Genomic DNA, 57,671 nt, shown 5'->3' on the forward strand with positions numbered 1-57,671 from the left:
GTCCAACCGGCTGAAGCCGGTTGTCGAACCCGGTCAAGGGTTCTCACCCTTCCTCGTGGGGAACATGCATAAAAAAAAGCCTGAACGTGAGTTCAGGCTCTTTCTTTAAATATGGCGGTGAGGAAGGGATTCGAACCCTTGATACGTTGCCGTATACACACTTTCCAGGCGTGCTCCTTCAGCCACTCGGACACCTCACCATATTGTTACGCAAGCTTGCTGCGTGGCCGGTAATGTAGGGAAAAGTCGTGCGCGGGTCAACACCCTTTCTGCACTTTTCCGCTCGTTTACTCATTTTTGCAGCAGGCTGCTGCTAAATTCGGCAAAAGGACCGTTTACTAAAGTAAAACGCAACGGTATCAGCGCAATTGGCCGAACAATGTGCATAATGATTCGCTTTATCAGGCTAAAAAATCACGAGGCCACAGTGACTATCCAGACTAAAAACGGTGGAGCGACAGGGCAGGAAGGTACGCGCGCGCTTTTCTTTATCCAGATTTTCGCCACCCTTGGCTTTGCCGTGCTCTATTCCACCCTGGTGCTTTATGCCACCAAACGACTCGGCTTCAGCGAGGCGCAGGCCAACGCCATGATGGGCGTGTTCGGCGCTTTCAACTACGGGCTGCATCTGTTTGGCGGCTACCTCGGCGGACGCTACCTCAGCAACCGTAACCTGTTTGTGCTGGGTATGGTGTTGCAGGTCATTGGTTGTTGGATCCTCTCCGGGCAAAGCGCGGACGGGCTGTACTGGGGGCTGGCGATGTTCCTCACCGGCAGCGGCCTGAACGTAACCTGTATCAATATGATGCTGACCCAGCGTTTTACGCCGGAAGACAGCCGTCGCGAAAGCGCCTTCCTGTGGAACTATGCCGGGATGAACCTGGGCTTCTTTATCGGCTTCACTGGCGCGGGCTATTTCCAGCTACAGGAGCATTACCAGGCGCTGTTCCTGTTCGCCACGCTGGGCAACGCCGTCGCCATCGTTATTTCTCTGCTGCGCTGGAAAACGCTGGCGGATATCGATACGCCGCTGCTGCACGTCAACAAATCGCAGCTGCGGCTGCGGATGCTGGCGGGCCTGCTGATCCTGGTGGTGCTGGTGCCGATTATCCGCCTGATGCTGACCCATGCTGATTTTACCGGCACTTTTGTACTGATCCTCGGCGCGGTTGTTTTCCTGTTGCTTGCCGCCACCACGCTGCGACATCGCCCACGGGAAGAACAGCGCCGAATGGCCGCCTACTTGATCCTGGCATTGGGCGCGCTGGTGTTCTGGACGCTTTACCAGCTGGCGCCGATGGGGCTGATGCTGTTTACCGAACACAATATTATGCTGAACGTTTGGGGCATCCGGGTTGCGCCGCAGTGGGTGCAAAACATCAATACGCTGGTGATTGTTTTCGGCGGGCCGCTGTTGGCAATGGGCTTTCGTAACATGCGCGAGCGTGGCTGGCGCATCGATATTCCTTTGCAGTTCGCTTCTTCGCTGTTCTGTATCGGGCTGGGGATGCTGGTCTTGCCCGTGGGTATTATGCTGGCCGGCGGCGACGGCATGGTGGCGTTCAAATGGATCGCGATCAGCTACATTCTGCAAAGCCTGGCCGAGCTGCTGATTTCGCCGGTTGGCTACGCGATGATCGGCAGACTGGCGCCGCTACGTTATCAGGGCGTGATGATGGGCTGCTGGATGATGGTAACAGGCGTCGCGTCGGTGCTGGCCGGTCACGTTTCCGGCATGATGCCGGAGAACAGCGGCAGTTCGCCTGCGCTGACCAACCCTGGCTACAGCCATATCTTTATGCTGCTGGGCTGCGGCAGCGTCGCCACAGGTCTGATCCTGCTGCTGTTGATGCCGCTGCTGCGCAGGCTTATCCAGACGACACGCTAGCCAGGGGGGCCATAACGGCCCCCTTATTTTTTGCTTGCCACGGGCTGCATTTTCCCTGAGCCTGAAGGAAAAACAGGAGAAGCCGCGTGGATATCATTTTTTATCATCCTTCCTTTAATGCAAAAAAATGGCAGGCCGGATTAGAGCAGCGTTTGCCGCAGGCCCGCGTGCGTGAATGGACGCCGGGCGATCGGGCTCCTGCGGATTACGCGCTGGTGCGCCAGCCGCCGGTAGCGATGCTGCAGGGCCGTACGGATTTAAAAGGCGTTTTTGCGCTGGGCGCGGGCGTGGATGATATTCTCAACCAGCTGCGCGAACATCCGCAGATGCTGGCGGCTGGCGTGCCGCTGTTTCGTCTGGAGGATACCGGCATGGGTCGCCAGATGCAGGAATATGCGGTCTGGCACGTGCTGGGCTGGTTCCGCCGCTTTAACGACTATCAGCAGCAGAAAAGCCAGGCGCTGTGGCAGCCGCTGCGCAACCCTGGCCGGGACGCCTTTACCATCGGCATTCTGGGCGCGGGCGTGTTGGGGCGCAGCGTGGCGGAAAGCCTGCGCTACTGGGGTTTTCCGGTGCGCTGCTGGAGCCGCACGCCGAAAACGCTGCCGGGCGTCACCAGTTTCCACGGCGAAGCGCAGCTGAGCGAGTTTCTTTCCGGCACCCGCGTGCTGATTAACCTGTTGCCGAACACGCCGCAAACCGTCGGCATTCTGAACCGTGGTTTACTGAGTCAGCTTCAGCCGGAGGCTTATCTGATTAATCTGGCGCGCGGCGCGCATCTGGTGGAAGAAGATCTGCTGGCGGCGCTGGCGGCGGGCGAAATCAAGGCGGCGGCGCTGGACGTTTTTGCGCAGGAGCCGCTGGCGCAGGATCATCCTTTCTGGACGCATCCGGCTATCGCCATCACGCCGCATAATGCGGCTGTCACCTTGCCGGAGGAAGCTATGGACTACATTGCTGACGCCATCCGCCAGCGTGAAGCGGGTGATATGCCCGCCGGTCAGGTCGATCTGGCGCGAGGCTACTAACTCGTCCGGGCCGAGTGCCCGTCAACAAGGAGAAATTATGTACCCTGTCGATCTTCATATGCACACCGTTGCCAGCACCCATGCCTATAGCACGCTGCGTGACTACGTCCAGCAGGCGCAAACCTGCGGCGTCAAACTGCTGGCGATCACCGATCACGGCCCCGATATGGCCGATGCGCCGCACCACTGGCATTTTATCAATATGCGAGTCTGGCCGCGCGTGGTGGACGGCATTGGCATCCTGCGCGGTATTGAAGCCAATATTAAAAACCTGGCGGGCGATATCGACTGCACCGGGCCGATGATGGAGGCCATGGATATCGTGGTGGCAGGCTTTCACGAGCCGGTTTTCGCACCGCGCGACAAGGCGACCAATACCGAAGCGATGATCGCCGCCATGGCCAGCGGCAACGTGCATATCATCAGCCATCCGGGCAACCCGAAGTACCCTGTTGATATTCCTGCTATTGCCGAGGCCGCCGCAAAATATGAGGTGGCGCTGGAGCTGAACAACTCCTCTTTTACCCACTCGCGCAAGGGTAGCGAGCCTAACTGTCGTGCTATTGCAGCCGCAGTACGCGATGCCGGCGGCTGGATCGCCTGCGGCTCGGATTCCCATACTGCCTTTACGCTGGGCAATTTTGAGCATTGTCTGCGGATCATGAAGGAAGTGGATTTTCCCGAAGAACGCGTATTAAATGTCACGCCGCGCCGCCTGCTGGATTTTTTACAGCGCAGAACCGGCACGACCATTACAGAATTTGCTGACCTGTGACGTTGTCACGCTTAACGCTATGGACCCATCCCGATGAATGAATTTTCGATTATCTGCCGCATCCTTGGCTCGCTCTATAACCGCCAGCCGCAGGATCCGCTGCTGGTGCCGCTGTTTACGCTGTTGCGCGAGGGTAAGCTGCAGCAGCAGTGGCCGCTGGAGCAGGACGAGTTGCTGACGCGTTTGCAGCAGAACAGCGATCCGCAGGCGCTGGCCGCTGACTATAACGCGCTGTTTGTTGGCAGCGACTGCAAGGTGTCGCCGGAGGGTTCAAAGTGGGAAAACGGCCCGCAGGAGAGCGAAGTGCGGGCGTTTTTGCAGAGCCGTGGCATGCCGCTTGGCGAAGGCCCGGCCGATCGGTTTGGCTCGCTGCTGCTGGCCGCTTCCTGGCTGGAGGATCAGTCGCAGGAGGATGAGGTACAGGCGCAAATTACGCTGTTCGACGACTATCTGCTGCCGTGGTGCGGTCAGTTCCTGGGCAAGGTGGAAGCCTGGGCCGATACGCCGTTTTACCGTACGCTGGCCGCGCTAAGTCGCGAAGCGATTCAGGCGATGCGCGACGAGCTGGCGGAAGAAGACGAAGCGTAAAGCTGCGGACAATCCGGCTGGCCTGGTTTCTGCCGGTAGTCACTGAGTAAAGCCAGTACCGCGCCCGGCGATACTGGCTTTACTTTATCAGTTAACAGGTGCGCAAAGCGGGCCGATCGTCTTGCTGTACTTTGTCACTTAACAGGTGCGCGAAACGGCCCGGTCATCTGGCTTTACTTTATCAGTTAACAGGCGCGTAGCCAGCGGGTTAATCCCGCCACGCTGCGCGCGCAGAACCCAACGGCGAGGCGGAAGCAGACCAAACCAGCGGCGTGCCGGGCAGCTCCACCGGCGGTTTAAGGCGCAGGCCGATCCCCCAGGCGTTTATCTCCGTTTCGACATTGTTATCATGCGGTTGTGCGCTAACCAGCCCTTTGGGGCGCATCGCCTCGGGATAAGGATTATCGGTCAGCAGGCAGGCAGTGCGGGCCAGCGACAGCCTGGCGCTGAAGCCCGTGCCGTTTTGCAGCCTGAGCCGCATGCCTTCCAGCGCGGCGGCGGCCATCAGATAGCCGGTAGCATGGTCGAGCGCCTGTACCGGCAGCGGCACCGGTTTCTCGCTGTGCTGCCACTGACTGCCGGTTTCCGCTATGCCGCAGCCCATCTGCACCAGGCTGTCAAAACCGCGCCGGTTGCGCCACGGCCCCGTCCAGCCCCAGGCGTTCAGGCTGACGTCGATCAGGCCAGGAGAAAGCTTTTGTCGTGCCTCCGTATCATACCCCAGCGCGCTCAGCGCATCGGCACGATAGCCGTGGATCAGAATATCCGCCTGGCCCAGCAGCTGTGCAAAAATCTGCCTGCCTGCCGCCGACTTTAAATCGAGGCGCGCGCAGCGTTTGCCCAGCGTGACTTCCTCCTCCAGCGTCGGCTCCTGCCAGCCCGGCGGATCGAGCCGCAGCACGTCCGCGCCCAGCCCGGCCAGAAAGCGCGTGGCGACCGGCCCGGCGATAATTCGGGTCAGATCCAGCACCCTGACGCCTTGCAGCGGCCGCAGCCCTGGCAGCGCCCAGCCCGGCGCGGCGGCCTGCGGCTGTACGCTTTGCGCTATCAGCGGCTCGTGCCGTACGCTTTGCCCCTGTGAGTGCTGCCGCCAGGCTTCCACGCTGCGCATCTCTGCCGCACAGCCGCCCGCGTCAATCACCGCCTGTTCAAGCGCGGTTTTGTCCCAGCGGCTGACGGCCTGCGCCAAATCGGCGCGGCTGGCGTGCGTGCCCAGCACGTTTTCCATCGCCGCCCGGTGATGCGGCGCGTTGGTGTGCAGGCGGATCCAGCCGTTTGCGGCGGCGTAGTCTCCGGCAAAGGCATCCCACAGCGAGGGCGCAGAGCGGTTTACGGGCTGAAAGCTGTGTTGAAACCAGCGGGACGCCAGGCGCATATCGACGCGCTGACGGGCGGGATTGCCGGTCAGGGCTGCGGCCGCCTGCATCGCCAGCGCCATGCTGGTGGCCGCCAGCTCGGTGACCGGAAAGGCGGAAGGGAGACGCTGCTCGCCGATAAAATGGACATCGGGCGCGTCGTCATTGCGTAATGCCTGCCAGAGCTGTTGCCAGCATTGTGCGGTTAACCGGGTCGTCATTGCTTCCTCCTTTAATTTAACCATAGCAATGAAGATCGGCGGTCGCTAGCGCAGCCGCTTCAGCTTTGGCTGGCGGGCGTGCATCCTCAGGTTGCGCAGGTTGATCACCGCAATCGCCGTGCCGGCCACCACCAGCAGCGAGCCGAAAACCTTAAAGATATTCATGCTGTCGCCCAGCACCAGCACGCCCATAATCACCGACAGCACCGGCGTCAGCAGCGAATAGGGCATAATCAGATTGACGTTATAGGTGCGCAGCAGGCCATACCACAGCGAATAGGCGACGATGGAAGAGCAGATTGCGCTGTACAAAATCGCGAACCAGCCTCGCCATGAAGCGTTAACCAGGCTGGTCAGCTGGCCGCTTTCCATAAAGAAGGATGAGAGGCCCACGATGGGGATCGCCAGAAAAGAGAGCCAGCCGGTCATGGTAAGCGGCTTGATCGACGGGGATTTCTTCACGATAAGGTTGCTGACGGCCCAGCCCACCGCGCTGCAAAGCAGCAGGCACAGCACCCACCATGTTGGAATGGTCGGGCTGCCCGCCAGCACCACCACGCCGCTCAGTGAAATGGCGATGCCCAACATCTGTACCAGCGACAGTTTTTCCTGCAAAAAAATCATTGCCAGGATCATCGCGAAAGGCGTACCCAGCTGCACCACGATGGCGCCTGTGCCCGCGTCGGTATATTTCAGGCCGAGAAACAGCAGCGAGAAATGCATAAAGCCAAAGGTAAAGGCCAGCGGCACCAGATAGCGCAGCTGTTCACGCGTAACGCGGGTAAAAGGCACCAGGATCAGCGCCACCACCACAAAGCGCATCAGCGTCAGAAACAGCGGCGGCACCTCGCCAAGCCCCCATTTTACCGCAACGTTATTGAAAGCCCAGGTGGTGACCACCAGCAAAATCAGGAAAAAATGACGTACAGCCACAACGCAATCCTTTAGTGTGTTTAATCATTAGCCTATGATGGCACGAATCGCCATGATGTTAAGCGTGAAGGCCCTTTTTTCTTGTAAGATTCCGAATCAGCCGCATAAGGAGATTGCCAGACAATGAACGCGCTTCCTTTCGCTATTATCCAGTTTGAAACGCCGCCTGCGGGCGTCATGGCGCAGGTGGGCGAGCAGCAGCACTGGTTTATCGCCGCTGCGGGTTTACAGCCGGATGCCTGGCTGATCGTGCGTCCCGATCTGGGCGAAGCGCTGCCCGATCCCGCTTTGCTGTCGGGGGCCATTCTCTCCGGCTCCTGGGCGATGGTCACCGATCATGCGGAGTGGAGCGAGCGTACGGCCGCCTGGATACGCAGCGCTATGGATCATCAGCTGCCGCTGCTGGGCGTCTGCTATGGTCATCAGCTCATGGCTTATGCGCTGGGCGGCAAGGTGGGCGATAATCCGCGTGGCTGGGAAGGGGGAGTGCAGCAGATCACCCGTCACGAAGAGGGCGCTGAAGATGTATTGCTGGGCGCGCTGCCGGGGCAGTTTTCCGCGTGGCTTTCCCATCGTCAGTCGGTGCTGCGACCACCGACCGGTGCGCGGGTGCTTGCCTCTTCCGTGATGGATCCGTGTCAGATCGTTCGCTACAGCCCACAGGCGCTCTCGGTGCAGTTCCATCCCGAGTTTACGTCGGCGATTATGGCGGCCTGTCAGCAAAACAGCTCAAGGCCCGAAGCCGCTGGCGAAGCGCTCCCCGAACCCAGCTGGCCGCTGCGGCTTTTGCAGAATTTTTGTCAGCAGCCGCGCGCGATAGCGCGCCTCGCCTGACGCAACGGGGCGGCTTTGCCGTCCTCTTTCCTCGCTTTAGCGCTTTCCTTTCGGCGCGGTCACACTTTCCGCCCGGCCCGGCTGTCAATTTCTCCTGTTCTGTTAATGTTAATTTCAAGTTGTTTAATTGTTAATTATAGCGGAGAGACGATCATGCGCTACGCATATCCGGGCAGTCAGGATTCCTTAATCGTGCTGAAATCGCACTACGGCAATTTTATCAACGGCGAGTTTGTTGCGCCGGTAAACGGTAATTACTTTACCAATACGTCACCGGTTAACGGCTCGACCATCGGCGAGTTCCCACGTTCAGATAAGGTGGATGTTGAAAACGCCATCGATGCGGCGCACGCGGCGGCGGAAGCCTGGGGCAAAACTTCCGTCCAGTCGCGTTCGCTGACGCTGCTGAAAATCGCCGATCGGCTGGAAGAGAAGCTGGAATATCTGGCCGTCAACGAAAGCTGGGACAATGGCAAACCGGTACGCGAGACGCTGGCGGCGGATCTGCCGTTGGCGGTCGATCATTTTCGCTATTTCGCGGGCTGCCTGCGCGCGCAGGAAGGCACGGCGGCGGAAATCGACGAGTTTACCGCCGCCTACCATTTTCACGAACCGCTGGGCGTGGTCGGCCAGATTATCCCGTGGAACTTTCCACTGCTGATGGCGGCCTGGAAGCTGGCACCGGCGCTTGGCGCGGGCAACTGTGTGGTGCTGAAACCGGCGGAGCAGACGCCGCTGTCAATCACGCTGTTTGTCGAGCTGATCGCCGACCTGCTGCCGAAAGGCGTGCTGAACGTAGTGCATGGCTTTGGTCGTGAAGCGGGTGAGGCGCTGGCGGGCAATCCGCGCATCGCCAAAATCGCCTTTACCGGCTCTACCGCTACCGGCGGCCATATCCTGGAGCTGGCGGCGAAAAACCTTATTCCTTCAACGGTTGAGCTGGGCGGCAAGTCACCGAACATCTTCTTTGAGGACATCATGCAGGCCGAGCCTTCTTTTATAGAGAAAGCGGCGGAAGGCGTGGTGCTGGGCTTTCTGAATCAGGGTGAGGTATGCACCTGTCCTTCGCGCGCGCTGGTGCAGGAATCCATTTATGCGCCCTTTATGGAAGCGGTATTAAAAAGAATTAAAACCATCAGGCGCGGCGATCCTATGGATACCGACACCATGATCGGCGCGCAGGCTTCGCAGCAGCAGTTTGATAAAATTCTCTCTTATCTGGACATTGCGCGGCAGGAAGGCGCAGAGGTGCTGACCGGCGGCGGCGTGGAGAAGCTGGACGACGATCTGGCCGGCGGCTATTACATTCAGCCCACGCTGCTCAAGGGCAACAACAGTATGCGCGTGTTCCAGGAGGAGATCTTCGGGCCTGTTGTAGGCATCACGACCTTTAAAGATGAGGCGGAAGCTATCGCCATTGCCAACGACTCGATCTATGGGCTGGGCGCGGGCGTCTGGACGCGCGATATCAACCGCGCTTATCGGGTTGGCAGGGCGATTAGGGCAGGGCGCGTCTGGACCAACTGCTATCATCTGTATCCGGCACACGCGGCGTTTGGCGGCTACAAAAAGTCCGGCATCGGGCGGGAAACGCATAAAATGATGCTCGATCACTATCAGCAAACCAAAAACCTGCTGGTCAGCTACAGCACCGAACCGCTGGGTTTCTTTTAACATCCTGCGCCGCGCGTCGTTAATGAACGGGCGCGGCGTCAATAAGAAGGTGACGTTGTCACGCTGCGTTAGCTGGCTTTATCGGGAGCCAGCAGCGCAGCAATTTCCTGTTCCGATACGGCCTGCGAAAAAAGGTAGCCCTGTAGCTCATTACAACCCGCCTCCGCCAGCGCCGCCATCTGGCTGTTGGTTTCCACGCCTTCTGCGGTTACGGTCAGCCCCATTGCCTGGCCCAGTCTTACCACCGATTCGATGATGGCGGTTGAGTTCTCCGTCACGCCCAGCGACTGGGTAAAGGAGCGGTCGATTTTGATTTTATCCACCGAGAAATGACTCAGGTAATTCAGACTGGAGTAGCCCGTGCCGAAATCATCCAGCGCGATACGGAAACCCGCTTCACGCAGCGCGCGCATAATCTCCTGCGCGCCTTTCTCATCTTCAATCAGCACGCCTTCGGTAATTTCCAGCTCAATACGGGAAGGCAGCGTTTTTTCCTGCTGGACGATGGCTTTAAACCGCTCCACAAAGCCCGCTGAACGAAACTGTAAAGGGGAGACATTAATGGCCATGGAGATATCGGGCCACGCCAGCGACACGCGGCAGGCTTCACGCAGCACCCACTCGCCAATCTGGATAATCAGGCCCATTTCCTCCGCCAGCGGAATAAATTCGCCGGGCGAAATCACGCCGCGCTGCGGATGATGCCAGCGCATCAGCGCTTCCAGACCCACGACTTGCTGCCCGGAAATATCCATCAGCGGCTGATAGTAAACGGCCAGATCGCGCTTGTTTTGCAGCGCGGCGCGTAAATCAGCCGCAATCAGCTGGCGCGTTTTGACCTGTTCATCCATCGAGTTATCAAACACGCGATACTGACCGCGCCCCTGGCTTTTGGCCTCGTACAGCGCGATATCCGCTTTACGCATCATTTCCAGCCGATCGCTCGCATCCTGAGGCGCCATCGCCACGCCAATACTGACGCCTATCCAGGTTTCACTGCCCAGCAGCGTAAAAGGCCGCGCCAGCGAGGCAATGATCCGCTCGCACAGCTTCTGAATATCGCTGAACGTGGTGATCCCTTCCACGATAACCACAAATTCGTCGCCGCCAAGCCGGCCTACGGTATCGGCTTCTCTGACCTCCTGATTAAGGCGATGCCCCACGTCGATAATCAGCTCGTCTCCCGCATGGTGCCCATAGGTGTCATTAACCTGTTTAAAACGGTCGAGATCCAGCAGCAGCAGCGCGACATGTTCAGGACTGCGGTTCAGCTTGCCCAGCGCCTGCGTCAGCCGTTCCTCAACCAGCGCGCGATTAGGGAGGCCGGTCAGCACGTCGTGGAAAGCCAGATGCTGCGCCTGCGCCTCGCTGGCGCTCAGCTGAAGCAGCGACTGTGAGAGTTTGAGCGAGGACAGCCACAGGCGGCGGATCATCACTCCGCAGATCAGCGTGATAATCAGCACCATTGCCAGCCCGACCGGGCCGATAACCTGAAACATTTGCGTGCCGGGCGCGGCCGGGCGCCAGCTGATATAGCCCAGCGCGTCGCCGAGGCGATTTTTTAACAAATAGTTAGCGCCCGTTTTCATCGGCTTGCCGTCGGCGTAGTGCAGATCGTGCAGCAGGCTGCGTTGAGAGAGGGAATTGAGATAGCTGGCGTCCAGATATTTTACGCTCACCAGCCGAAAACGCCCGCTGCCGCCGTAGCCGTCGTCAATAATGCTGATGGCGAGCGCAGCGGGCCGTTTATCGATCAGGGTAAAGTCGATCGCTTCGGCGTGTCCGCCGCTGGCAAAAGGGGTTTTAAGCCGGGCCGATAGCTCATTGATCGGCTGACGCAGATGTTCGAACTGCGCCACAGGGACGTTTTTATCCCACTCCCAGCGATACACCGGACGATCTTCCTCATCAAGAATATAGATAAGCTGGTGGCCGAACATGGTCGACAGCCAGGTGCCGACGTTCTGGTTCAGCCAGGGCGTATCCTGTAGCGCGCGATCCAGACGACGGCCAAGCGGCTGCCATAGCGCCAGGCTGCGATTCTGTTTGATCATTTCCGTCAGGCTTTGCGTCAGCGAAGTCTCGATAATCTGCTGCTGCTGGTGAGCGGCGTCGCGATTGGTTTTCGCGGTGGCCCACCAGACCGTAAACGTTGCCGCAGTAAAAATAATTAATAACACCAGCACCAAAGGTATAAGCACTTCGCGGATAAAATGGCTGCGAAAACTCTCTGATATTTTCATGTTTTTTATCAACCCACTCTCAGGACGGCAACACTCCCTCTACTTTGAGGCTAGCATAAATCCCGGCCGCGGTTGGCTGAGGTGGCAGAGGCGGAATTATGCGTCAGAAGATTGAATGTGATCTCTGTCACGTTAGTCGTGGCAGCCTGCCTCTTTGTGGCAGAAACAGCGGAAAAAGAGACGGCCGGCCGCGCGCTTTATGCGCCCCATCATGGTTGCGCCAGGCCAGCTCCTGGCAGGGATAAAACCGTTATTTTGATAAAATCACAGTAAAAACAGCAGGTTGAAAATTTCCGCATGGCGGGCAAACACCCTCGGGAACGGCAGGGAAAAGCACGGATACGGCGCTTAAACTAAAAGAGTAGTGATTTTTATTATCGCTATTCTACAACAAGCTGATTCACATTTTTATTTTCTTATTCAGGTCATTTTTATTTTATGCGGGTAAAATAGTAAAGAAGATGATATTTATTTTTATCTTTAATCGTATTGGTGTGTTTTTTTATCACGGTCGTCCAGGTTTTTTTAAACTAATTAATAAAACGAGGCATAAAAAATAACGATTGAGTTAGCATCGGTTTTTCTGTGCCTTAAAGCGCTCAGCATTCATTGGTCCGAATTGAAAATAAGCCGGTGGAAGCGTGAGCTGAAAACGGGTTAACTGTCCGCGCTTATGACAGGTCGGGATCCTCATCAGGGCCGATTGGGGGAATTTTTCGCCAGAGGCTGAATTTGCGCGCGCTGCCGGTTGGCTTCAGGCTTCACTCCGCGCAGCTTTTCGCTATCCATAAGCCGCCTTTTTCTGTTGCCGGACGAGGCCGCCGCGTCGGGCAGCCGGCAAGGGCCAGAAGAAACTAAAAGCCTGTCTCAGCATCAGGGCCACCCGCTAAACCTTGTCGGCCATGACTTTCGCCATGCTCACGACATCGCTCCAGATAAAAATGGCCCGGCAGAATGTAAAAAGCGGATAATGATTGTTCAGCCTTTTTTATCTCAGATTTACTATTTTTTTAATAGCCTGTATTGGACGTTAAAGATACAAGCTTGCCGCATTCTTTTATAACAACCTGTTGCCGGGCGGTACTATTCAGGCGTGGCTTCGGGCACCGCGCATCGCGCTTTTAAGACTATTTCCCGGATGTAGTTCGGGCAGCGATTTGTTAGTCTGCGTTATTGATAAATGATAAACCGAGCACGATAGAAGAGATTATGTCGATTAAGCGTAATGCGGTTGCGAATTATGTCGGTCAGATTTATATCACGCTTGCCGGGATACTGGTCGTACCCTTATATATTCATCAACTGGGCATGGAGATTTACGGCCTTATCGGCTTTTTCTCGATCCTGTTGACCTGGCTACAGCTGCTGGACGTGGGGATTTCCACCACGCTGCTGCGTGAGGCGGCCCGCTATCGCGCCGATCGGGAGCAAAACCCGTGGTTTCCCTCGCTGTTCGCTACGCTGGGTAAGTTCTTTCTGATCTCTTCCGCCGTGCTGGTGGTGATGGGCTGGTTCGCCTCGCCTTATGTCGCCTCGCACTGGCTGCATGCGAAAACTATCCCGCATCAGGATTTGGTGATTGCCGTCGGCATCATGGTGCTGACCGCCGCTATCCGCTGGCGTATCGGGCCTTATCGCAGCGTAATTGTCGGCTATGAACATCAGGTCTGGCTGAACGCGCTGAACCTGGTGGTGATTACGCTGCGCACCTTTGGCGCGGTGTTCGTTATTCGTTTCGCGTCGAACCCGGTCATCTTCTTCTTCTGCTGGCAGCTGTTGATTTCACTGGGCGAGGCCTTCTTCTGCATTCGCAAATCCTACCAGCTGGTGCCTAAAAGCGATCGCAACACCAGGGTGGATAACCTGAAAGGCGTGCTGAAGCCTTTCCTGCGCTTTGCCGTCGGCGCGGCTTTTTCCAGCGCCATCTGGACGTTTATTTCGCAGATTGACCGTCTGGTGCTGTCCAAAACGCTGCCGCTGGCGACCTACGGTTCCTTTACCGTGGTGGCGACGGCGGCAACCGGCATCGTGATGCTCAGCAGCCCGATTATGCAGGCGATTGTGCCGCGCATGACGGGGATGCGTACCAAAAGCGAGAACGGCGAGCAGGAAACGCTGAAGCTGTATCGCTGGACAACCCAGGCGGTAAGCATCTTTATGGCGCCGCTCAGCCTGACCATCGCTTTCTATCCAACCCAGCTGATTTGGGCCTGGACGCAGAACGCGCAGATTGGCGAGCAGATGTCGCTGGTAATGACGCTGTATGCGCTGGGCAGCGGCGTACAGGCGATTGTCGGCCTGCTTTATAATTTGCAGTATGTGAACGGCAACCTGTCGCTGCATATGAAAGGCTTTACGCTGTTTGCCATTATCCTGATCCCGCTGAATATTTTTGCGGCCATCCACTATGGCGCGCTGGGTACCGGCATCGTGTGGGTTGCGCAAAACATTTTCTACCTGCTGGTCTGGTCATGGATTGTGCACAGGAAGTTTGCGCCGACGATCCATATGCAGTGGCTGACCCGCGACGTGCTGCTGATCTGGGCCGTTTCCGCCTGCGTGACCTTCCTTACGCTGTCGATCCCTTTCGAGTGGAACGATAACCGCTGGCTGAACCTGCTCTACCTGGGGCTGATCGGTTTTGTGAACCTGGTTATCTGCTGCCTGCTGCACAGTAAAGTAGGCGACTACCTTAAAAATGTAACTTTCCGTCGGCTGAACCTGCGAGGTGAAAGATGAGTAACCAGGACGATCTGGCGCAGCCTACGCTGTCCGTGATTATGCCCGTCTATAATGGCCGGGCCGATCTGAGCGAGGCTGTTGATTCGCTGCTGCAACAAACGGTAGTACCGCAGCAGATTATTATTATCGACGATGGCTCGACCGACGGTACCGATCGGCTGATTGAAGAGTATTGCCAGCGCGATCCGCGTATTCAGCTGGTGCGTAACGCGCACGGCGGCGTCAGCGCCGCCAGGAATAAAGGGCTGGAGCTGGCCACCGGCGACTTCATCTACTTTATGGATGCCGACGATCTCACCGGCCCGACGCTGTTTGCCGACTTCCTGCGTGAAAAGCGCGCCTGTCCGGAGCTGGAGATGTTCTGCTTCGCCGCCAAAATGTTTATGGACGTGCCGGTGGCAGAGCGCAAGCCTGAGATCACGCACGCCCGTAACCTGAAAGGGGTGTACAGCGGCGGCACGGCCTTTATTGAGCAGCTGAACGGCAGCGGCTCCGCGCATCGCGTGCTCTGGTCCAGCATTATCTCTCGCGAGCTGATTGTCCGGACCAAAAGCCGCTTTCTGCCGATCCAGAATCACGAAGACGCGCCTTTTATGTTTACCCTCTATTTGCAGGCAAAACAGGTTTTCGTGGCGCCAGAAGCCTACTACTTTAAGCGCTATACCACGACGTCGCTTTCCGTCCGTACGCGCGATTTTTCCTGGGTGAAGAACTACTTTATCGCTCGTGAAGGTACCGAAGAGGCTATCCGCGCCGCCAACGTGCCGGTGGAACGTTCGCTGGTGGATGATTACTATTTTCCGGTGATGAGCGGCTGCCTGAAAATGTTGCGCGAGCATGATATGACCGTGCCGAAGGAGTACCAGCCCAGGGTAAACGCGCTGGTACGCCAACTGACGCGAAACAATATCAAACTGATGGTTATCTGGTATCTGAACCCGCTTTACAGCAGCCTGGTCTACTGTAAGAAAAAACTCTCCAGCGCGTTATAACGCTTATTCGTCCTGCTCTTTGGCGGCGGCTATTTTGGCCTGCCGCCAGTTGAGCAGCGGCGTGACCGAAATCCCATGCATGATGACGCTGGCAACGATTAACGTAAAGGCGATATTCGCCATGCGCGTCATCTCTTCGCCCGCCACGCCGTGCGTATAGGCCCAGGCAATATAGTTGATACTGCCAATCCCCCTGATCCCCAGCCAGCCGATAATCATCTTCTGCTGCCACGGCACTTTAATGCCTGTCGTGCCGAGCCATACTGCCGCAGGGCGGATAAATACAAACAGCACCAGCGCCATCAGCAGCCCGTCCGGATCCCAGTGATGCGCCAGCGTCACGCCCAGCACGATAATAATGCCGGCCGCAAACAGGCGTTCCACGGTATCACCGAACGACAGCGCATCGCCGACGACCAGGCCTACCGAGCGCGCCGGATCCGGATCAAGAGATTCATGACGGATATGCGGATTGACCAGCACCTCCGCCGGTGGGCGATGGTCGCTGTCGTCAAACGCATCGGCAGGCTGGCGGCGGATAACGTTGACTTCCGCCCGACGCAGACCCACGCCAGCGGCAAAAGCGGCCAGGAAGCCGGAGGCGTCCAGCGCCTGAGCCGCCGCATAGCTCAGCGCAATCAGCGCCAGCGCCAGGAAATCATTCGGGGCGACATCTTTATGCGCGTAGCGCAGGTGCGTGACGTACTGGCCGACAAAGCGGCCAAACACAAAGCCGATGCCCAGCCCGCCGGTGATCCCCCAGAGCACGTCCTTTAACGCCCAGTGGCGGAAAAGATCCAGCGTCATTTCCTGCTGCGTGGTCAGCAGCGTCACCGCCAGCATCAGCAGCGGCAGGGCGGTGCCGTCGTTCATCCCGGCCTCGCTGGAGAGCGACACGCGCAGGTTGTCGTCATCGCGGGCATCGTTAACGGAAATCAGGCTGGCCAGTACGGGATCGGTCGGCGCGACGATGGCGCTAAAGGCGATGGCAAACGGCCAGGAAAGGCCGACCAGATAGTGTGCCGCCAGCGACATACCCAGCACGGTCAGCAGCATGCCGGGGAAAGCCAGCCGCATCCCTAGCCGCCAGCCCTGATGCCGGAACGGCAGCCTGAGTTTCAGCCCGGTGATAAACAGCGAGGCCGCCATTGCGATCTCGGTAAGGTGAGCGGTCAGTTCGGCATGAGCGGCAATATCGATATGCAGCAGATCCAGCACCCAGGGGCCACAAATTACGCCGGCAATCAGGTAGAGAGAAAACGTGGTGATCGGGCCGCGATTGATCCAGCCTGATGCCAGCGACATCAGTAATAAAAGCCCGCCCGTTGCGGCTGTCCAGCCAAGAAAATCCATCGATACGCCTCCATAGTCGTCAGGGGTGATATGGACGCTGACTTAACATGCAAAGCGCCACAGAAAAAAATACAACAAAAACAAGCATATATATTATAAATTTAAGGTTTCCCTTTTCCCGGTGACAGCAAATTGTCTACTTAAATCATATACCTGGCTCACTGAGTATAGACCTAAAAAAAGGGGCGCTTGCGCAAATGGGCCGTCAGGCGGAAACCCGTCCGTGGCGAAACGTCTTTAGCGCCAGTTCTGCGCAACGTCCGTCTGGAACTGCAATTTCCGGGATGAGCGTTATGGCTCAGGGCTGGGGCTGCTTTTTGTCCGCCTTCATTTGCCGTGCCTGAACTGATAAGCCCACAAAATGACTGAGTGCTGAACCACACCCGAAAAACGATTAGCGTTAGCGGCCAGAGGCTTTACAAGGCCGGGCAAAATTTCAGGATGTCATGGCGTCTGATCATGAAAATTCTCACCAGGATTACCGCCTGTCTGTTACTTATTTCAGCGCGGCCAACAGAGGCGGCGTTGCGGATAACAACCCAGGCATTCTGTGCCGTTCGCCAGTGAAGAAAAGCGACAGACATTGTCAGAAAGCGCCTGTGGGTATACTGTTAACGGACTTTCTTTTTATCCCTGCGGCGCCTCTCTGCCGCTGACTATCTGCTAAACCGAGGTTGTTTTGTCGACTCTATCCCCAATTCTTCGTCCACGACGCCTGCGTCAAACGCCTTCCTTCCGCTCGCTGTTTCAGGAAACATCGCTCAGCATTAACGATCTGGCGCTGCCGATCTTTGTTGAAGAGGGTCTGGACGACTATAAAGCGATTCAGGCCATGCCTGGCGTGATGCGTATTCCGGAAAAACGTCTGGCCTATGAGATCGAGCGCATCGCGAAAGCGGGCATCCGTTCGGTAATGACCTTCGGCATCTCTCATCATACCGACGCCGACGGCAGCGATACCTGGCAGGAAAACGGGCTGGTTTCGCGCATGTCCCGTATCTGTAAAGAGACCGTCCCGGAAATGATCGTTATGTCCGATACCTGTTTTTGCGAATACACCTCGCACGGGCACTGCGGCGTGCTGCACGATCATGGCGTGGACAACGACGCCACGCTGATTAACCTGGGCAAGCAGGCGGTTGCCGCCGCGCGCGCGGGTGCCGACTTTATCGCGCCTTCCGCCGCGATGGATGGTCAGGTCGCGGCTATCCGCCACGCGCTGGATGAAGCGGGCTTTACCGATACGGCTATCATGTCCTACTCCACCAAGTTCGCCTCTTCCTTCTATGGCCCGTTCCGTGAAGCGGCAGGCACCTCGCTGAAGGGCGATCGCAAAACCTATCAGATGAACCCGATGAACCGCCGCGAAGCGATCCGCGAGTCGTTAATCGACCAGGCTGAAGGCGCGGACGCGCTGATGGTAAAACCAGCGGGTGCCTATCTGGATATCATCCGTGACGTGCGCGAACGTACCGAGCTGCCGCTGGCGGCCTACCAGGTCAGCGGCGAGTACGCAATGCTGAAGTTCGCCGCGCAGGCGGGGGCGATCAACGAGCGCGAAGTGGTGCTGGAAAGCCTGGGCGCCATCAAGCGTGCGGGCGCCGATCTGATCTTCAGCTACTTTGCGCTGGATCTGGCCGAGAAAAACCTGCTGTAACCGTAGCGCTTCATTTTAGCCACCAGGGTTAATCACCGGGCAGGACGGGTTTTGCCTGTTCTGCCCGGATAACCGCATCTCAGCGCGGCCCGCGATACCTGACCGCTTCCACAAAGGCGGAAAACGCCGAAGAAGTGTTGCGACGGTTGGGATAATAAAGATGAAATCCTTCAAACGTCGGGCACCAGTCCGCCAGTACCTCTACCAGCCGACCCGCCTCAATATGGGGTTTCGCCATAAAATCCGGGATGCAGGCCAGGCCGATACCGTCCAGCGCGCCGTTCAGGATATGAATATTGCTGTTGCACAACAGCGGGCCGTTGGCCTTGATATTCAGTTTTTTCCCGTCTTTTTCAAATTCCCAGGCGTAAATACTGCCGCCGACCGAATGCCGGATATTAATACAGCGATGGGCGGTCAGATCCTGCGGAACGACAGGGTGTGGATTGCGGCGGAAATAGTCCGGCGCGCCGACCACGGACAGACGCCAGTCCGGCCCGAGGCGCACGGCGATCATATCCCGGCTGATCGATTCGCCTAAACGAATACCGGCATCAAAACGCTCGCTGACAATATTGGTAAAGCCGTAATCAATGCAGATCTCTACGCTGATATCAGGATAGGTGTTGAAAAACGCGGGCAGTATCGGCCGCAGCAAATTTTCCGCCGCGTCGTCTGAGCAGGTGATGCGAATATTACCGGCAGGCGTATGGCGCAGCTCGCCAATGCTGTCAATTTCGCTGTTAATCTGATCGAAAAGCGGCCCAACCGACTGCAACAGACGCTCGCCGGCTTCGGTAGGCGCAACGTTGCGCGTGGTGCGCGCCAGCAGGCGCACGCCCAGCCGTTCTTCCAGATTGCGAATGGTATGGCTCAGCGCCGAAGGGCTGACGCCAAGACCGGCGGCGGCTTTGGTAAAGCTTTGCGCCCGGGCAACGGCCAGAAAGGCCACGATATCGTTCATAGTATCCACGCAGAATTGCTGATTAAATTTCACAAGCGCGTAAAAATTACCCCATCCGATCGCATTACTCTATCTCTTTTACCGCTTCGCCTGCCTGCGGCGCACAAAACTCCAAAGCCCTGCAGTGCCGCTCTTTATGCGTGCTCACGGGTCTTTGAGGCTTTGCGTTCGTTGATTGATGCAAAAAATTCACAATTACATGCGATTACGCCCGTCTAATCATTAACCCGGCCAGCGTGCAAAATAGCGCAAGTGTTAATAATATCGGAATCGTTCATGAATAGTGCTGTAGCGGAACAATCTCGTCATCACCCTGCCTGGGGCGCCGTCTTTTCGATGGCGCTTGGCGTAGTGGTGCTGATCGCCTCAGAATTTATGCCGGTCAGCCTGCTGACGCCCATCGCGCAGGGGTTAGGGATCAGTCAGGGCCATGCCGGACAGGCAATTTCCGTCAGCGGTTTTTTTGCCGTGCTCACCAGCCTGCTTAACACGCCGCTGACCGGGCGTTTCGATCGTAAAAAAGTGCTGATCGCCTTTACGCTGCTGCTGGCGCTTTCCGGGCTGACGGTAACCTTTTCGACCAATGGCCTGATGTTTATGGTCGGCAGGGCGCTGTTGGGGATCGCCATTGGCGGCTTCTGGTCGATGTCGACGGCGACGGTGATGCGCCTTGTGCCTGCTCACGCGGTAGCGAAGGGCCTGGCGCTGATCAACGGCGGTAACGCGCTGGCCGCTACCGTCGCCGCGCCGTTGGGCAGTTTTCTTGGGCAGTATATTGGCTGGCGCGGGGCGTTCTTTATGGTGGTGCCGCTGGCCGTTATCGCCTTTATCTGGCAATGGCGCAGCATTCCATCATTGCCCGGCAACGGCCGCAACAAAGCCGCCAACCCGCTGCGCCTGCTTGTTCGGCCGCCCGTGGCGCTGGGCATGGCGGGCATTATGTTTCTGTTTATGGGGCAGTTTGGCATTTTTACCTATCTGCGCCCGTTTATGGAAACCGTTACCGGCGCCAACGTCAACCAGCTCTCTTTGCTGCTGCTGTTGCTGGGCGGGGCGGGACTCATCGGCACCTGGCTTATCGGTACGCTGCTTGAGCGCCGCCTCTACGCTTATCTGATCGCCATTCCGCTCGGCATGGCGCTGCTGGCCGCCTTGCTGATCGCGCTGGGGCATTCTCTGCTGCTGACCGGCGTGCTGCTGGCGCTTTGGGGGCTGGTAGCGACGCCTGCGCCGGTGGCGTGGGGGCTGTGGCTAAGCCGCGCGCTGCCCGACGATGCCGAAGCGGGCGGCGGCCTGATGGTGGCGGTGATCCAGATGGCGATCACGCTTGGCGCGGGGCTGGGCGGCCTGCTGTTTGACGCGGCCGGCTGGTGGAGTCCGTTCGCCTTCGGCCTGGCGCTGCTGGTGCTGTCGGCGCTGTTTGCCGGGCTGGCCCGTCGCTGGTTTTACTTCGCCGTCGGCAAATCGCTGTAGCGCGTGGTCCAGGCGGGAGAGAGCATCTCCCGCTTCATCGACCAGCTTTTCTCAATGCCCTGGCCGGCAAACCAGACTTTCCCTTTGCCGGAGCTGTTCAGCGTATCAATGGCGGTCATTAACGCCGCGCTGTTGGCCTTCGGCTGCGTTTCGGCAAACAGATCCAGCTGCGCCACGCCTTCGCTGTAAAAATCGCTCAGCATCACGCCCGCTTTGATATAGCGTTCGCCTTCGCGCCAGATACGGTCCAGCGCCTCGGTCGACACCCGAATAATATCGCGCGTATCGTTCGAGGGCAGCAGCAGCCTGCCGGAGGCCTGGTTGTTATAGCCGGTGCCGTTGTCGTCGTGCGGGCTGGTGCGGATAAAAACGCTGATAAAGCGGCAATATTGTTTCTCGCCGCGCAGCTTTTCCGCCGCGCGTTCGGCCCAGGCGCAGATCGCCTGATGCATATCCTGATAGTCGGTGACGCGGTGCCCGAAAGAGCGGCTACAGACGATCTGCTGTTTAGCGGGTGCCATTTCCTCTAACGCCAGGCAGGATTCGCCGCGCAGCTCGCGCACCGTTCTCTCCATCACCACGCTGAAGTGCTTGCGGAGGGTGGGGACGGAACTGTCGGCCAGATCCAGCGCGTTTTTAATGCCCATCAGCTGCAAACGCTTGCCGACGCGACGGCCAATGCCCCAGACTTCTTCAACCGGCACCAGCGGCAGCAGCCTGCGCTGGCGCGCCGGATCGGAGAGATCGACCACGCCGCCGGTTTTGCTCCACTTCTTCGCCGCATAGTTAGCAAGCTTGGCCAGCGTTTTGGTTGGCGCGATGCCGACGCCGACCGTCAGGCCGGTAGCTTTCAGCACCTGCTGCCGGATGTCGCGGCCAAAATCCTCCAGCGAGAGACAGTTGCTGACGCCGGTCAGATCCAGAAAAGCCTCGTCAATAGAATAAATTTCGCTCGCAGGCGCCAGCTCGCCAAGCAGGGTCATCACCCGATGGCTGAGATCGGCATACAGCGCATAGTTTGAGCTGAAAACCTGCACCTGCTGACGCTGGAGATCCTGTTTAATTTTAAAATAAGGTTCGCCCATTTTAATGCCCAGCGCTTTTGCCTCGGCCGATCGGGAAATAATACAGCCGTCGTTGTTGGAAACGACCACCACCGGCCTGCCGCGCAAATCGGGACGGAACACCGTTTCGCAGGAGGTATAAAAACTGTTGACGTCAACCAGCGCGAACATTTTTGGTGGATTTCAGAATAAAAGTGACCACGCCAAAAATTTCCAGCTCTTCCGCATCGTGAAACGTAATCGGAGAATAGTGACGATTGCGCGGCATCAGCTGTAAAAAAGGGCGGAGGCGTAGCTCTTTAACGGTAAATTCACCGGCCACGGCCGCTACCACGATATCGCCATGCTCTGCGGTCAGCGAACGATCCACCACCAGCAGATCGTCATGGCCGATCCCGGCCTCAATCATCGAGTCGCCGCTTACTTTGATAAAATAGGTGGCGCTGGGATGACGCAGCACCAGCTTATTCAAATCCAGACGGTCCTCAATATAATCCTGGGCCGGACTGGGAAAGCCGCAGGGTACGCGCTCAATAAACAGCGGTAAAAAAAGATCTTCCATAATTTCAGCAGGGGAAATCGGCTGCATAATGCTTATTCCGGTTTAACTGTGTTTATATACAGTATCGCTGAATGCGGGCGGCAGGCAAGGCATTGATCGGAACTTTCCGGCAACAGATTGTAATAACAGGAATTTATTCGCTTTTTCTTAAAGGTGCGTCCCCGGTTAATAAAGCAGCTTATACTGCAGCGGGAATAATAGTTGCGCCGGAGCAGAAGGATAAGAGCCGCTTATTTCTTTTTTGCGCTAAGTAAAATCCAGCGTGGATGCAGGGCCACCAGCCTCGTTTTATGCATCTTAATAATGGCTTTCTGCGCAGGAAAATGTCATAAAATATCAACTTTTCCACTGACGCCTTATCATTTTTTTCTTTGGGATAATCACGCACGCTTATGTTTTCTTTCGACTGGCACCGCTTTTTCTTGAACGATCTTTCCATTACTTTTTTAGGCGAGGTCGCGGTTCGGGTACTCTTCGCCTACATCGTTGTTTTTCTCTTTCTGAAAGTTTCCGGCAGGCGCGGCATTCGCCAGCTGTCGCTGTTTGAGCTGGTGATTATCCTGACGTTGGGATCGGCCTCAGGAGACGTCACTTTTTATGATGATGTGCCTGTGCTGCCGGTCGCGATGGTCTTCCTGGTGCTGCTGGTACTTTATCGCTTCACGACTTTTCTGACCGCACGCAGCTCACGGGTCGCCCGATGGGTGGAGGGCGAAGTGATCACACTGATTCAGGACGGCCTGTATGTGCTGGACAGCCTGGACGGGCTGAACATTTCTGAAGACGAATTCTTTATGGAGCTGCGGCAGGAGGGCGTGGAGCATCTGGGTCAGATCCGGCTGGCGCTGATCGAGCTGGACGGCGATATCAGCGCCTATTACTACGATCGCGAAGAAGTGCGGCCGGGCCTTTCCGTGCTGCCGCCTCAACATCGGCAGGATTATACCTGCGTGCCCGCAGATGGCCTCTACGCCTGCAACCATTGCGGAGAAACGCAGCGGCTACAGGCGCAGCAGCAGCTGAGTTGCCCCCGCTGCCAGCGCAATCTCTGGTCGCTGGCGCTGACCACCCAACGAGCGCGCTAGCGAGGCTGGCGTAGCCAGCATAACGGCAGGCTGCCCAACGAGTGCTGACAGGGTTATTGGTATAGCCTTGCCAATGGCGCCCGCGGGCCGCCTGACAAGCGCGTCAGCGATGTTGCTGGGCTTAGCCTTGCCGTTGGCGCCTGTGGATTGCCTGACAAGCGCGCCAGCGATGTTGCTGGGCTTAGCCTTGCCAATGGCGCCCGTGCGCGTTGATACGCCTGTCAGCCGTGGGTATCGCGCTGGTTACTTTGCAGGAAGTGCCAGGCCGCGCCTAACATCCCGGAATCGTTGCCGAAGGTGGCCGTATCCACAGGGATGGTTTTACCGAACCAGGCCAGATGAAACTTCACCTCCTCCAGAAAATCCTCGCGCTCGGTGATGCCGCCGCCCAGAAAAATGCATTCGGGATCGAATACGTTCGCCAGGTTATAAATGCCGGCGCACAGATCCTGATAAAAGGTGGTGACCAGCCTGGTGGCGACCGGCTCTTTATTATCCCAGCCGGAAAAAACGTCTTTGCCGCTGACCTCGTCCACATCACGCCCGCTGTGCAGCGCATAGCTTTTGCGCAGCGCGGTCATCGTACAGTTGTCGCCCATCGTATAGTGGCTGACGCTGCCGCCAGCGGGACGCGCCACCAGCAGGCAGCCGAACTCGCCGGCGCGATCCTGCTTGCCTCGTACCAGCGCGTCGTTGCAGAAGGCCGCGCCGCCCAGCCCGGTGCCGATGGTGATCATCAAAAAATCGGACATATTGCGTGCTTTACCCAGCCAGCGTTCGGCCAGCAGGGCGCAGTGCGCGTCGTTTTCCACGGTGGCGGGCAGGGAGGTTTTTTCCGTCAGCCATTTACTCAGGTGGAAATCATCAAATGCCCTGACCGTGCCGCCCATCGACACAAACCCGTTGTGCGGATCGACATAGCCCGGCACGCTAACGGCAATGCCTTCGCAGCCAGGGTTTTTTTCCAGCCAGTCCAGGATAGCGCCCAGAATAGCCTCGCGCGATCCTTCGTTATCCGCTTTATCACTGGCCAGAATGTCGCCTTTATCCGTTACAACGCCCATTTTTAACGAGGTACCGCCAATATCAAATACGGCAAGTTTCATATCCTTCTCCTTTTGTTTTTTTATCAGTATAGCCGCAGACCAATTGCGCCGTTGCGTTGTGCGGACAGCGATAACAAAAGTGCGGCGGCCTGTTTTTTATTACGGGCGAGGCTACGGATTAAGGCGGAATATAAAGGCAGGTGAACAAGATATAAAAGGGCCAACGATAAACGCGAAAACGAACCCGTCAGCCGGGTTCGTTAGCCGCAAAAAGATTATTTACGGTCGAGATCTTTCCGTTCTTCCAGCGTTTGCTGATACTCATCCAGAAAAACTTTTTCCGCAGGATCCAGTCTGTCCATGCCGCTGGTGAAACGGTGCCAGTACGGATAGCGCGGCGCAGGACGCGTCGCCTGCTCAATACGTTTGATCTGCGCTTCGCTCAGCGTCAGCTCCGCTGCGGCCAGGTTGTCCTGTAAATGCTGTTCGGTGCGGTTGCCAACAATCAGCGACGTGATGCCCGGACGCGTCAGCAGCCAGGCCAGGCAGACCCGCGCGGTCGATACATTATGCTCTTTGCCCACTTCGGTCAGCACGTCGATAACCCGGTAAGCGTGCTCCATATCGTGCACGTAGGGTTCCGGCCAGCCGTTGCCCTGACGGGAGGTCGCTGGCGTTTTCACGTTGCGCTGTACGGTGCCGGTCAGCAGACCTTCGCCCATCGGCCCCCAAATTAGCGTGCCGATATTCTGATCCAGCGCCATCGGCAGCAGCTCGAACTCCGCCTCGCGCGACTCCGGCGTGTAGTAAATCTGCTGGCTTACCGGCTTCAGCAGATGATTCACCTCGGCGCAGCCCAGCGTTTTCATCATCTGCCAGCCGGTATAGTTCGAGGTGCCGAAATAGCGGATTTTGCCGCTTTTCACCAGATCTTCCAGCGCGCGCAGCGTCTCTTCCACCGGCGTCACGCCGTCCCAGTTATGGATCTGATAGAGATCGATATGATCCGTTTTCAGACGCTTTAAGCTGTTCTCGCAGGACTTAATCAGATGAAAGCGTGTGGCGCCGCTGTCGTTAGGATCGTCGCTCATCGGGCTGCGGGCTTTCGTGGCCAGGATAACGCGCTGACGATTGCCACCCAGCGCCTCGCCCAGCGTTTCTTCCGCCCCGCCTTTGGAATAAAGGTCGGCCGTGTCCACGGTATTGACGCCTCGTTCCAGCGCTATCTCAATAAAACGGCGGGCCTGGCGAACATCGACGTTGCCGGTTTTTTCAAAGCCGGCCTGGCCGTTAAAGGTTAACGTCCCGAGCGTCAGCTCAGAAACCATCAGGCCGGAATGGCCCAGTTTTCTGTACTTCATTGCTTTCTCCTCACTATGAAAACCCGAGGGCAAGCATAGACCACAAAAAACGAGACCAGGCCGCGCGGGTACAAATGCAGATTATTCAGGTGTTTTATTCCGGCCAACACGAAATAAGAAATCCCATACGGCAGCAATCATCGCTGCGTAATTCGCATGGCAATCTTAATGATAATTATTTCGCTAAGACGGCGGGTTAAAACAGCTATTTAGCCTGGCAGGACGCAATTCTGTTTTTCCCTGGTCGTAATTAACACCCCAGGACTAATCTTATTCGTTTTACTTTCCGCTCAGATACCTTGCAGGGGAAAAAAGTAAACTATGCTTTAAACGAGGTTTTTAAACCTGAATAGTGACGTTGAATATCCTCAAGCAGAAATACCCCATGTAATCTATTTCTGCCGCCATAACTCAGGTATGAAAACCAGCAATAAAGAGCGGAGAGATCTGCCGCAGAGCAGATTGCCGGAAGCCTTTTCTGACTGGAGTGAGCTATGTTCAGACACGTAAAAAAATTGCAGTATACCGTTCGCGTTGCCGAGCCAAATCCCGGACTGGCTAACCTGCTGCTGGAACAGTTCGGCGGGCCACAGGGCGAGCTGGCCGCGGCCTGCCGCTACTTTACCCAGGGCCTGTCGGACGAAGACGAAGGCCGTCGCGATATGCTGATGGATATTGCCACCGAAGAGCTGAGCCACCTGGAAATTATCGGTTCGCTGGTCGGGATGCTGAACAAAGGCGCCAAAGGCAAGCTGGCCGAAGGCACGGAAGAAGAGGGCGAGCTGTACCGCTCCATCACCGGCAACGGTAATGACAGCCACCTGACGTCGATTCTTTACGGCGGCGGCCCGGCGCTGACAAACTCCGGCGGCGTGCCGTGGACGGCAGCCTATATCGATACCATCGGCGAACCTACAGCCGATCTGCGCTCTAATATCGCCGCCGAAGCGCGCGCTAAAATCCTCTATGAGCGCCTGATTAACGTAACGGACGATCCGGGCGTTAAGGATGCGTTAGGCTTTCTGATGACCCGCGAAGTTGCGCATCAGATCTCTTTTGAAAAGGCGCTTTATTCCATTCGTAATAACTTCCCGGTCGGCAAGCTGCCGCCTATCGAGCAGTACTCAAACGTTTATTACAATATGTCAGAAGGCGGCGAGGTGCGTGGAAGCTGGAACTCGGACGAAAACTTCACTTACGTAGCCGATCCGGCACCGGCAGTAGATGGCGGTGACGGTTATGCCAGCATCACGCTGCCGTCCGATCAGAAAACCGAGCTGGATAATCTGGCGTTGCGTACCGCTTCCGATACCACGGTGAACCCGGTCACCGGCACCGATCTTGGCGCATCAGGGCCAATCGAAAACGAAACCGTAGGCAAATCTGCAGTAAACGTACCGAAAAAATAAGGCGTCATCGCGGGGAGACAGCCGTTCTCCCCCGTTTTTACTCTTGGTTGTACAAGTTTGCGCTTAAGCCTGTTATTTCCTGTTTTTGTTATAACCGGCTAAATATTTTGAGAAAAGGTTGTTAGTTATTAACTAAAATGTGACCAAATAACGCCTTTTATGTCTCAAAAAAGCATTTTTTGCAAAAAAAATCCGCCCCAGACTTTTAAGATACTGTACATTAATTGAAAAGCTGTACAGGGTAGAAACGTTACCCCCTTCGGGCATTCTTTCACCTGCTTAAGAGGATCCATTATGCGTCAGGATAATTTCAACACACAAACCGCGGACATGAGCCTCTACTTCGGCGCCCATGACGCTGCTGTACCTTCTCATCAGGAAACGCTGGGTGAGGTAGTGATGGAGATTTTAAAATCCGGCATGACGGTTAATCGCCAGTCAATCTGTGCAAAACTGCTGAGCCGCCTGGCCGATGTCAGTGAGCCCGACCTCGAAAAACATCATCACGAACTGATTGCTATGCTGTTCGGTCGCGAAAGCTAAACGCCCGCGTAGCCCACCGCTCGTTCGACCTGCTTTTTCTTTCCGCGTGGGTTCAGGCGTTCCGTCCTGCCACGCGGAAAGCGATCCACGCGGCAGACAAGCCAGAGAAGTTTCCATGGACCATCGCCATTCTGAAAAATTACGGGATCTGATGCTGGGAGAAGCCACGCTGGCGCTTCTTGAGCAGCAGCGCCCGCTTAATCTTGCCTCGCTTATTAATGAACTGCGCGCGCTGGCTGCCCGACAAACGGATGAAGAGCACCGCAAAGCCTGCCTTGCCGCTATCAGAGAGCTTCGCCATGCTCAGGTCAGCGCCGGTGAAGCCCTGAATCGCCGTTCCGCCAGCGACGACAACGTTATTCACTAATCTTCCCGAAGCCGACCTCCGTACGGCGTAATGCCTTCTTCGCCTTCCAGCCTGAAAACGACTTACCTTTTCAGGCTGGCGAACAGCCTGCCCCGGGCAATGTAAATAAATCGAAAAAAGCAAAATAAGCGGCGACAATGGCTGAAGGTTTTTTTCGTGCCGCCGATACCTGTGCAGATTGGAGGAAAAGGCAGGAGGGGCAGGAGGGGGGAAATGATAATAAGAATTCAGATACACGAGTTGCGCACCGGCATGTACGTGCACAAGCTGGAAGTTTTCTGGCTGAAGCATCCCCTCGTGCGTAACCATATGCTGCTTACCACGCAGCAGCAGATTGACGTCATCGTGGAAAGCGGCATAAAAGAAGTCTGGATCGATCTGGAGAAAGGGCGTGGCCCGGACAGTCAGGATCCGCTTCACGAACAGCTTGCCCTGCCCAGGGTATCGGGTATCCATGAAGAGATCGCGCAGGCGCAGGCGATCTGCTTGCATGCCAAAGGCGAAGTGATGAGCATGTTCAACGATGCGCGCCTCGGTAAAACGATTGATACCCGCAGCACGCTGCCGCTGGTGGACGAAATCGGCGGTTCCCTCAGCCGCCATCCGGCCGCGCTGCTGAGCGTAGTGCGGCTGAAAACGCACGATGATTATACCTACCTGCACTCCGTGGCGGTCTGCGCGCTGATGGTATCACTCGCCCGCCAGCTTAACCTCAATGATGAACAGACGCGCCTGGCAGGCACGGCCGGCCTGCTGCACGATGTCGGCAAGGCGGGCGTATCGCTGGAGATCCTCAACAAGCCCGGCAAGCTCACGGACGATGAGTTCGATGTGATGAAACAGCATCCGGTCATGGGCGAGGATCTGCTGCGCCGCAGCGGTGAAAACGAAGCGGTGCTGGACGTGGCGCTGCATCATCATGAAAAAATCAACGGCAGCGGCTACCCGCACGGCCTGAAAGGCAAAGATATCTCCCAGCTGGCGCGCATGGCGGCGATTTGCGACGTCTATGACGCCGTCACCTCCAATCGTCCTTATAAAGCGGGCTGGAATCCGGCCAGCGCGATGCACCAGATGGCCAGCTGGGAAGGGCACTTCGATCGCAAAATCTTTTACGCCTTTGTGAAAGCCGTCGGCATCTATCCGGTCGGCTCAATCGTGCGTCTGGCTTCCGGTCGCGTGGCCGTGGTGATTGAACCGGGCGAAAGCTCGCTGCTGCTGCCCAGGGTTTGCGTGTTCTATTCGCTTTCCGCCAATCATATGCTGCGGCCGGAAGTAATCGATCTGGCCGATCGCTACTGTTGGGACAGTATTGCCGGGCCGGAAGAGGCGGAGACCTGGAGCCATTACAACCTGAATACGCTGTGGATGTCGCCCGTCGCCTGACGGGCAGGAACAACAGCGCGCTAACATTTCAACACCAACTTTCCTGTTTCTACCAAAAATTTCACAATTTCGTATTACTCCTGGGGTTTTTGTCGCGATTATTTGCCATGTTAGAGGCGTAACAAGCGGCCCCGGAGCCAGCACGTCTGGCAGAGCCGCTATCAGTGACTATACTGATAGCTGATGTTGTTACGTATGTGGCAACGAGATGAGACAGACTGCACGAGGCGTGCAGAGATTATGCAGAAGGAATCAGCGCCGAATACCCTCTCTAACGCATCCTCTTTCTCGCTCCGCCACATCCGCTGACAAAAATTTTTTCCTCGTGCGTTGTGGGCAAAGCAGACCTGACGTCTGTTTCCGCCAACGTCAGTCCAGACATTGGGCCGACGTAGCGCCGTGGCACACATAATCAGGAGGAATATTTGTGAATACGCTGGAATCCGTACCCCCTTTAGTGCCTGAAGGACGTTACGCTTTTTTCTTTGATGTGGACGGCACGCTGGCCGCTATCCAGTCACGCCCGGAAGAGGTTTTTATCCCTGCTGCGGCCAAAGCCGCGCTTTCTCGCCTGGCCGAATTGAGCGACGGCGCGCTGGCGCTGGTTTCCGGCCGTCCGACGCGCGAGCTGGATGCGCTGGTGGCGCCTTTGCGCTTTCCGCTGGCCGGCGTGCACGGCGCGGAGCGTCGCGATGCAGCCGGGCATACCGAGCGGCTTTCCCTGCCGGACGACGTCTCTGCCTCATTGACGTCGCTGCTGAGCGAAGCCGTGGCGAAGATGCCGGATACGCAGCTGGAAACGAAGGGCATGGCATTTGCGCTGCACTACCGCCGCGCACCGCACTATCAGCAGGCTATCCTGACGCTGGCGGAAACGATGACCCAACGCTTTCCCGAGCTGGCGCTACAGCCAGGCAAATGCGTGGTGGAGCTAAAGCCGAAAGGCGTCAGTAAAGGTGCCGCCATTGCCGATTTTATGCAGCAGGCCCCTTTTGCCGGCAGAACGCCGGTATTTTTAGGTGATGATTTGACCGATGAGGCAGGTTTTGAAGCGGTCAATGCCCTGGACGGCATCGCAATCAAGGTAGGTGAAGGTGAGACAAAAGCGGGCTATCGCCTGGCTGACGTCGAGGCCGTTTATCACTGGCTTGAGCAAACATTATTAAAACTAGATCAAGACGATAAGTCATTAAGGAGTCAAGGTTATGAGTCGCTTAGTAGTCGTATCTAACCGCATCGCCGTACCGGATGGGTCAAAAACCAGCGCGGGCGGACTGACCGTTGGCATTATGGATGCGCTGAAAACCACCGGCGGCCTGTGGTTTGGTTGGAATGGGGAAATCAACGAGATCGGCGAAGAAGACAAGGAGATGGATCTGTTTGAAAAAGATAACGTCACCTACGCTTCTTTTGGCCTTAATCAAAACGATTACGACCTTTATTACCTGCAATTTTCCAATGCGGTCGTCTGGCCAGCCTTCCACTACCGCCTTGACCTGGTAAACTTCCAGCGCGAGGCCTGGGATGGCTACTGTCACGTCAACACCATGCTGGCGAAACGCCTGCTGCCGCTGATTGAGCCGGACGACGTGCTGTGGATCCACGATTATCATCTGCTGCCGTTCGCCGCCGCATTGCGCAAGCTGGGCGTGAAAAACCGCATCGGCTTCTTCCTGCATATTCCTTTCCCGACGCCGGAAATCTTCAACGCGCTGCCGCCGCACAATGAGCTGCTGGAGATGATGTGCGATTACGATCTGCTGGGCTTCCAGACAGAGAGCGACCGTATGGCGTTCCTGGAGTCACTGGCGCTGCTGACCAACGTGCAGACCAACGGCAAAACGCACGTGGCGTTCGGCAATCAGTTCTCTACCGAGGTGTATCCAATAGGCATTGAGCCGGACAGCATTAAAGAGATGGCTGAAGGGCCGCTGCCGCCGAAGATGGCCGCGATGAAACGCGATCTGGGCGACGCCAAAAACATTATTGCCTGTGAGCGTCTGGACTACTCGAAAGGGCTGCCGGAGCGTTTCCTTGCCTATGAAGCGCTGCTGGAAAACTTCCCCGAGCATCGTGGGAAAATCCGTTATTCGCAAATTGCGCCAACCTCGCGCGGCGACGTGCAGGCCTATCAGGATATTCGTCATCAGCTGGAAACGGAAGCAGGCCGCATTAACGGTAAATACGGCACGCTGGGCTGGACGCCGCTTTACTACCTGAACCAGCATTTCGATCGCCGCCTGCTGATGAAAATCTTCCGCCTGACCGATATTGGTCTGGTGACGCCGCTGCGTGACGGGATGAACCTGGTGGCAAAAGAGTATGTGGCCGCGCAGAACCCGGAAGATCCTGGCGTACTGGTGCTGTCACGCTTTGCCGGGGCGGCCAACGAGCTGACCTCCGCGCTTATCGTTAACCCTTACGACCGTGATGAAGTGGCTGCCGCGCTGAACCAGGCGTTAACCATGCCGCTGGACGAGCGTATCTCACGCTACAACGACATGATGGACGTGCTGCGTAAGAACGATATTACGCACTGGCGCAAATCCTATCTGAAAGATCTCCAGGCATTGCCGGTACGTAGCCAGGCACAGGGCGGGGCGGATAAAGCGGCGACGCTCTCCGTCTAGCATAAGTCATGCCAGTTAATTTAGGGGCGACCGTGGGTCGCCCTTTTTTTTTAATTTTTTAAGTCCGTATTGCTCAAAAAAGTGCCTTAAAAGGACCACCGGAAAGAAAAAAAAGGAAAAAAATCACTTTTTACTAAAGAAAACAAGGCGCGTGCCGATACCTACTGCCTGAGGTTAAATTTTTGGCACAAACATTCGCGTTGCTAATGTTACCCCTGGTTACATCCGCTGGCACCCGCTAAACACAGGGCTGACGCGGCTTACACTCCCTAAACACTTCCTGTCGTAAACCTGCAATATCTTACTCTGCACGCATCATTGCCCCTGTCGATAGTTACCTTTGGTGATTACGATTTACACATGCTTAACATACAAAAAACAGCATATTCCTCTGCATATTTGTCTTTTATGCGTTTTTACATCCAGTTGTGCGCGTAAACACATCATTCCTCCATTCAATCGACGTAAAAGGAACCATTTTCATCGGTAAATGATCGCGTAGGGTTAAAATTTAACAAAAAAGTCCAAATTTGCTTAGTTAGTGAACTAATCAACAGCGTTTCTGAAGGATAATTTTGTCAAATTACCCCAAAAAGTGTGATCTGGATCACACTTTATCTAAAATTTTAGCTGGCCTCCGTTGTATCCGGAAATTAGAGCAGATAAAGTTGCGTTGTTTTCGGAATAGTCCTAAACCAGAGCAACTTTCAGTCAGGGAGAACGTCAGGGAAGCGGACGAAAACAAGGGAGCAGTAACCGGCAAAATGAGTTAATGACTACTTTCTGCAGGCCGCTTTCAGGGCCGCCTGGAGCTTCGCGAACGTTTGGCTTTTGCCACTTAATTTTTTGCCACAATAAGATTTACCAGCAGCAACAAAGGTAGCGGCGCAATCCGCCAACGTTTAAGTCGTGTCAGTCAGGACGGATAAAAATGGGTACATCAGAATTACTAAAAAATATTTACGATATCAACTTGTCTTATTTATTACTTGCTCAACGCCTTATTAATCAGGAAAAAGCCTCAGCAATGTTTCGTCTGGGCATTGATGAGCAGATGGCCGATGCGCTCGCTCACTTAACGCTGCCAGAAATGGTGAAGCTGGCCGAGACAAATCAGCTGATATGCCAGTTTCGCTTTACCGATCACGTAACGATTAATCGCTTAACTCAGGAATCTCGCGTGGATGATTTGCAGCAAATCCACACCGGCATTTTGTTATCCAGCCGTTTATTGCGTAATGCATCAGCTAAAAATGACGAACTGCCGAAAAAGAGGGCGAGTTAATGAGTGAAAAAAGTATTGTTCAGGAAGCGCGTGATATTCAGCTGGCGATTGAATTAATTACTTTAGGCGCTCGCCTGCAAATGTTAGAAAGCGAAACGCAGCTAAGCCGCGGCCGCTTAATTAAACTTTATAAAGAACTGCGCGGTAGCCCGCCGCCAAAAGGCATGCTGCCTTTTTCTACCGACTGGTTTATGACCTGGGAACAGAACATTCACTCTTCTATGTTCTGTAACGCCTGGCAGTTTTTACTCAAAAGCGGTTTGAGCACCGGTGTGGACGCGGTGATTAAAGCCTACCGTCTCTACCTGGAGCAATGCCCGCAACAGGACGAAGGCCCGCTGTTGGCGCTCACCCGCGCCTGGACCTTAGTCCGGTTTGTTGAGAGCGGCATGCTGGAGCTTTCCGACTGCAAATGCTGCGGCGGAAGCTTTATTAACCACGCGCACCAGCCGGTCGGCAGCTTTGTTTGCAGCCTGTGCCAGCCGCCTTCTCGTGCGGTAAAAAGACGTAAACTTATCGCAGAACCTGCCGATAACATTTCACAACTGCTGGATGAACAGGTAAAACTTGCCGTTTAATGTTCGCCACGTGGAGTGAATCCAGCAGCGGTTAAATACCGCTGCTTTTTTTTTGCCCACGCGACGGAATAAACCTGACCTAATCCGGTTCATCTTTAACCCACACGTCGCCAGACGTAAGGATTTATTGTGTTAGTTATTTTGGGGTATATCCTGGTTCTCGGGTCGGTGTTGGGCGGCTACGCAATGGTAGGCGGACATCTGGGCGCGCTTTATCAACCTTCCGAGCTGTTAATTATCGGCGGAGCGGGCATTGGCGCATTTTTAGCGGGCAATAACGGCAAGGCAATTAAAGCAACGTTAAAAGCGATGCCGCTGCTGATGAAAGGCTCGAAATACAATAAAGCGGTTTATATGGATCTGATGGCGTTACTTTATCGCCTGATGGCCAAATCGCGCCAGCAGGGGATGCTCTCGCTGGAAGCCGATATTGAAAGTCCGCAGGAAAGTGAAATTTTTGCTAATTACCCGCGCATCCTTGCCGATAAAAGACTGGTGGACTTTATCACCGATTATCTGCGACTGATGGTGAGCGGCAATATGAACGCATTTGAAATCGAAGCCCTGATGGATGAAGAGATTGAAACCTACGAACACGAATGTGACGTACCGGCTACGGCTATCGGTACGGTAGGCGACTCTTTACCCGCGTTTGGTATCGTGGCGGCGGTGATGGGCGTGGTGCACACCCTGGCGTCGGCAGATCGTCCGCCAGCCGAGTTGGGCGAGCTGATCGCTCACGCGATGGTCGGTACCTTCCTGGGTATTTTGCTGGCGTACGGGTTTATTTCCCCGCTGGCCGGACTGCTGCGTCAGAAATGTGCTGAAACCACCAAGATGATGCAGTGTATCAAGGTCACGCTGCTTTCCAGCCTGAATGGCTATGCGCCGCAGATCGCCGTTGAGTTTGGCCGTAAAACGCTGTACTCCACCGAGCGGCCATCCTTCTCTGAGCTGGAAGAGCACGTTCGTAACGCGAAATCGCCGGCGAAAGGTCAGGACGCATGAAGAACGACAATCACCCGATTATCCTGGTTAAGAAGAAAAAGCATTCCGCGCACGCGGGCGGCCACGGCTCCTGGAAGATTGCCTATGCCGACTTTATGACCGCGATGATGGCCTTTTTCATGGTGATGTGGCTGATTGCGATCGCCAAGCCTCAGGAATTAGCGGGGATTGCCGATTACTTTAAGACGCCGCTGCGGGTGGCTATCACCGGCGGCACCAAAACCAGCGAAAGCACCAGCGTTATTCCTGGCGGCGGTATGGATCCCAGCCAGCAGAAAGGCGAAGTGCACAAGGTTATCGATATGGACGCGGAGAAACGCAAGCTGGACGATATCCGCTTAAACCGTCTGCGCGAAAAGCTGGATCAGCTGATTGAAGCCGATCCGCGTCTGAAGGCGCTGCGCCCGCACCTGATCATCAACATGGTGGAAGAGGGCCTGCGCATTCAGATTATCGACAGCCAGAATCGACCGATGTTTAAAACCGGCAGCGCGGACGTCGAGCCTTATATGCGCGATATCCTGCGGGCCATTGCGCCGATCCTGAACGATATTCCGAACAGGATCAGCCTGGCAGGCCATACGGACGATATTCAGTACGCTAACGGCCTGCGCGGCTACAGCAACTGGGAACTGTCGGCCGACCGGGCCAACGCCTCGCGGCGGGAGCTGATTATCGGCGGGCTGGCCAGCGACAAAATGCTGCGCGTGGTGGGCATGGCCGACACCATGAAGCTGAAGAACCGTGGCGGCGACGCCGCCGTCAACCGCCGTATCAGCCTGCTGGTGCTGAACCATGACACCGAAGCGCAGATTGAGAAAGAGAACTCGGAAAGCGACGCGGTACAGATCAGCGACAGCGAGCCGGCAGCATTACAGCAAATCGTGGCGCCGTCCGTTCCGGGCGATGCCGCAAAAAAACCAAACCCGGCCGAGCCGCCAGGCGAACAGGCAGCACCAACTTTAACACCAGCATCGCCTGTGCCAGCGGCCCAGACCGATCGCGACTCACAGCAGAGGTGATACCGTGAGCATGGATATCAGCGATTTTTATCAGACGTTTTTCGATGAGGCTGACGAACTGTTAGCCGACATGGAACAACACCTGTTGGGGTTAGACCCGCAGGAACCGGATGCGGAGCAGCTTAACGCTATTTTCCGTGCGGCCCACTCCATCAAAGGCGGCGCGGGCACCTTTGGTTTTACTGTATTACAGGAAACCACGCACATCCTGGAGAACATTCTTGACGGTGCGCGACGCGGCGAAATGCAGCTAAGCACGCCTATCATCAACCTGTTTTTGGAAACCAAAGATATTATGCAGGAACAGCTGGATGCCTATAAAACCGCGACCGAGCCGGACGCTGCAACCTTTGAATATATCTGTCAGGCGCTGCGTCAGCTGGCGCTGGAAGCCAAAGGCGAAAGCGCGCCCGTAGCCGTAGCGGCACCGGCCGCGTCTGCCGCTGCTCCGGCTTCGGCCGGCCTGCGGATGGCGCTGGTGAACCTGAAACCCACTGAAATCCCGCTGATGCTGGAAGAGCTGGGCAATCTGGGCACCGTCTCCGACGTGATCAAAGGCGAAACCTCGGTAGAGGTCACGCTGGATTCCTCGGTCGGTCAGGACGATATTGTCGCCGTGCTTTGCTTTGTGATTGAAGAATCGCAGATCAAATTCCTGGATGCGTCGTTGGCTCCTGCCGTGACAGAAGCCGCGCCGGCTGCCGTGGAAGAAGCGCCTGCGCCAGCTCCTCAGCCCGTTGCGGTAGCGGAAGCGGCGGCTCCGGCCAAACGTGAAACGGCCAAAAAACCGGCGGCGGCCAAGGCCAGCGAATCCACCAGCATCCGCGTAGCGGTTGAAAAGGTCGATCAGCTGATTAACCTGGTCGGCGAACTGGTGATCACGCAGTCCATGCTGGCCCAGCGTTCCAACGAGCTGGATCCGGTAGCGCATGGCGACCTGCTGAACAGCATGGGCCAGCTGGAGCGTAACGCCCGTGACCTGCAGGAATCGGTGATGTCCATCCGTATGATGCCGATGGAATATGTCTTCAGCCGCTTCCCACGCCTGGTGCGCGATCTGGCCAGCAAGCTGGGTAAAGAAGTTGAACTGACGCTGTTGGGCAGCTCCACCGAGCTGGACAAGAGCCTGATCGAACGCATTATCGACCCGTTAACGCACCTGGTGCGTAACAGTCTGGATCACGGCATCGAATCGCCGGAAAAACGCGTGGCGGCCGGGAAATCGGGCGTCGGCAACCTGACGCTCTCTGCAGAGCACCAGGGCGGCAATATCTGTATCGAAGTGATCGATGACGGCGCCGGTCTGAACCGCGAACGTATCCTGGCGAAAGCGCTTTCTTCCGGCCTGCCGGTGAGCGACGCGATGAGCGATGAAGAAGTAGGCATGTTGATTTTCGCGCCGGGCTTCTCCACCGCCGAGCAGGTTACCGACGTCTCCGGGCGTGGCGTGGGCATGGACGTGGTGAAACGTAACATCCAGGAGATGGGCGGCCACGTAGAAATTGCCTCTAAGCAGGGCAAGGGCACGACCATTCGTATCCTGCTGCCGCTGACGCTGGCGATCCTGGACGGCATGTCCGTTCGCGTCGCTGACGAAGTCTTTATTCTGCCGCTGAACGCGGTAATGGAATCTCTGCAGCCGCTGGCTGACGATCTGCACCCGCTGGCCGGTGGCGAGCGCGTGCTGGAAGTCCGTGGCGAATACCTGCCGCTGGTTGAGCTGTGGAATGTCTTTGATGTGCAGGGCGCGAAAACCGAGGCGACTCAGGGCATCGTGGTGATCCTGCAAAGCGCGGGCAAACGCTATGCGCTGCTGGTGGACCAGCTGATTGGCCAGCACCAGGTGGTGGTCAAAAACCTTGAAAGCAACTATCGCAAAGTACCGGGCATTTCGGCAGCGACCATCCTGGGTGATGGCAGCGTGGCGCTGATTGTCGACGTGTCGGCTCTGCAGTCTCTCAACCGTGAAAAGCGTGTGGCGGGAGCCGCAGCCTGACTTTAACCGATTAAGGGTAGAACTATGACTGGAATGGCAACTGTCACTAAACTCGCTGGCGAAACCGTAGGCCAGGAGTTCCTGGTATTTACGCTGGGTGACGAAGAATACGGCATTGATATTTTGAAAGTGCAGGAGATCCGTGGTTACGATCAGGTAACCCGCATCGCCAACACGCCTGCTTTTATTAAAGGCGTCACTAATTTGCGCGGCGTTATCGTGCCTATTATCGACCTGCGTATTAAATTCGCGCAGCCGGATGTGGTTTATAACGATAATACCGTGGTGATCGTACTGAATCTTGAGCAGCGCGTGGTTGGTATCGTGGTTGACGGCGTGTCCGACGTGCTGTCGCTGACCACCGATCAGATCCGTCCTTCGCCAGAGTTTGCGGTCACCATGTCGACCGAATACCTGACCGGCCTGGGCGCGCTGGGCGAACGCATGCTGATTTTGGTCGACATCGAGAAGCTGTTGAACAGCGAAGAGATGGCGCTGATGGATACGCTGCGCAGCGCGTAATTGCCGCCTTAAATAAAGTATCAGGCACCCTGTTGGTATTATGCTGGCAGGGTGTTTTTTATGGTTTGAATAAAGTCTTGCGGCTGGATAATTAATTTAGTTATTAAAGTATCACTTCAGTAAATCTGTTTCGGGCGCACATAAAGTTCCATTAATTTACGCCGATATATTCGGTGTTGATTCATTTTACTTCTACCAAGGGTACCCTATGTTTAAACGCATTAAGGTCGTCACCAGCCTGCTGTTAGTGCTGCTGGTATTCGGCTCACTCCAATTGTTGGCGGGCGGATTATTTATTAACGCGCTGACCAGCGATAAAACTAACTTTTCTATTGCTCAGAACTCCAGTGAGAACGTCGCCGCTTTTACTGACGCCTGGGTTGCGCTAAATCAGACCCGTATTAGCATTAACCGCGGCATGTTGCGCCTGCAAAGCGAAACGGCCAACAGCATTAACAGCGCCTCGCTGACCGATATCAGCAACCAGAGCAAATCGCTGCTGGCTGATGCTGATAAATCTTATGCGCGCTACCAGGGCATTCCCAATACCAAAGGGATGGATCCGCTGATCACCGAAGCGTTAGAAAAAAATTACGAAACCTATTCCAAAGCGCTGGGCCAGATGGTGACGCTGATGGAAAACAGGCAGCTGGCCGAGATGTTCAAGATGAATATCGAGCAGAAGCAGAACGATATGCAGGATGCCTACCAGGCCTGGCGTAACGCGCAGAACGTGCTGACCACGAAAGGCGTGGCGGATAACGAAAGCGCCTATACCAAAATGCTGTGGGTGATTGGCACGGTCATGGCGCTGGTTGTCGCGCTGATCGCGCTGTGCTGGGTCGGTCTGCGTTCCGTGCTGATCAAGCCGCTGCAGGAAAATATCGCGCACATCAGCCATATCGCCGGCGGCGACCTGACCCACACGATTGAAGTGGAAGGCCGTAACGAAATGGCGCAGCTGGCCAACAGCCTGAAAGAGATGCAGCAGGCGCTGGTGCGTACCGTCAGCGACGTGCGCGACGGCTCCGACGCTATCTATACCGGCGCAAGCGAAATCGCGGCGGGCAACAACGATCTTTCTGCCCGTACCGAGCAGCAGGCCGCCTCGCTGGAAGAAACCGCCGCGAGCATGGAGCAGCTGACCGCTACCGTGAAGCAGAACGCCGAGAACGCCCGTCAGGCTTCGCAGCTGGCGCTGAGCGCGTCGGAAACGGCGCAGAAGGGCGGCAAGGTGGTGGACGGCGTGGTGAAAACCATGAGTGACATCGCGGGCAGCTCGAAGAAAATCGCCGATATTACCAGCGTGATCGACGGCATCGCTTTCCAGACCAATATCCTGGCGCTGAACGCCGCGGTAGAGGCAGCGCGTGCCGGTGAGCAGGGCCGTGGCTTTGCGGTCGTGGCCGGTGAAGTCCGTAACCTGGCGCAGCGCAGCGCGCAGGCCGCCAAAGAAATCAAAGGTCTGATTGAAGATTCCGTGGCGCGCGTGGACAGCGGTTCCGTCCTGGTGGGCACCGCCGGTGAAACCATGAACGATATCGTCAACGCCGTTACCCGCGTGACCGACATCATGGGTGAAATCGCCTCTGCTTCCGACGAGCAGAGCCGCGGTATCGACCAGGTTGGCACCGCCGTAACCGAGATGGATCGCGTGACGCAGCAGAACGCCTCGCTGGTGGAAGAGTCCGCCACGGCCGCCGCCGCGCTGGAAGATCAGGCCAGCCGTCTGACTCAGGCCGTTGCCGTGTTCCGCGTACGCAAAGAACAGGCCGCTCGTGCCGCTGCACCTGCGCCGCGTACGCTGAAGCCCGCGCTGCGTAAAGCCGCCGCGCCAGGCGCTGAAGAAGGCAACTGGGAAACGTTTTAAGTAAAGAGCACAAGCGCTTAATCCTTAACAGCATGTTAATCAGCCCGCTCCGGCACCGTGCCCGAGCGGGCTTCTTTTTAGCCGTCGCGAGGCGGGTAGAAGGAAGCCGTCGCCACAAGCCACCTTTCTGGCTGCCGATACCGGCAGGAAATCGTGCCTGGCAGAGGTTTTCCAAAACAATTAACCAGCCGTTCTGCATGAACCAGACACATCGGCACAGCCCTGTAGTGCTTTCCGGAAAGCGCCCTACAGCTCAATAAAGATCCCCCCGCGTCTGCCGATAACTAAAACAAATAGCCCCCAACTGAGGTAGTTATGTTCAAGAGTATAAAAGTAGTGACCGGCCTGGTGAGCGTGCTGGTGTTGTTTGCTGTATTGCAGCTGGGGACCGGCGGTTTGTTCTTCAAAGCCGTGCACAGCGACAAACAGAATTTTGAATTAAGTCAGCAGATGCGCATCCTGCAACAGTCCATGGGCAACTCATGGGTGTCGCTGGTGCAGGCACGCAACACGCTGAACCGCGCCGGTATTCGTTACCTGCAGGATGTCAGCAAATCGGGCGCGGGCACCTCTGCCACCGATCTGATGACGCAGGCAAAGGCCGACCTGGCCGCTGCCGATAAATCCCTGGCGGTGTTCAACGCCACGCTGACCGAAGACGGGAAAAAAGCGGAGGACGTGCAGACGCTGCTGGCTAACTACAAGCAGTTCCACACCGCGCTTTCCGAGCTGATTGTGATGATGGAAACCGGCCGTTTTGACGACTTCGTCGCGCAGCCGACCCAAAGCTATCAGGAACAGTTCCAGCAGGCTTATAACCACTGGCTGGAAGTGGTTAATCAGCTGACGGCGCAGGGTATTAAAACCAATGAAGACGCTTACCACCAGACTATCTGGCTGCTGCTGGGCGTGCTGCTGGTTTCCGCTGCGGTCATCGCGCTGGCGTGGAGCGGCATCCGTAAACTGCTGCTGCTGCCGCTGAACAGCAATATCGAGCACATTCGTCACATCGCCAGCGGCGACCTGACGCAGACCATCGAAGTGGAAGGCCGTAGCGAAATGACGCTGCTGGCGGAAAGCCTGCGCGATATGCAGCAGTCGCTGGTGCGTACCGTCAGCGACGTGCGCGACGGCTCCGACGCTATCTATACCGGCGCAAGCGAAATTTCTGCGGGCAACAACGATCTCTCTTCGCGTACCGAGCAGCAGGCCGCCTCGCTGGAAGAAACCGCCGCGAGCATGGAGCAGCTGACCGCTACCGTGAAGCAGAACGCCGAGAACGCCCGTCAGGCTTCGCAGCTGGCGCTGAGCGCGTCGGAAACGGCGCAGAAGGGCGGCAAGGTGGTGGACGGCGTGGTGAAAACCATGAGTGACATCGCGGGCAGCTCGAAGAAAATCGCCGATATTACCAGCGTGATCGACGGCATCGCTTTCCAGACCAATATCCTGGCGCTGAACGCCGCGGTAGAGGCAGCGCGTGCCGGTGAGCAGGGCCGTGGCTTTGCGGTCGTGGCCGGTGAAGTCCGTAACCTGGCGCAGCGCAGCGCGCAGGCCGCCAAAGAAATCAAAGGTCTGATTGAAGATTCCGTGGCGCGTGTCGATACCGGATCGCAGCTGGTGGAAAGCGCGGGTGAAACGATGGCGGATATTGTGAACGCCGTTACCCGCGTAACCGACATCATGGGCGAAATCGCTTCCGCATCGGGCGAGCAGAGTCGCGGTATCGATCAGGTCGGCATCGCCGTAACCGAGATGGATCGCGTGACGCAGCAGAACGCCTCGCTGGTTGAGGAATCTGCCGCCGCCGCCGCCGCGCTGGAAGTGCAGGCCAGCCGTCTGACCCAGGCCGTCGCCGTGTTCCGCATTCGTAAGGACAGCGTCGTGCAGGCTACCAGCAAGCCGATGGCCGTTGCCGCCGCGCCGAAGAAAGCGCAGGCCGCCCCGGTTTCCAACGATAACTGGGAAACGTTCTAATCCCTGAACCCCGCGCCGCCGTCTGTGGAGGGCGGCGCGAGGCTGGTTATTAAGACGGCAGGCAGTAAAAAATAAGGCTTTAACGCAATTTGGCCTCAGGAAGATCGAATTGCTGCCGATAAACAGTTAAGCAATCTGAATTTGTAGTTAGCCAGTGTCATAGCCACCGGACGATGCAAAGCAGAGCAACAGAACGCCGCGCTGGTAGTGGAAGCGGCAGCAGCCCAGGCACGCTCGGGTTGGTTCAGGAGAAGGCAAACCGCCTCGGATACTGACCCACAGGGAACACACTGTTTTAACCCCTTAATCTGTACTTTGCAGGGTGGATCTGGATGAAAAAATCGACGTTGGTAGCACCGCCGGAGAACGCAACGCTGTTGTCACAGATGGTACAGCGCCTGCCGTTATCCGATGCGCACTTTAAGCGCATCAGCCAGCTTATTTATCAGCGGGCCGGCATTGTTCTCGCCGACCATAAGCGCGAGATGGTTTATAACCGCCTGGTGCGCCGGTTACGGACGTTAGGCATCGACGATTTTGGTCGTTACCTGGCGCTGCTGGAGAGTGATTCCGGCAGTGCAGAGTGGCAGGCCTTTATCAACTCGCTGACCACTAACCTGACGGCGTTCTTTCGCGAGGCGCATCACTTTCCGATTCTGGCCGATCACGCCAGGCGGCGCGGCGGCAGTTTCAACGTCTGGTGCGCGGCGGCGTCGACGGGCGAGGAGCCTTACTCCATCGCTATGACGCTGGCGGAAACGTTAGGCGCAGGCAAGTTCCAGGTTCACGCCAGCGATATCGATACCCAGGTGCTGGAAAAAGCGCTGTCGGGCGTCTATCGCCAGGAAGAGCTGCGCACGCTGTCGCCTCAGCAGCTGCAACGCTTCTTCTTTCGCGGTACCGGCCCGCACGCTGGCATGGTGCGCGTTCGGCCTGAACTGGCTAACACCATTACGTTTTCCCAGCTCAACCTGCTGGGCAACGAGTGGGCCGTTCCCGGCCCGTTCGACGCGATTTTTTGCCGCAACGTAATGATCTATTTCGACAAAGAGACGCAGGAAAAGATCCTGCGGCGTTTTGTCCCGATGCTGAAACCTGGCGGCATTCTTTTTGCCGGACACTCTGAAAACTTCAGCCAGATCAGCAAAGAGTTTTACCTGCGAGGCCAGACGGTTTACGGGCTGACTAAGGAAAAATAATGGGCAAAATCAAAGTGTTATGTGTTGATGACTCTTCGCTGATGCGTCAGTTGATGACGGAGATTATTAACAGTCATTCGGACATGGAGATGGTGGCGACGGCGCCCGATCCGTTGGTGGCTCGCGATTTAATTAAAGAATTCAATCCCGACGTGCTGACGCTGGACGTGGAAATGCCGCGCATGGACGGACTGGATTTTCTGGAAAAGCTGATGCGCCTGCGGCCGATGCCGGTGGTGATGGTCTCTTCGCTGACCGGCCAGGGTTCCGAAGTGACGCTGCGCGCGCTGGAGCTGGGCGCGGTGGATTTTGTCACCAAGCCGTCGTTGGGTATCCGCGAAGGCATGCTGGCCTACAGTCAGATGATTGCCGATAAGGTGCGCGCCGCTTCAAGGGCGAAGCTGCACGTGCGTCGGTCGCAGCCAGCGCCGGTGATGCTGAAAGCCGGGCCAATGCTGAGCAGTGAAAAGCTGATCGCAATCGGCGCCTCTACGGGCGGTACGGAAGCGATCAGGCATGTGCTGCAGCCGCTGCCGGCCACCAGTCCGGCGCTGATGATTACGCAGCATATGCCGCCAGGCTTTACCCGCTCTTTTGCCGAACGGCTGAACAAGCTGTGTCAGATCACGGTAAAAGAGGCAGAAGACGGCGAGCGCGTGCTGCCGGGCCATGCCTATATCGCGCCGGGCGCGATGCACATGGAGCTGGCACGCAGCGGCGCAAACTATCAGGTAAAACTGCACGACGGCCCGCCGGTCAATCGGCATAAGCCTTCGGTAGACGTGTTATTTAAATCAGTCGCGCAGTATGCCGGTCGCAACGCCGTTGGCGTGATCCTGACCGGTATGGGCAACGACGGCGCCGCAGGCCTGCTGACCATGAACAAAGCAGGCGCGTGGACCATCGCCCAGAACGAAGCGAGCTGTGTCGTATTTGGTATGCCCCGCGAAGCAATTGCGCTCGGGGGCGCCAGTGAAGTGGTGGATCTCCACCAAATCAGCCAGCACATGCTGGCAAAAATTAGCGCCGGACAGGCATTACGTATCTAACGCAGCGCCCGTCCCGCGGGGCTACACAAACAGGAGTAATTATGGCTGACAAAAATATGCGGTTTCTGGTGGTCGACGATTTCAACACGATGCGTCGTATCGTCCGTAACCTGCTGAAAGAGCTCGGCTTCAATAACGTTGAAGAAGCAGAAGACGGCGTTGACGCGCTGGCTAAGCTGCGTGCCGGCGGCTTTGACTTCGTGATTTCTGACTGGAACATGCCAAACATGGACGGTCTGCAGCTGCTGCAAACCATTCGTGCAGACGGCACGCTCGGCAAGCTGCCGGTGCTGATGGTCACGGCCGAAGCCAAAAAAGAGAACATTATTGCGGCTGCTCAGGCGGGTGCCAGCGGCTATGTCGTTAAACCTTTTACCGCAGCGACCCTTGAAGAGAAGTTAGGCAAGATCTTCGAAAAGCTGGGTATGTAAGGAGCCGAGATGAGCGAACTTCCGAAACCAAGTGTCGACGCGGCTTCCGCGAACGACATTATCTCCCGAATTGGTTCGTTGACGCGGATGCTGCGCGACAGCCTGCGTGAGCTGGGACTGGATCAGGCCATTGCTGAAGCGGCGGAAGCCATTCCCGACGCCCGCGATCGCCTGGACTACGTAGTGCAAATGACCGCTCAGGCGGCTGAACGCGCGCTGAACTGTGTGGAAGCCGCGCAGCCACGTCAGACAGAGATGGAGAATGGAGCTAAAGCGCTGAAAGGCCGTTGGGATGAGTGGTTTGAGAATCCTATCGAACTGGCAGATGCCCGCTCGCTGGTTTCGGATACCCGTGGTTATCTGGAATCGGTGCCGCAGCATACGAGCTTCACCAACGCGCAGCTGATGGAAATCATGATGGCGCAGGATTTCCAGGATCTGACCGGTCAGGTCATCAAGCGCATGATGGATGTGATCCAGGAAATCGAGCGTCAGCTGTTGATGGTGCTGTTGGAAAACATGCCGGAACAGCCTGCCCGTCCGAAGAAAGATGCGGACAGCCTGAAAAACGGCCCGCAGATTAACGGTGAAGCGCCCGGCGTGGTGGCTAACCAGGATCAGGTCGACGACCTGCTCGACAGCCTCGGGTTTTAAGCTTGTCCTTCCGCTCAGGGCCGATCCTTATCGGCCCTTTTTTGCTATTACCTGAATAACCCCCTTTTTACGCGTTTACTCGCGGCATCATCCCTGCGCCTTTTTGGCATCCTAACCGCATTCATTCCGTACTCCAGAAATTCCCTGAGGATAGCCTGTGTCTGGTGACAGCGAAGAGGAAAAGACCGAATCCGCAACCCCCCACCGACTTGAAAAAGCACGAGAAGAAGGGCAGGTTCCGCGCTCGCGCGAGCTGACCTCGGTGCTGATGCTGGTGGCGGGGTTGGGTATTTTGTGGATGGGCGGCGAAAGCATGGCCCGCAAAATCGGTCAGCTGCTGGCTCAGGGATTAGTGTTCAACCACTCGGTGGTCAGCGATACCAGCCAGATGCTGCACCTGATCGGCAGACTTTTTGTGCAGGCGGTGTATACGCTGCTGCCGATGATGGCGGGGCTGGTGCTGGTAGCGATTGCCGCGCCGATGCTGCTGGGCGGCGTGCTGATCAGCGGCAAAGCGATTAAGTTCGACGTTGGCAAGATGAATCCAATTAAAGGCTTAGCCAAGCTGGTCTCCGCGCAGACCGCGACGGAACTGGTGAAATCGATTCTGAAAGCGGTGCTGGTCGGCTGCGTGACCTGGCTGTATGTCAGCCATAACTGGCCGGAAATGATGCGCCTGATCAGCGAATCGCCCTATACCGCGCTGGCCAGCTCGCTGAACATGATTGCCATGTGCTGCGTGCTGGTGGTGCTGGGCCTGTCGCCGATGGTGGGATTTGACGTTTTCTGGCAGCTGTACAGCTACTACAAAGGGCTGCGCATGACCCGCCAGGAAATCCGTGACGAATATAAACAGCAGGAAGGCGATCCGCACGTTAAGGGGCGTATTCGTCAGCAGATGCGCGCAGCGGCCCGTCGACGCATGATGGCGGATGTACCGAAAGCGGACGTTATCGTGACCAACCCGACGCACTATTCCGTCGCCTTACAGTATGACGAACGAAAAATGAGCGCGCCGAAAGTGGTGGCGAAAGGCGCAGGCGAAGTGGCGCTGCGTATTCGCGAATTAGGTAAAGAACACCGTATTCCTGTCCTGGAGGCGCCGCCGCTGGCGCGCGCGCTCTATCGACATAGTGAAATTGGTCAGCATATTCCCGGTACGTTATATGCGGCTGTTGCAGAAGTGTTGGCCTGGGTCTGGCAGCTCCGTCGCTGGAAGCTGGAAGGCGGCCTGGCCCCGAAAAAACCTGCTAATTTACCGGTGCCGGAAGCGCTGGACTTTGGCTCTGGAGAGAAAGACTGATGGTGAATCTGGCCACATTGTTGCGCTTACCGAATATGAAAGATACCCAATGGCAGATTATGGCCGGGCCGGTATTGATTATGATGATCCTGGCGATGATGGTGCTGCCGTTGCCGCCGTTCATCCTCGATCTGCTGTTCACCTTTAATATCGCGCTGTCGATAATGGTGCTGCTGGTAGCGATGTTTACCCAGAAAACGCTGGAGTTCGCTGCGTTTCCGACCATTCTGCTTTTCTCCACCCTGTTGCGCCTGGCGCTGAACGTCGCCTCAACCCGTATCATCCTGATGGAAGGGCATACGGGCGCGGCGGCGGCCGGACAGGTGGTTGAGGCCTTCGGGCACTTTCTGGTGGGCGGCAACTTCGCCATCGGTATCGTGGTCTTTATCATCCTCGTTATCATCAACTTTATGGTTATCACCAAGGGTGCTGGCCGTATCGCCGAAGTGGGCGCGCGCTTTGTGCTGGACGGGATGCCCGGTAAGCAGATGGCGATCGACGCCGACCTGAACGCCGGCCTGATTGGTGAAGACGAAGCGAAAAAACGCCGTGCGGAAGTCACCCAGGAAGCGGACTTCTACGGGTCAATGGACGGTGCGAGTAAGTTCGTTCGCGGCGACGCCGTCGCAGGCATTATGATCATGGTCATCAACGTTATCGGCGGTCTGCTGGTGGGCGTGGTGCAGCATGGTATGGATATGGGGCACGCAGGCGAAACCTATACGCTGCTGACCATCGGTGACGGTCTGGTTGCTCAGATCCCGGCACTGGTTATCTCAACCGCAGCCGGCGTTATCGTGACCCGCGTGGCGACCGATCAGGACGTTGGCGAACAGATGGTTACCCAGCTGTTCAAAAATCCACGCGTGATGATGCTGAGCGCAGGCGTGCTGGGTTTACTGGGTCTGATCCCGGGAATGCCGAACCTGGTGTTCCTGCTGTTTACCGCCGCGCTGCTGGGCCTTGCGTGGTATATGCGCGGTCAGGAGACCAAACCGAAAGCCATGCCGCAGAGCAGCATGGTGAAAAGCGCGGAAACGCCGGTGAATGTAGAAGCGTCCTGGACCGATGTGCAGCTGGAAGACACGCTGGGCATGGAAGTCGGCTATCGACTGATCCCCATGGTGGACAATACGCAGGATGGCGAGTTGCTGGGTCGTATCCGCAGCATTCGTAAGAAATTCGCGCAGGAGATGGGCTTTCTGCCGCCGGTGGTGCATATCCGCGACAATATGGAGCTGCCGCCAGCGCGCTACCGTATTCTGATGAAGGGTGTAGAAATCGGCAGCGGCGACGCCTATCCGGGCCGCTGGATGGCGATCAACCCCGGCACCGCCGCAGGCACGCTGCCGGGCGAAGTGACGGTGGATCCAGCCTTTGGTCTGGCCGCTATCTGGATCGACAGCGCGCTGAAAGAGCAGGCGCAGATCCAGGGTTATACCGTAGTGGAAGCGAGTACCGTAGTCGCTACGCACCTGAACCATTTGATTGGCCAGTACGCCAGCGAGCTGTTTGGCCGTCAGGAAGCGCAGCAGCTGCTGGATCGCGTTACTCAGGATATGCCGAAGCTGACGGAAGATTTAATCCCTGGCGTGATTACGCTGACCACGCTGCATAAGGTGTTGCAGAATTTGCTGTCGGAGCGCGTTTCCATCCGCGATATGCGCACCATTATTGAAACGCTGGCGGAGCACGCGACCGTGCAGACCGATCCGCACGAGCTGACTTCCGTAGTGCGCGTGGCGCTGGGCCGGGCGATTACCCAGCAGTGGTATCCGGGCAACGGCGAAGTGCAGGTTATCGGACTGGATACCACGCTGGAACGTCTGCTGCTGCAGGCGTTGCAGGGCGGCGGCGGTCTGGAGCCGGGCCTGGCAGATCGTTTGCTGGCGCAGGCGCAGGGCGCGCTGGCGCATCAGGAGTCGCTGGGCGCGCCGCCGGTGCTGTTGGTTAACCATCCGTTGCGCGCGCTGCTGGCCCGCTTCCTGCGTCGCAACCTGCCGCAGCTGATGGTGATTTCTAACCTGGAGCTGACCGATAATCGTCAGATCCGTATGACGTCGACTATTGGTGGTCATTGATGAAAAAGGCGCTGCTGTTTTTGTGCTGTCTGCCACAGCTGGCGTTGGCTGCCGGCGGCGCCTGGCACGCCTCCGCGCCGGGGCCGGGATTGCTGAACCGCGGGATGCAGTTAACGTCGCCCGCGCTGAAGGCGTCGGAGACGGTGACCGGCGCGATAACGGAGATCAGCTGGCGCTATGAGCTGACCGGCCCAATGCCTTCCGGTTTTGCCGCCTGGCTTTGTGCCGAAAGGCGTTGCGTGCCGCTTGACGGCGCGAGCGGCGCGACGCGAGGGTTAACCAATATTCATGCCGGAGAAACGCTGCACTTTGTCTATGGCGTGCAGGGACAAGGTCGGCTGCCGCAGACGCTGCGCGTGCTGAGTAATGAAGTGATGGTGAATTACCGGTAGCCTGGCGGGCAAAGCCAGGCAGTGCAGGGCAAAAGCAGGCAGTGCAGAAAGGGGCGAAGCGATTCGCCCCTTTTTTGCGTTCTGAAGCCGGAGAAAAGCCGCTGTGACTTGGGACAGGTTACAGAAGTCGCTGCGGGGCAAGTGGCAGGCAGCAAGGGACGGTACGAAAGCTGTGTTGCACTGAGCATAGTTGTGGGGTTTATGGGTTGTAAAGGTCGCTGCGGCATGAGTGGCGGGCAGCAAGGGACGGTGCGGAACACGGACACGCCGTAAATCCATCCGTGGAGGCTCGGTTGGCGCGTCCCTGCGCCAAACGGTCCGCTTATCCGCACTGTCCCTTACTGCGGTCAGGCAGCGGCGTGGCGGTAAGAATGGTGTGGGTTTGGCGACGGGTTACGCAAGTCTGCGGAAGAAAATCGCTGCGGCATGGAGGCAGGTTACAGAAGTCGCTTTGGTAAAAGTTGGCTGTGGTAAAAGGTCGCTGCGGCATGGGTAGCAGGCAGCAAGGGTCGGTGCGGAACACGGACGCGCCGTAAATCCGTCCGTGGAGGCTCGGTTGGCGCGTCCCTGCGCCAAACGGTCCGCTTATCCGCACTGTCCCTTACTGCGGTCAGGCAGCGGCGTGGCGGTAAGAATGGTGTGGGTTTGGCGACGGGTTACGCAAGTCTGCGGAAGAAAATCGCTGCGGCATGGAGGCAGGTTACAGAAGTCGCTTTGGTAAAAGTTGGCTGTGGTAAAAGGTCGCTGCGGCATGGGTAGCAGGCAGCAAGGGTCGGTGCGGAACACGGACGCGCCGTAAATCCATCCGTGGAGGCTCGGTTGGCGCTTCCCTGCGCCAAACGGTCCGCTTATCCGCACTGCCCCTTACTGCGGTCTGGCAGCGGTGTGGCGGTAAGAACGGCGGTGAGATCGGCAATAGGTTGCAAAGGCGGGATTGGCGATAGGTTACGTAAGTCTGCGGGAAAAGGTCGTTGCGATTAGAGGCAGGTTACAGAAGTCGCTGCGGGGTGAATGGCAGGCAGTAAGGGGCGGGTTACAAAGGTCGCTGTGGAGCAGGCGGGATTGGCGATGGGTTGCAAAGGTCGCTGCGGCACTAAAGAAAAGCAAAAGAACAGACCGCTGCGGACTGAATGCGGCCTGTCTTTCCCGGCGAATTTAGCGAACCTGGACTAAACCGTTCCAGGTTTCCATATAGCGCGGGGCTTTCAGATCGTCCACCTGATAATTGACCAGATCAAACAGCAGATCGTTGAGCGTCAGTCTGGCTTCCGCATCAATCAGGTTGTGAATTAATAGCCGGGTTAAAGCCTGGCAATATTGGGTGACTCTTTCCGGTTCCGCAATAAAAGTGACAGGATGAAAAGCTGTAATATTCGACGCCGTTAGCTGTGGAAGGCGCTCGTCAGGCACCGGTTCTTCATAAGTCGTCGCCAGCTGTTCAAGGCTGGCGGCCATTTTTTTATAAAGAGAAAGACGCTCCATATCATTATCCGTTTCCATTAAGGCGGCAACCAGACGCTCGTTATATTCCGCCAAATCGATAAAGTCCATTCCCGCAGGTAGCGAGGAAAAATTTGTAAAATCAGGGCGAGTTTGGGTACACTGTTTTACAGCCATCATGTTACTCCTTTTAACATTGTGGTCAGAGGCTCGTCAGTGTTCCACCACTGGCGGGTCTCGCTATTTCTGCTTCGCTTCAGGCGCCGCCCATCAACTCTATGCTTTTTCTTTACGCCGTCAATACTCCATGGATCGTTTTCTTTCAAAGGATTATGCCTTTATTTAGTTATGGAAAGCTGCTCGTAAAATAAGATGAAAATAAACAGGTGTTGCTTATTTTTTGTGAGGCAGGCCGCAAGCAAGGGGCGTGAGATCGCACGGCTATTTATTGTCTGCAAAGAACTCAGCATTAATCCTGTTTAACTTCCGATAATTAAATAACAATGCGGTCAGAAGGTGGGAAACGAAAGTAGCTCGGCAGTATTATTATATAACGGTGTTATTTTCAAATATTTTGTGCAGTACCTGATAAACAGGCTGAATCAGTCCGCTTATCCGCATGGCCTCTTACTGCGGTCAGGCAGCGGCGTGGCGGTAAGGATGGTGCGGGATTGGCGATGGGTTACGCAAGTCTGCGGAAAAGGTCGTTGCGGCATGGGCGGCAGGTTACAGAAGTCATTGTAGGGCAGGCGACGGCATCAGGGAGCGGTTTGTCATAACAGACAAACCGTAAATAGTGCAATAAGGTGAACTTAATCATTTTTTTGCGGCGCAATGTGTGATGAAAATACGTTGCCCGCTTTTCAGGAAGAGGGGGAAATAACGGCGGGTATCCCACTCATTATGCTACTTATTTTCGAAAAGGATAGAGCGTATAAGGGGCAGTCCGCTTCAGCTAAATCAGAATAATTTTGGCATATCCTGGTGGCTAAATCACCTAATCAGGCCACCTGGAACCGCACAGATTTGTATAAGGATAATGCACATGGCATGGATTTATCAGCAATCTACGGGAAATCTTTATCACGATAGCGAGTATATCGACCGTGGTTATTCAGGTGTGCTGACTAATAAGAATAATCCCGACCGACAGCAGGTAAGAGGAATGGGGCCGATCCCGCGTGGTAAATGGCGTATCACGCAGCGTACCCACACAAAAGGGCCAATGACGATCGTGCTCAGGCAAATCACTGGTGAAACCTTTGGGCGCACGGAGTTTCGTATTCATGGCGAACGTATAGGCAAACCAGCAGGCTTTGCTTCCCAGGGGATGTATTATCCTGAGGTCTGCGACCCGGGATCGTATCTGGTCTTCCCATGACAGAGAGCTGGAGGTAATAAGATGAAAAATCTATCTTTCTTGTTGATGACGTTATGTCTGTTTTCCACTTCCGCAGCCTGTAGCTCAGTGATGGTCGAAGAAAACTGGGGGCAATTTATTAGCAATATTGCAAAAGGGAATAGCCAGACGATTGCTGTATTACCTGGAAAAATAAAAGCGATAAGTCATTCAATTACCGACCCACAGGCTATTGAGCTCGTTGAGGCAATAAGTTTTGCATTGATCAATAAGCCGTTGGCAACGCTTCAGGCAACGGAAGAAATAGGGACATCCGCTGATACGCTTGTTCAGCGATTTGATTCCGGCAGCATTTGCTCTGTACCTGCCATCCTGTCTTACACGAAATCTTCTGTGCTGAAATATTACGCTCTGGCAACGGAAGCGCTTAAAAAAGCAGGTAAACCAGCCGCAGAGTGCCTGAATATTATGCAGGCAGCTATGGCGGAAATTCAGCAGGAGGATGAGCGAGGCGAGATGAAATGGGGAAATAAAAGCTTTAATCCGGTACGGGCTTCCGGGTAAATTTTCCAGGCAGAATAAAACAGACTAAATCTTTAGCGATAAAAAGGGACGAAAGCTCGTCCCTTTGCGGATCGCCTGTTACATTCTTTCGACGGTTTCGATACCCAGCGTATCCAGACCCTGCTTCAGGGTTCTCGCGGTCAGCAGCGCCAGCTTCAGGCGGCTCTGCTTCGTCGCTTCGTCTTCGGCAGACAGGATCGGGCAGTGCTCGTAGAAACCAGAGAACAGACCGGCCAGATCGTAGAGGTAAGCACACATCACGTGCGGCGTGCCGTCGCGCGCGACCTGGGTGATGGTTTCTTCAAATTGCAGCAGGCGTACGGCCAGCGCCGCTTCGCGATCTTCAGCAATCACGGTTTTGCCCGTGACGGCGGATTCTTCAATGCCCGCCTTGCGGAACACGGAAAGCACACGCGTATAGGCATACTGCATATACGGCGCGGTGTTGCCTTCAAAGGCCAGCATGTTGTCCCAGTCAAACACATAATCCGTGGTGCGGCTTTTAGAAAGATCCGCATATTTGACCGCGCCGATACCCACCGTGTTGGAAAGCTTCGCCAGTTCGTCGGCTGGCATATCCGGGTTTTTCTCGCTAACCAGCTTCGTGGCGCGCTCGACCGCTTCGTCCAGCAGATCGGAAAGCTTGATGGTGCCGCCCGCGCGGGTTTTAAATGGCTTGCCGTCCTTGCCCAGCATCATGCCAAACGCATGGTGTTCTAAAGGCACGGACGTCGGCACATAACCGGCTTTACGCACGATGGTCCACGCCTGCTGTAGATGCTGGTGCTGACGTGAATCGATATAGTAGAGCACGCGATCGGCATGAAGCGTTTCATAACGGTATTTCGCGCAGGCGATATCGGTGGTGGTATAAAGATAGCCGCCATCCTTTTTCTGGATGATAACGCCCATCGGCTCGCCATCTTTATTTTTGTACTCGTCCAGGAAAACCACGGTAGCGCCTTCGCTTTCTACCGCCAGGCCTTTGGCTTTCAGATCGGCAACGATGCCCGGCAGCATATCGTTGTACAGGCTTTCGCCCATGACGTCTTTGCGGCTCAGCGTCACGTTCATGCGGTCGTAGACTTTCTGGTTCTGCGACATGGTGATGTCCACCAGACGCTTCCACATTTTACGGCAGTATTCATCGCCGCCCTGAAGTTTTACCACGTAGCCGCGCGCGCGTTCGGCAAAAGCCGGATCTTCGTCATAGGTACGCTTGGCTTCGCGGTAGAAGGCTTCCAGATCGGATAAAGCGATCTCTTCATGGGCTTCGTTCTGCTGTTTTTCCAGGTAAGCGATCAGCATCCCGAACTGCGTGCCCCAGTCGCCCACATGGTTGGCGCGGATCACGTTGTGGCCCAGGAAGGAGAGCGTGCGCACCGCCGCATCACCAATGATGGTGGAGCGAACGTGACCAACGTGCATCTCTTTGGCGACGTTAGGCGCAGAGTAGTCGATAACGATAGTCTGCGGTTCGACCGGCGACACGCCCAGGCGCGGCGCGTCGACAACGCGGTCTACCTGGGCGGCAAGCCAGCCGGCGTCAAGAAACAGATTGATAAAACCTGGTCCGGCGATTTCAACCTTGCTGGCGATCCCCTGTAGATCGAGATGGGTCAGCACCTCTTCAGCAAGCTGGCGCGGCGCCTTGCCCAGTTTTTTCGCAACGGCCATAATACCGTTTGCCTGGTAATCGCCGAACTGTGCCTTAGCGGACTGACGCACCTGCGGCTCGCAGTCGGCCGGAGCCCCTGCCGCGATCATCGCCTGACTGACTTTATCTGAGAGAAGAGCCTGAATATTCACCGGATTACCTTTATATGCAAAAACGCCTGCGCGCTGAGGCCAGGCCGTCATACTAAACGGAGTCGGACAGCAGAGTGGCTGTTCGCTACCGCTAAAAAAGAAGGGAAAAAGTATACTGCATTTAGGCTGTAGTTATCCAGGCGTGTAAACAGGAGAGGGCACAGGAAACAGCGGGCGCTGCTTCCTGGTTGTCTGGTCAGGTGCGACGACGGTGAGGGCGATGCGGGCTGGCGATAGTCGTCTTTTCGTTACGAAGCTTCCAGTGCCTCACCAGAGCAAAGCCCGTCATAACGATAAGCGCTGCAATAAGTATTAACATCAGCATTTGCTATTCCTTGTGTGAGAAGCGAAACGAATCTATAAGAAATAAGAATACCCTGGAGTCGACGAACGGGATTTAAGAATAGTCGCATTGTATAAATTTAACTAAATTAAAACATTAAGTTAAGCCAAATTTTCTAAATAATATGCTGGGACTAAACCAAATTTAACTAAAGAAAAGGATAATAATCCGCAATTATCGAGCTATCCTGGGCTGTTACGTTTTTCTTCATCAGGAAAGCTGGCCCGAAAACGGGGTGTGATGGCATAAAAATGATTAATATTTTTAAAGTAATTTAACGAGGAAGGCATGTTTTCAGGTAAAGTAGCGGAAGAATTAAACGATTTAGTTAAGGATTCTGGAGAGTTTCTATACAAAATTAACCATCTGGCGACGCGGCTCGGGCTGGATCTGGCTGCGCATCATGCCGATCACATCGCCGTACGCTGCCATCAGGTCGCGACGGCGGAACGCTGGAAAAAAGGTTTTTTGCAGCACGGCGTGCTGTTTTCAGAAAAGATGATAGGCGGACGGCCGGTCGCGCTGTTTGAGCTGCATGAACCATTACGGGTCGGGCCATGGCAAATCAGCATGGTGGAGCTGCCCTGGCCCGGTGAAAAAGTCTATCGGCATGAAGGCTGGGAGCACGTTGAGATCGTGCTGCCGGGCGATGAAGCGCAGCTGAGCGTGCGTGCGCTGGCGCTGTTGTCGGATGAGAGCCTCTCTAAACCAGGGATAGCCATTAAAAATAGCGCGCCGAAAGGAGAGGGCGAAAGGCTGCCTAATCCGACGCTCGCGGTCAGCGACGGCCAGGTGACGATCAAGTTCCATCCCTGGAGCCTGAAAGAGATTGTAGAGAGCGAGCTAGCGTCGTAACGTCCGCACGGCTTTTTCCATCCGTCGCACCGCTTCCACAATCAGATCGCGCGGGCAGCCAAAGTTAAAGCGTACAAAGCTATCGTCGCCAAAATCGCGCCCGGCGGAAAAGCCCAGCCCGTGCCGTTCAAAAAACAGCGCCGGGCTGGCAACGTTAAGCTGGCTGGCGTCAATCCACGCCAGATAGGTCGCCTCCGGGCGGGCCAGCGAAAGCCCCTCAATAGCGTTGATACGCTCGGTCAGCCAGTCCCTTGAGGTTTTAAGATAGGCCAGCTGCTCGTCCAGCCACGGCTGCCCGTCTCGCCAGGCGGCCGTCGCGGCGACCAGCGCCAGGATATCCGGTTGCGGCACAATGCCCAGGCGTGCTTTGTTGAAACGCGCGCGCAACGCTTTATCGGGAATAATGGCCAGCGAAGCGCCCAGCCCGGCAATATTGAACGTCTTTGAGGGCGAAATCAGCGTCACGGAGCGTCGCTGCGCGTCTTCGTTAAGACTGCCAAAAGGAATATGCTGCACGCCGTCTTCCAGCAGCAGGTCGCAGTGAATTTCATCAGAGCAGACGATCAGATCGTGACGTTGCGCAAAGCGCAGCTGTGCCTCCAGCTCCTCGCGACGATAAACCGTGCCGCCGGGATTTTGCGGATTGCACAGCATTAACAGTTTTTCGTTGCCGGTCATGGCGGGTGACAGCTCGTCAAAATCCGCCAGCCAGCGTCCCTCATGCAGTTTTAACGGCACGTTAAGCTGCGCGCGGTCGGCCAGCTTTGCCGCAGAGCGGAACGGCGGATAAATCGGCGTGGGCGCGATGGTGCCCTGATGCGGCTCGGTAAAAGCGCGTACCGCTAAATTCAGCCCGCTGACCACGCCCGGCAGTAAAACCAGCCATTCCGGATCGATTTTCCACTGATAGCGCGCCAGCATTCGCGCCGTGGTGACGGCAATCAGCTCATCCGGCGTGGTGCCATAGCCGAAAATACCATGGGCCACGCGCTGCTGAAGCGCGTCAATCACACATTGCGGCGAGCGGAAATCGGTATCTGCTACCCAGAGCGGCAAAATATCCTGACCGCCATATTTCTGCCATTTCAGACTATCGCTGTGACGGCGATCGATACGCTGGTCGAAAGTGCATGTCATGTTGGTGATTCCCGTTACTATTATTTTTAATGTTCGAAAGCAGACTAAACAGCGAAACAGATTTACACAACCAGCCGGCAGTCATTAACAGGAGAATGAAATGTTAAAACTGGAAGTATGCTGCTATGGGATTGATTGCGCGCTGGCCGCGCAAACCGCTGGCGCCGATCGGGTGGAGCTTTGCGCTGCGCCTTCGGAAGGCGGATTAACGCCTTCGGCTGGCAGCCTGTTGCAGGCTCGCGAAACCGTGTCCATACCCGTTCATCCCCTGGTGCGTCCGCGCGGCGGTGATTTCTGCTTCAGTGACAACGAGTTTCGTCAGATTAAAGACGATGTCGCCTGGATCCGCGAGCTTGGTTTTCCGGGCGTGGTGGTCGGCATACTGGATGTGGACGGGCATATTGATATCGCCAGGATGAAGCAGGTCATGGCGCTTTGCGCAGGCATGGAGGTGACCTTTCACCGCGCTTTCGATCTCTGTCACAACCCGCTGACGGCGCTGCGGCAGCTTACCGACCTGGGCGTGGCGCGCATCCTGACTTCCGGCCAGCAACAAAGCGCCGAAAGCGGTTTACCTTTATTAAGGGAACTTAATCAGCTTACCCAGGGTCCAATCATTATGGCCG

General features: G+C 56.3%; 49 protein-coding genes and 1 tRNA gene (1 of these 50 running past the window's edge). 36 read left to right on the plus strand and 14 right to left on the minus strand.

Going from position 1 to position 57,671, the window contains the following annotated elements; translation table 11 throughout:
• Window positions 1-112: 112 nt before the first annotated feature.
• A tRNA-Ser gene (locus tag ACMGEE_RS00005) sits at window positions 113-200 on the minus strand.
• A gap of 227 nt (window positions 201-427) precedes the next feature.
• Here ACMGEE_RS00005 and ACMGEE_RS00010 point away from each other — a divergent pair.
• The 4 genes from ACMGEE_RS00010 (at window position 428) to ACMGEE_RS00025 (ending at window position 4,279) form a co-directional block, all read left to right on the plus strand.
• A complete protein-coding gene (locus tag ACMGEE_RS00010; RefSeq protein WP_301252253.1) occupies window positions 428-1,888 on the plus strand; it encodes a peptide MFS transporter in 1,461 nt (486 codons plus the stop codon).
• 86 nt (window positions 1,889-1,974) lie between these two features.
• Window positions 1,975-2,916 (plus strand): glyoxylate/hydroxypyruvate reductase GhrA, encoded by a 942-nt coding sequence (ghrA, locus tag ACMGEE_RS00015; RefSeq protein WP_253460573.1) that lies wholly within the window; start codon window positions 1,975-1,977, stop codon window positions 2,914-2,916.
• 37 nt (window positions 2,917-2,953) lie between these two features.
• Window positions 2,954-3,691, plus strand: coding sequence for a phosphatase (locus ACMGEE_RS00020; RefSeq protein WP_253460576.1), 738 nt, complete (start codon window positions 2,954-2,956; stop codon window positions 3,689-3,691).
• A 33-nt stretch (window positions 3,692-3,724) separates the two neighbouring features.
• Window positions 3,725-4,279, plus strand: coding sequence for a TorD/DmsD family molecular chaperone (locus tag ACMGEE_RS00025; protein WP_253460579.1), 555 nt, complete (start codon window positions 3,725-3,727; stop codon window positions 4,277-4,279).
• Window positions 4,280-4,487: 208 nt separating this feature from the next.
• Here ACMGEE_RS00025 and ACMGEE_RS00030 read toward each other — a convergent pair whose 3' ends face one another.
• Window positions 4,488-5,855, minus strand: coding sequence for a CoA transferase (locus ACMGEE_RS00030; RefSeq protein ID WP_301252250.1), 1,368 nt, complete (start codon window positions 5,853-5,855; stop codon window positions 4,488-4,490).
• A gap of 45 nt (window positions 5,856-5,900) precedes the next feature.
• Complete coding sequence (locus ACMGEE_RS00035; protein WP_436829443.1) at window positions 5,901-6,788, minus strand: DMT family transporter; 888 nt, start codon at window positions 6,786-6,788, stop codon at window positions 5,901-5,903.
• A 123-nt stretch (window positions 6,789-6,911) separates the two neighbouring features.
• On the opposite strand from ACMGEE_RS00035, the gene ACMGEE_RS00040 reads away from it, so the two are divergent.
• Window positions 6,912-7,622 carry a glutamine amidotransferase gene (locus ACMGEE_RS00040; protein ID WP_253460587.1) on the plus strand — a complete coding sequence of 237 codons (711 nt, stop codon included), beginning with the start codon at window positions 6,912-6,914 and terminating at the stop codon, window positions 7,620-7,622.
• A 153-nt stretch (window positions 7,623-7,775) separates the two neighbouring features.
• Window positions 7,776-9,296: an acetaldehyde dehydrogenase ExaC gene (gene exaC / locus ACMGEE_RS00045; protein ID WP_253460591.1), complete on the plus strand. Its 1,521-nt coding sequence runs from the start codon at window positions 7,776-7,778 to the stop codon at window positions 9,294-9,296.
• 68 nt (window positions 9,297-9,364) lie between these two features.
• Here the strand turns inward: exaC and ACMGEE_RS00050 are convergent, their stop codons facing one another.
• Window positions 9,365-11,539 carry a putative bifunctional diguanylate cyclase/phosphodiesterase gene (locus ACMGEE_RS00050; RefSeq protein WP_436829444.1) on the minus strand — a complete coding sequence of 725 codons (2,175 nt, stop codon included), beginning with the start codon at window positions 11,537-11,539 and terminating at the stop codon, window positions 9,365-9,367.
• Window positions 11,540-12,748: 1,209 nt separating this feature from the next.
• On the opposite strand from ACMGEE_RS00050, the gene ACMGEE_RS00055 reads away from it, so the two are divergent.
• Both ACMGEE_RS00055 and ACMGEE_RS00060 read left to right on the plus strand, forming a co-directional pair.
• Window positions 12,749-14,278, plus strand: coding sequence for a lipopolysaccharide biosynthesis protein (locus tag ACMGEE_RS00055; protein ID WP_253460597.1), 1,530 nt, complete (start codon window positions 12,749-12,751; stop codon window positions 14,276-14,278).
• Window positions 14,275-15,273, plus strand: a complete 999-nt coding sequence (locus tag ACMGEE_RS00060; protein WP_436829445.1) for a glycosyltransferase — start codon at window positions 14,275-14,277, stop codon at window positions 15,271-15,273. The genes ACMGEE_RS00055 and ACMGEE_RS00060 overlap by 4 nt, the downstream gene beginning before the upstream one ends.
• Before the next feature lie 3 nt (window positions 15,274-15,276).
• On the opposite strand, the gene ACMGEE_RS00065 is transcribed toward ACMGEE_RS00060, so the two are convergent.
• Window positions 15,277-16,626 carry a cation:proton antiporter gene (locus ACMGEE_RS00065; RefSeq protein WP_436829446.1) on the minus strand — a complete coding sequence of 450 codons (1,350 nt, stop codon included), beginning with the start codon at window positions 16,624-16,626 and terminating at the stop codon, window positions 15,277-15,279.
• A gap of 679 nt (window positions 16,627-17,305) precedes the next feature.
• On the opposite strand from ACMGEE_RS00065, the gene hemB reads away from it, so the two are divergent.
• Complete coding sequence (hemB, locus tag ACMGEE_RS00070) at window positions 17,306-18,283, plus strand: porphobilinogen synthase (protein WP_253460606.1); 978 nt, start codon at window positions 17,306-17,308, stop codon at window positions 18,281-18,283.
• A gap of 79 nt (window positions 18,284-18,362) precedes the next feature.
• Here hemB and ACMGEE_RS00075 read toward each other — a convergent pair whose 3' ends face one another.
• Window positions 18,363-19,247, minus strand: a complete 885-nt coding sequence (locus tag ACMGEE_RS00075) for a LysR family transcriptional regulator (RefSeq protein ID WP_253461292.1) — start codon at window positions 19,245-19,247, stop codon at window positions 18,363-18,365.
• Window positions 19,248-19,523: 276 nt separating this feature from the next.
• Between ACMGEE_RS00075 and ACMGEE_RS00080 the strand changes: the two genes are divergently transcribed.
• Complete coding sequence (locus tag ACMGEE_RS00080) at window positions 19,524-20,720, plus strand: MFS transporter (RefSeq protein WP_253460609.1); 1,197 nt, start codon at window positions 19,524-19,526, stop codon at window positions 20,718-20,720.
• Here ACMGEE_RS00080 and umuC read toward each other — a convergent pair.
• Both umuC and umuD read right to left on the minus strand, forming a co-directional pair.
• Complete coding sequence (umuC, locus tag ACMGEE_RS00085) at window positions 20,693-21,955, minus strand: translesion error-prone DNA polymerase V subunit UmuC (RefSeq protein ID WP_436829447.1); 1,263 nt, start codon at window positions 21,953-21,955, stop codon at window positions 20,693-20,695. The two genes, ACMGEE_RS00080 and umuC, sit on opposite strands and share 28 nt — an antisense overlap.
• Window positions 21,939-22,373 (minus strand): translesion error-prone DNA polymerase V autoproteolytic subunit, encoded by a 435-nt coding sequence (umuD, locus tag ACMGEE_RS00090; RefSeq protein ID WP_253460616.1) that lies wholly within the window; start codon window positions 22,371-22,373, stop codon window positions 21,939-21,941. Before umuD ends, umuC begins: the two co-directional genes overlap by 17 nt.
• A gap of 365 nt (window positions 22,374-22,738) precedes the next feature.
• Here umuD and ACMGEE_RS00095 point away from each other — a divergent pair, with 365 nt between their 5' ends.
• On the plus strand, window positions 22,739-23,431 hold the full coding sequence (locus tag ACMGEE_RS00095; RefSeq protein ID WP_253460619.1) for a DUF421 domain-containing protein: 693 nt from the start codon (window positions 22,739-22,741) through the stop codon (window positions 23,429-23,431).
• 221 nt (window positions 23,432-23,652) lie between these two features.
• On the opposite strand, the gene ACMGEE_RS00100 is transcribed toward ACMGEE_RS00095, so the two are convergent.
• Both ACMGEE_RS00100 and ACMGEE_RS00105 read right to left on the minus strand, forming a co-directional pair.
• Window positions 23,653-24,537: an ROK family protein gene (locus ACMGEE_RS00100; RefSeq protein ID WP_301252243.1), complete on the minus strand. Its 885-nt coding sequence runs from the start codon at window positions 24,535-24,537 to the stop codon at window positions 23,653-23,655.
• A gap of 215 nt (window positions 24,538-24,752) precedes the next feature.
• On the minus strand, window positions 24,753-25,838 hold the full coding sequence (locus ACMGEE_RS00105) for an aldo/keto reductase (protein WP_253460625.1): 1,086 nt from the start codon (window positions 25,836-25,838) through the stop codon (window positions 24,753-24,755).
• A gap of 494 nt (window positions 25,839-26,332) precedes the next feature.
• Here ACMGEE_RS00105 and ACMGEE_RS00110 point away from each other — a divergent pair, with 494 nt between their 5' ends.
• From ACMGEE_RS00110 to flhE, 21 genes are all read left to right on the plus strand, one after another.
• A complete protein-coding gene (locus ACMGEE_RS00110) occupies window positions 26,333-27,247 on the plus strand; it encodes a manganese catalase family protein (protein ID WP_253460628.1) in 915 nt (304 codons plus the stop codon).
• Window positions 27,248-27,541: 294 nt separating this feature from the next.
• On the plus strand, window positions 27,542-27,790 hold the full coding sequence (gene ycgZ, locus ACMGEE_RS00115; protein ID WP_253460631.1) for a regulatory protein YcgZ: 249 nt from the start codon (window positions 27,542-27,544) through the stop codon (window positions 27,788-27,790).
• Between the two features lie 115 nt (window positions 27,791-27,905).
• The gene (locus ACMGEE_RS00120; RefSeq protein WP_253460634.1) at window positions 27,906-28,157 is read left to right on the plus strand and encodes a hypothetical protein; all 252 of its coding nucleotides are present in this window, start codon (window positions 27,906-27,908) and stop codon (window positions 28,155-28,157) included.
• A gap of 213 nt (window positions 28,158-28,370) precedes the next feature.
• Window positions 28,371-29,543: an HD-GYP domain-containing protein gene (locus tag ACMGEE_RS00125; RefSeq protein WP_253460637.1), complete on the plus strand. Its 1,173-nt coding sequence runs from the start codon at window positions 28,371-28,373 to the stop codon at window positions 29,541-29,543.
• Between the two features lie 427 nt (window positions 29,544-29,970).
• On the plus strand, window positions 29,971-30,774 hold the full coding sequence (otsB, locus tag ACMGEE_RS00130) for a trehalose-phosphatase (protein ID WP_253460640.1): 804 nt from the start codon (window positions 29,971-29,973) through the stop codon (window positions 30,772-30,774).
• Complete coding sequence (gene otsA / locus ACMGEE_RS00135; RefSeq protein ID WP_253460644.1) at window positions 30,749-32,173, plus strand: alpha,alpha-trehalose-phosphate synthase; 1,425 nt, start codon at window positions 30,749-30,751, stop codon at window positions 32,171-32,173. Before otsB ends, otsA begins: the two co-directional genes overlap by 26 nt.
• 931 nt (window positions 32,174-33,104) lie before the next feature.
• On the plus strand, window positions 33,105-33,458 hold the full coding sequence (flhD, locus tag ACMGEE_RS00140; protein ID WP_253460647.1) for a flagellar transcriptional regulator FlhD: 354 nt from the start codon (window positions 33,105-33,107) through the stop codon (window positions 33,456-33,458).
• Complete coding sequence (gene flhC / locus ACMGEE_RS00145) at window positions 33,458-34,036, plus strand: flagellar transcriptional regulator FlhC (protein WP_125287944.1); 579 nt, start codon at window positions 33,458-33,460, stop codon at window positions 34,034-34,036. Before flhD ends, flhC begins: the two co-directional genes overlap by 1 nt.
• Before the next feature lie 129 nt (window positions 34,037-34,165).
• Entirely contained in the window at window positions 34,166-35,044 is an 879-nt protein-coding gene (gene motA / locus ACMGEE_RS00150; protein WP_125287943.1) for a flagellar motor stator protein MotA, read from the plus strand.
• Window positions 35,041-36,066, plus strand: coding sequence for a flagellar motor protein MotB (gene motB, locus ACMGEE_RS00155; RefSeq protein WP_253460650.1), 1,026 nt, complete (start codon window positions 35,041-35,043; stop codon window positions 36,064-36,066). The genes motA and motB overlap by 4 nt, the downstream gene beginning before the upstream one ends.
• Window positions 36,067-36,076: 10 nt before the next feature.
• The gene (gene cheA / locus ACMGEE_RS00160) at window positions 36,077-38,062 is read left to right on the plus strand and encodes a chemotaxis protein CheA (RefSeq protein WP_436829739.1); all 1,986 of its coding nucleotides are present in this window, start codon (window positions 36,077-36,079) and stop codon (window positions 38,060-38,062) included.
• 24 nt (window positions 38,063-38,086) lie between these two features.
• Complete coding sequence (cheW, locus tag ACMGEE_RS00165) at window positions 38,087-38,584, plus strand: chemotaxis protein CheW (protein WP_125287941.1); 498 nt, start codon at window positions 38,087-38,089, stop codon at window positions 38,582-38,584.
• 208 nt (window positions 38,585-38,792) lie between these two features.
• Window positions 38,793-40,454 (plus strand): methyl-accepting chemotaxis protein, encoded by a 1,662-nt coding sequence (locus ACMGEE_RS00170; protein WP_253460652.1) that lies wholly within the window; start codon window positions 38,793-38,795, stop codon window positions 40,452-40,454.
• Between the two features lie 315 nt (window positions 40,455-40,769).
• Entirely contained in the window at window positions 40,770-42,428 is a 1,659-nt protein-coding gene (locus ACMGEE_RS00175) for a methyl-accepting chemotaxis protein (protein WP_253460655.1), read from the plus strand.
• Window positions 42,429-42,760: 332 nt separating this feature from the next.
• On the plus strand, window positions 42,761-43,627 hold the full coding sequence (gene cheR, locus ACMGEE_RS00180; RefSeq protein WP_436829448.1) for a protein-glutamate O-methyltransferase CheR: 867 nt from the start codon (window positions 42,761-42,763) through the stop codon (window positions 43,625-43,627).
• Window positions 43,627-44,676 (plus strand): protein-glutamate methylesterase/protein-glutamine glutaminase, encoded by a 1,050-nt coding sequence (locus tag ACMGEE_RS00185; RefSeq protein ID WP_253460662.1) that lies wholly within the window; start codon window positions 43,627-43,629, stop codon window positions 44,674-44,676. Before cheR ends, ACMGEE_RS00185 begins: the two co-directional genes overlap by 1 nt.
• Window positions 44,677-44,717: 41 nt before the next feature.
• Window positions 44,718-45,107, plus strand: a complete 390-nt coding sequence (gene cheY / locus ACMGEE_RS00190; protein WP_034935773.1) for a chemotaxis response regulator CheY — start codon at window positions 44,718-44,720, stop codon at window positions 45,105-45,107.
• A gap of 9 nt (window positions 45,108-45,116) precedes the next feature.
• The gene (gene cheZ, locus ACMGEE_RS00195; protein WP_125287937.1) at window positions 45,117-45,761 is read left to right on the plus strand and encodes a protein phosphatase CheZ; all 645 of its coding nucleotides are present in this window, start codon (window positions 45,117-45,119) and stop codon (window positions 45,759-45,761) included.
• 157 nt (window positions 45,762-45,918) lie between these two features.
• On the plus strand, window positions 45,919-47,064 hold the full coding sequence (gene flhB, locus ACMGEE_RS00200) for a flagellar biosynthesis protein FlhB (protein ID WP_253460665.1): 1,146 nt from the start codon (window positions 45,919-45,921) through the stop codon (window positions 47,062-47,064).
• On the plus strand, window positions 47,064-49,145 hold the full coding sequence (gene flhA, locus ACMGEE_RS00205; RefSeq protein ID WP_436829449.1) for a flagellar biosynthesis protein FlhA: 2,082 nt from the start codon (window positions 47,064-47,066) through the stop codon (window positions 49,143-49,145). Before flhB ends, flhA begins: the two co-directional genes overlap by 1 nt.
• Complete coding sequence (gene flhE, locus ACMGEE_RS00210) at window positions 49,145-49,537, plus strand: flagellar protein FlhE (protein ID WP_301252233.1); 393 nt, start codon at window positions 49,145-49,147, stop codon at window positions 49,535-49,537. The genes flhA and flhE overlap by 1 nt, the downstream gene beginning before the upstream one ends.
• A 1,155-nt stretch (window positions 49,538-50,692) precedes the next feature.
• Here flhE and ACMGEE_RS00215 read toward each other — a convergent pair.
• Window positions 50,693-51,157 carry a hypothetical protein gene (locus tag ACMGEE_RS00215; protein WP_436829450.1) on the minus strand — a complete coding sequence of 155 codons (465 nt, stop codon included), beginning with the start codon at window positions 51,155-51,157 and terminating at the stop codon, window positions 50,693-50,695.
• Between the two features lie 865 nt (window positions 51,158-52,022).
• Here ACMGEE_RS00215 and ACMGEE_RS00220 point away from each other — a divergent pair.
• Both ACMGEE_RS00220 and ACMGEE_RS00225 read left to right on the plus strand, forming a co-directional pair.
• The gene (locus ACMGEE_RS00220) at window positions 52,023-52,358 is read left to right on the plus strand and encodes a tlde1 domain-containing protein (RefSeq protein WP_436829451.1); all 336 of its coding nucleotides are present in this window, start codon (window positions 52,023-52,025) and stop codon (window positions 52,356-52,358) included.
• A gap of 21 nt (window positions 52,359-52,379) precedes the next feature.
• The gene (locus tag ACMGEE_RS00225; protein ID WP_436829452.1) at window positions 52,380-52,901 is read left to right on the plus strand and encodes a hypothetical protein; all 522 of its coding nucleotides are present in this window, start codon (window positions 52,380-52,382) and stop codon (window positions 52,899-52,901) included.
• 78 nt (window positions 52,902-52,979) lie between these two features.
• Here the strand turns inward: ACMGEE_RS00225 and argS are convergent, their stop codons facing one another.
• Window positions 52,980-54,710: an arginine--tRNA ligase gene (argS, locus tag ACMGEE_RS00230; RefSeq protein WP_436829453.1), complete on the minus strand. Its 1,731-nt coding sequence runs from the start codon at window positions 54,708-54,710 to the stop codon at window positions 52,980-52,982.
• Between the two features lie 196 nt (window positions 54,711-54,906).
• Window positions 54,907-55,035, minus strand: coding sequence for a hypothetical protein (locus tag ACMGEE_RS00235; RefSeq protein WP_301252226.1), 129 nt, complete (start codon window positions 55,033-55,035; stop codon window positions 54,907-54,909).
• A 306-nt stretch (window positions 55,036-55,341) separates the two neighbouring features.
• On the opposite strand from ACMGEE_RS00235, the gene ACMGEE_RS00240 reads away from it, so the two are divergent.
• Complete coding sequence (locus tag ACMGEE_RS00240; RefSeq protein WP_253460685.1) at window positions 55,342-55,908, plus strand: VOC family protein; 567 nt, start codon at window positions 55,342-55,344, stop codon at window positions 55,906-55,908.
• On the opposite strand, the gene ACMGEE_RS00245 is transcribed toward ACMGEE_RS00240, so the two are convergent.
• Entirely contained in the window at window positions 55,897-57,045 is a 1,149-nt protein-coding gene (locus ACMGEE_RS00245) for a MalY/PatB family protein (RefSeq protein ID WP_436829454.1), read from the minus strand. The two genes, ACMGEE_RS00240 and ACMGEE_RS00245, sit on opposite strands and share 12 nt — an antisense overlap.
• 100 nt (window positions 57,046-57,145) lie before the next feature.
• Here ACMGEE_RS00245 and cutC point away from each other — a divergent pair, with 100 nt between their 5' ends.
• Window positions 57,146-57,671: the 5' portion of a copper homeostasis protein CutC gene (cutC, locus tag ACMGEE_RS00250; RefSeq protein ID WP_253460691.1), read on the plus strand. It continues 236 nt past the right edge of the window; 526 of the gene's 762 nt are visible here — the first part of the coding sequence; the start codon lies at window positions 57,146-57,148; the stop codon falls past the right edge of the window.

Origin of the sequence: Erwinia artemisiae (assembly GCF_051400835.1) — a bacterium.
Classification (GTDB): domain Bacteria; phylum Pseudomonadota; class Gammaproteobacteria; order Enterobacterales; family Enterobacteriaceae; genus Erwinia; species Erwinia aeris.

What these genes read in the sequence shown, in the direction of transcription:
- ACMGEE_RS00110 (WP_253460628.1), top strand. Translation starts at nt 26,333, where the DNA reads ATGTTCAGACACGTAAAAAAATTGCAGTATACCGTTCGCGTTGCCGAG.
- ACMGEE_RS00095 (WP_253460619.1), top strand. Translation starts at nt 22,739, where the DNA reads ATGTTTTCTTTCGACTGGCACCGCTTTTTCTTGAACGATCTTTCCATT.
- ACMGEE_RS00025 (WP_253460579.1), top strand. Translation starts at nt 3,725, where the DNA reads ATGAATGAATTTTCGATTATCTGCCGCATCCTTGGCTCGCTCTATAAC.
- ACMGEE_RS00175 (WP_253460655.1), top strand. Translation starts at nt 40,770, where the DNA reads ATGTTCAAGAGTATAAAAGTAGTGACCGGCCTGGTGAGCGTGCTGGTG.
- cheA (WP_436829739.1), top strand. Translation starts at nt 36,077, where the DNA reads ATGGATATCAGCGATTTTTATCAGACGTTTTTCGATGAGGCTGACGAA.
- umuC (WP_436829447.1), bottom strand. Translation starts at nt 21,955, where the DNA reads ATGTTCGCGCTGGTTGACGTCAACAGTTTTTATACCTCCTGCGAAACG.
- ACMGEE_RS00170 (WP_253460652.1), top strand. Translation starts at nt 38,793, where the DNA reads ATGTTTAAACGCATTAAGGTCGTCACCAGCCTGCTGTTAGTGCTGCTG.
- cheW (WP_125287941.1), top strand. Translation starts at nt 38,087, where the DNA reads ATGACTGGAATGGCAACTGTCACTAAACTCGCTGGCGAAACCGTAGGC.
- ACMGEE_RS00055 (WP_253460597.1), top strand. Translation starts at nt 12,749, where the DNA reads ATGTCGATTAAGCGTAATGCGGTTGCGAATTATGTCGGTCAGATTTAT.
- umuD (WP_253460616.1), bottom strand. Translation starts at nt 22,373, where the DNA reads ATGCAGCCGATTTCCCCTGCTGAAATTATGGAAGATCTTTTTTTACCG.
- ACMGEE_RS00225 (WP_436829452.1), top strand. Translation starts at nt 52,380, where the DNA reads ATGAAAAATCTATCTTTCTTGTTGATGACGTTATGTCTGTTTTCCACT.
- ACMGEE_RS00245 (WP_436829454.1), bottom strand. Translation starts at nt 57,045, where the DNA reads ATGACATGCACTTTCGACCAGCGTATCGATCGCCGTCACAGCGATAGT.
- ACMGEE_RS00240 (WP_253460685.1), top strand. Translation starts at nt 55,342, where the DNA reads ATGTTTTCAGGTAAAGTAGCGGAAGAATTAAACGATTTAGTTAAGGAT.
- ACMGEE_RS00065 (WP_436829446.1), bottom strand. Translation starts at nt 16,626, where the DNA reads ATGGATTTTCTTGGCTGGACAGCCGCAACGGGCGGGCTTTTATTACTG.
- cheZ (WP_125287937.1), top strand. Translation starts at nt 45,117, where the DNA reads ATGAGCGAACTTCCGAAACCAAGTGTCGACGCGGCTTCCGCGAACGAC.
- ACMGEE_RS00020 (WP_253460576.1), top strand. Translation starts at nt 2,954, where the DNA reads ATGTACCCTGTCGATCTTCATATGCACACCGTTGCCAGCACCCATGCC.
- ACMGEE_RS00235 (WP_301252226.1), bottom strand. Translation starts at nt 55,035, where the DNA reads ATGCTGATGTTAATACTTATTGCAGCGCTTATCGTTATGACGGGCTTT.
- cheR (WP_436829448.1), top strand. Translation starts at nt 42,761, where the DNA reads ATGAAAAAATCGACGTTGGTAGCACCGCCGGAGAACGCAACGCTGTTG.
- ACMGEE_RS00125 (WP_253460637.1), top strand. Translation starts at nt 28,371, where the DNA reads ATGATAATAAGAATTCAGATACACGAGTTGCGCACCGGCATGTACGTG.
- ACMGEE_RS00040 (WP_253460587.1), top strand. Translation starts at nt 6,912, where the DNA reads ATGAACGCGCTTCCTTTCGCTATTATCCAGTTTGAAACGCCGCCTGCG.
- ACMGEE_RS00030 (WP_301252250.1), bottom strand. Translation starts at nt 5,855, where the DNA reads ATGACGACCCGGTTAACCGCACAATGCTGGCAACAGCTCTGGCAGGCA.
- motB (WP_253460650.1), top strand. Translation starts at nt 35,041, where the DNA reads ATGAAGAACGACAATCACCCGATTATCCTGGTTAAGAAGAAAAAGCAT.
- flhD (WP_253460647.1), top strand. Translation starts at nt 33,105, where the DNA reads ATGGGTACATCAGAATTACTAAAAAATATTTACGATATCAACTTGTCT.
- otsA (WP_253460644.1), top strand. Translation starts at nt 30,749, where the DNA reads ATGAGTCGCTTAGTAGTCGTATCTAACCGCATCGCCGTACCGGATGGG.
- ACMGEE_RS00185 (WP_253460662.1), top strand. Translation starts at nt 43,627, where the DNA reads ATGGGCAAAATCAAAGTGTTATGTGTTGATGACTCTTCGCTGATGCGT.
- ACMGEE_RS00120 (WP_253460634.1), top strand. Translation starts at nt 27,906, where the DNA reads ATGGACCATCGCCATTCTGAAAAATTACGGGATCTGATGCTGGGAGAA.
- ACMGEE_RS00060 (WP_436829445.1), top strand. Translation starts at nt 14,275, where the DNA reads ATGAGTAACCAGGACGATCTGGCGCAGCCTACGCTGTCCGTGATTATG.
- flhC (WP_125287944.1), top strand. Translation starts at nt 33,458, where the DNA reads ATGAGTGAAAAAAGTATTGTTCAGGAAGCGCGTGATATTCAGCTGGCG.
- ACMGEE_RS00075 (WP_253461292.1), bottom strand. Translation starts at nt 19,247, where the DNA reads ATGAACGATATCGTGGCCTTTCTGGCCGTTGCCCGGGCGCAAAGCTTT.
- ACMGEE_RS00100 (WP_301252243.1), bottom strand. Translation starts at nt 24,537, where the DNA reads ATGAAACTTGCCGTATTTGATATTGGCGGTACCTCGTTAAAAATGGGC.
- ACMGEE_RS00105 (WP_253460625.1), bottom strand. Translation starts at nt 25,838, where the DNA reads ATGAAGTACAGAAAACTGGGCCATTCCGGCCTGATGGTTTCTGAGCTG.
- ACMGEE_RS00050 (WP_436829444.1), bottom strand. Translation starts at nt 11,539, where the DNA reads ATGAAAATATCAGAGAGTTTTCGCAGCCATTTTATCCGCGAAGTGCTT.
- ACMGEE_RS00080 (WP_253460609.1), top strand. Translation starts at nt 19,524, where the DNA reads ATGAATAGTGCTGTAGCGGAACAATCTCGTCATCACCCTGCCTGGGGC.
- flhA (WP_436829449.1), top strand. Translation starts at nt 47,064, where the DNA reads ATGGTGAATCTGGCCACATTGTTGCGCTTACCGAATATGAAAGATACC.
- exaC (WP_253460591.1), top strand. Translation starts at nt 7,776, where the DNA reads ATGCGCTACGCATATCCGGGCAGTCAGGATTCCTTAATCGTGCTGAAA.
- ycgZ (WP_253460631.1), top strand. Translation starts at nt 27,542, where the DNA reads ATGCGTCAGGATAATTTCAACACACAAACCGCGGACATGAGCCTCTAC.
- ACMGEE_RS00215 (WP_436829450.1), bottom strand. Translation starts at nt 51,157, where the DNA reads ATGATGGCTGTAAAACAGTGTACCCAAACTCGCCCTGATTTTACAAAT.
- flhE (WP_301252233.1), top strand. Translation starts at nt 49,145, where the DNA reads ATGAAAAAGGCGCTGCTGTTTTTGTGCTGTCTGCCACAGCTGGCGTTG.
- ACMGEE_RS00220 (WP_436829451.1), top strand. Translation starts at nt 52,023, where the DNA reads ATGGCATGGATTTATCAGCAATCTACGGGAAATCTTTATCACGATAGC.
- cheY (WP_034935773.1), top strand. Translation starts at nt 44,718, where the DNA reads ATGGCTGACAAAAATATGCGGTTTCTGGTGGTCGACGATTTCAACACG.